Here is a 56193-nt window from a genome sequence, read left to right on the forward strand (position 1 = left end):
TTTGGTTGACCCGTTATGCCAGACGTGACTGTGTGGTGCGATGGATCTACTCGGATCAACATGTTTGCTGCCTGGCTGTGGAAGTGCCCCCGTCTGACACCCAGGTGCGCATCAGGTGCTGTCTGCAGGAGATGCACACCTGGACAGGTGCTGAGAACCTTTCAGGCAGCTCAGGTTTCTCGGTTTTGTGGAGCCGGGAATTTGACCTGCTGGGCTGAAACCTTGCAGTTTCAGGTGTGCAGTTGCAGGGGGATGGTCACATCAATGACCCCATACCAGCACCCCAGAAGCCCAGGTGAGCCCTCCACCGAATCCGGCCAGTGCGATGGTGTCCCCTTTGTGAACGAGCCCTTCACGGACGCCGTACTCCAGGGCCAGAGGAATGGTGGCACTGGAGTTGTTGGCATGCTCATGCAGGCTGATCACAAATTTGTTGATGTCCAGCCCAAGGCGATCTGCTGCAGATTCGATGATGCGTGCATTTGCCTGATGGGGCACGATTCGATCCAGGTCCTCCACGCGGAGGCCTGCTTTCTCTACAGCAACCTGGATGGCTTCTGGGATGACCCGTGTGGCAAATTTGAAAACCTCCCGGCCATTCTGGACGATGTGAACCTGCATGGGATCGCCTGATGGAAGGACCCGGGAGGTGGCTCCGGCATGCAGGTGCTTTCCACCAGACCCATCTGTGCCCCAGGCGAAGCTCTTGAAACCGTAGGGCTCCGGGACTTCTTCCAGGATGGCTGCTCCGGCTCCATCTCCAAAGAGCACTGCAGTGGTGCGGTCTTCCCAGTTGGTGATTTTAGAGAGGGTCTCTGCGCCAATCACCAGGGCTTTGCGGCTGATGCCACTCTGGATCTGACTCACCCCCACATTCAGGGCGTAGACCCACCCTGCACAGGCTGCAGAGAGGTCAAAAGCAGCGGCTTTGAGTTTGAAGTGGTCCTGAACCAGAGCGGCAACCGAGGGAAAGTAAGCATCTGGAGTTGCAGTGGCAACAATCACCAGGTCCACGTCTTTGAGGGCCTCAGGGTCCAGTTTTGCAACCGTCTGAATGGCCAGGGTGCTGGTGTACTCATGCTCGGCAGCGACAAATCGCTGTTTGATGCCTGTGCGGCTGTAAATCCATTCGTCGCTGGTGTCCATGATTTTTGAGAGGTCATCGTTGCTCAGGCGTTTCGCGGGCAGGTGGGTGGCGAGGGCAGTGATTCCAACATTCATGATTCCATCCTATAATTGACTGACCGGTCAGTCAAAGAATGATGTTACAATCCTCCATGCTGATCCTTCGTCCACCGGACCAGCAAAAGTCAGTACTCTCTGGGATGGAGCTCAGGGTGCAACACCCCATGAATGATTCTGCCCGTCATGCCCCAGATGCGGTGTCCTTTCCAGGGATAGGTGTAAATCAGGTGGGTGCGCCCTTTGAACTGGCGTTCCAGGGTTTCTGGAGGCAAGTGGAGAAGATCTGCAACAGGAACCAGCAGGATCTCTGCAACTTCTGAGGACAGTGCAAAAGGATAATTCGCTGGAAGGGTCGCAATCACCGGGGTGACATGAAAACCCAAAGGGGTGAAAGTGTCGTCCCACAGGCCATGCACCTGCACCACCTTCGGGTCCAGGCCCACCTCCTCCCAGGCTTCCCTGAGGGCGGCCTCTTTGATGGTCTCCCCTGCCTCAATCTTGCCACCCGGAAAACTGATCTGGCCCTGGTGGCTCGGAAGGTCCAGAGACCGCACGGTCAGCAGCAGGCGTGGGTTCTCTTCATCGGTGAAACCCACAAGGACAGCTGCACTGCGGTATTCAGGCAGGTGCAGGGTCACACGCTCACGGGATTTCAGGGTGTTCAGGATTTTATTCAGCAGGGTTGAGGGCATGGGCAATTCGCTGTTCGGTGCGGGCACGCAGGGCAATTTCGGGGTTCACGTCCAGGCTTCTGGCCCAGGCAATCACGGCTTCGAGGACCTGTACGACCCCCTCTTCAGATTCAGGAGCAGACTGCAGTGCTTGCTGCACACCATCCTTTGTCCCTTTGGCTTCTTGCAGGGCTTTCATGGTCTGCCTGGACCGCTCCAGTGCACCAAGACTGCTGGGAATGCGCTCCAGGGGGTGTTTCTCTTTGCCCCCGTTTTCGGCGGTTTTGATGGTCTGCCAGTTGCGGGTGACCTCTTCCGCATTCTCCACAGTGGTGTCACCAAAGACATGAGGATGGCGGCGAATGAGTTTGTCACAGATGCCCTGTTCCACTTCTGCGTAACTGAAGGTGCCTGACTCTTCTGCGATCACAGAGTGAAAAGCGATCTGCAAGAGCACGTCTCCGAGTTCACCTTTCAGTTCCTGCAGGTCCCCTTTGGAGATGGCATCCACGGCCTCTGCCGCCTCTTCGAGCATGTAGGGGCGCAGGGATTCGTGGGTCTGCTCCTGGTCCCAGGGACAACCGTCTTTCGCCCGGAGGCGGCGCATGATGTTCATCAGGTCCAGCATGACTACCTTTTGAGTCCTTTAAGGGTGTCACTGAGCACCTCTTCAAGCTGAAACTGCTTCAGGACCTTGCTGGCCTCCGGGTGGGTTTCCAGGTAAGTCAGGGCAGAGGGGTCGATCGACTGCATGGCCCGCAGGTAGGCTTTCTGCACCTCGGGCGAGAAGGACAGGAAGGCAGCCACCCGGTCCTGGTCGCTTTCAAGGGCGGGGGAAACGGTTTTCTTGGCCTTGCGTTTCATATGCCCAGCATACAGGGTTCAGACCCCGCAGATGGTGGCGATGTACCGCCCGAAGTTGAGGGTTTCCTCCTCATCGAAGCTGCCATCTGTCTTCTTGGTGGCCCGCAGGTACTGGTACAGGGTCACCATCAGTTTCATGGTGGCGTCCAGTTTGAAGTGGGGGTCGGTCTGCCCGGAGAGTTGCAGGGCGTACTTGATGGCGAGTTCCAGGGCCGCCATGTCCACGACTTCTGCCTGGCGGTATCGGAAACCTCCTCCGGTGGCCAGCCATTCCAGGGAGCAGTTGGCTTTGCTGGCGATCTGGTTGGCTCTGGAGAGGCTGGGCTCGGCCCCATTGAGGTATTTGCGAACCAGGGCCTCACCCAGACCCACTTTGCGGGCGAAGGCGGAAACGCTCTGGTCTCCAATCAGTTCTCTGAGGCGCTGTGCGAAGGTGCTGGGGATGGGTTCAGGGGCAGTGTTTTCCATACTTTAGTACGAAATTTAGAACCAGAGTATTGACATCTGGGATCGATCCCGTAAGATGATTCTACAGGACCCCACAGTCCAGGAGGAACCCATGAAACACCAGTTGAACCTGGGCGATCTTGAAGCCCAGACGGCCATCCAGGCCATTCATCAGGCATTGGTCCACAGAAACCAGTCAGCCGTCATTGCTGTCGCCGATTCACACGGCGACCTGCTGGCCCTGCGCAGAATGGACGGTGCAGGTCTCCCCTCCATTCAGGTGGCCACCAACAAGGCTTACACCGCTGCAAGGCTTGGAGAGGTCACTGGTGACACAGGAAAAGCGTCTGTCACCCAGGGCTGGAGTTTCAGTGACTACGGCGAACTGAAATACGTGGGCTGGGATGGTGGTGTGCCCGTGTGGCATCAGGGACAGGTGGTTGGTGCTGTGGCCGTCAGCGGTCTGCGTCCCGAAGAGGACCGTGATCTTGCCGAAATCGGCATCCAGAAACACCTTGAAGTGGAGGTGCTCGCATGACCCACACCGAACTGAAGCCTGGAAAGCTGAAGCTTTCAACCATTGTCGCCGGGGCATGGAGAATGGCTGACTGGAACTGGAACCCGCAAGACAGGCTGCACTGGATCGAGCAATGCATCGAGCGGGGCGTGACCAGTTTCGACCATGCCGACATTTATGGCAATTACAGTGTAGAAGGCCTGTTTGGTGAAGCCCTTGCCCTGAATCCAGAGTTGCGCAACCAGATGCAACTGGTCAGCAAATGCGGCATCAAATTGATCTCAGACCGGAGACCAGAACACCGGATCAAGTCCTACGACCACTCAAAAAAACACATCATCTGGTCGGTCGAAAATTCCCTGAGGGAACTCAGGACCGACCGCCTGGACCTGCTGCTCTTGCACCGCCCGAGTCCCCTCATGCAGGCAGATGAAGTGGCAGAAGCCTTCAGTGAACTGCAACAGCAGGGAAAAGTGCTGGCTTTCGGGGTCTCCAATTTCACCCCTCATCAGTTTGACCTGCTGAACAGTCGATTTGAACTGGTGACCAATCAGATTGAACTCTCCCCCCTGCACCTTGATCCTCTGCACGATGGCACCCTGGACCAGTTGCAAAAAGAACGGGTGGCTCCGATGGTGTGGTCCCCTCTGGCCCAGGGCCGCATTTTCACCGATTCTGGAGAACGCAGTGTCAGGGTCAGGCTGACTCTGGAACGCCTCGCCAACGAACATGGCGTATCTGTTGCAACGCTGGTTTACGCCTGGATTCTGAAACACCCCAGCCGTCCCCTCCCCATCACCGGGTCCCAGCGCATGCAGGTGATCAACGAAGCGGTTCAGGCCCTGAACGTGCAACTGTCGGAACAGGACTGGTTCGAGGTCTGGCAGGCCTCACAAGGGCATGAGGTTCCCTGAGACAGACGTCCCAGTCTGGTCCGGGTCAATCCTCACTTTGAAACCGCTGACGGGCGGGTAAAGTGAGAGGGATGCGCGATACCCTGGTCATCAACTGCGGAAGTTCTTCCATCAAATTTGCCCTGATTCATCCCCAGAGCCAGACCACAGTGGTGAGTGGCCTGGCCGAGAAGCTCAATGAAACGGGTCCTCTGCTGACCGTCAAAACAGCCAGGGGCAAGGAAACCCTGCCTCTGGCCGAGCAGGGGCACGCTGAAGCCATGCATGGAATTCTGCATGCCCTGGAGTCCCTGAACCTGTTGCAGGATGTGGCTGCCGTCGGGCACCGCATTGTGCACGGTGGTGAATACTTTCATTCGGCCACCCGGGTGAATGATGAAGTGTTAAAAGCCATTGAGGCCTGCATTCCGCTGGCTCCACTGCACAATCCGGTGAACCTGCTGGGCCTTCAGGCCGCCCTGGAAGCCTTTCCAGACCTGCCCCATGTGGTGGTCTTTGACACCGCCTTTCACCAGACCATGCCGGAACATGCCTACAGGTACGCCGTTCCGGCTGAACTGTACCGGGACCATGGGGTGCGGCGTTATGGTTTTCACGGCACCAGCCACCAGTATGTGACCATGAAGGCCGCTGAAATGCTTGGAAAGCCTCTGGAAGAGACCTGCTTTGTCAGTGCCCACCTGGGGAATGGCTGCTCCATCACTGCCGTGAAAGGGGGTCAGAGTACAGACACCAGCATGGGCCTCACCCCCCTTGAAGGCCTGGTGATGGGCACCCGTTCCGGAGATGTGGACCCGAACCTGCACCTCTTTTTGCACCAGACGCTGGGGCTCTCCATCGAACAGATCACGGACCTCCTGAACAAGAAGAGTGGTCTGCTGGGGCTTTCTGAGCTGTCCAACGATTGCCGGGAACTGGAGCAGGCCAGACTTGCCGGTCACACAGGGGCGTCTCTTGCACTGGAAGTGTTCTGTTACCGTCTGGCGAAGTACGTGGCGGCCATGGCGGTTCCGCTGGGCCGCCTGGACGCCCTGATTTTCACCGGAGGCATTGGGGAGAACAGCCGTTTTGTGCGTGAAAAAACCCTCTCTCATCTGGGCATTCTGGGCCTCAGGCTCGACCCGGAGCGCAATGCAGGTCTCGTTGGTGGGCAATCTGGCCCCATCACCCTGGAGGGGGGCACCCCTGCACTGGTGGTGGGCACCAATGAAGAGCTGATGATCGCCCTGCAAACAGAAAAGGTGCTGACATGAAAACATTCTTTATTGCTCCTGTCGGACAGCAGGTGGGACTGTCGAGCACGGCCCTTGGGCTGGTGCGGGCCCTGCAGCGTGCCTCTCTGAAAGTGGGTTTCTGCAAACCCATCGCGCAGGACCATGCCAGTCTGGACCGCAGTGTGCATTTTGCCAAGGAGAACTGCAAACTGCACGCCCCTGCTCCCATCAACCTGGACCGCGCCGAGATGTTCCTCGGGCAGCACCAGGAAGACGCCCTGATGGAGGAGGTGGTGAGTGTCTTCCAGCGGGCCGCCGAGGGGGCAGACGTGGTGGTGGTCGAGGGTCTGGCGATCACTGGAAAGAACCCTTATGCCCACCAGCTCAATGTGTCGATGGCCCGCAACCTCGGAGCAGACACCGTGCTGGTCGCCACACTTGCCGGGAACCCCACGTTTGAACTGGCAGACCAGCTGGAGATCACCGCCCATGACTTCGCCAGCAGCAGCAGGCAGGCCATTGCCGGTTATGTGCTGAATTTTGCTGATGCCGATCTGGACGTGATGAAGCTGGTCCATGACCTGCGCACCCACAGCGACCTGCTGGGCAGTTTGCCGATGCTGGGGATCATTCACCGCAACGCTGAACTGGCTGCCCCGAGAACCTGGGATGTGGCCCAGCACCTGCACGCCAGAATCCTGAACCAGGGTCACATGAAGATGCGCCGGGTGCGGGCGAACATGGTTTCTGCCCGTTCGGTGAACCGCATTGTGGACCTGTTCCGTCCCGGGACACTGGTGGTGGTCCCCGGAGACCGCGAGGATGTGATCATGGCGACCAGTCTGGCCAGCCTCAACGGCATCCCTCTGGCAGGCATGCTGATCACCTGTGGCGAAATGCCCGACGAAACCATCCTCAGGCTGTGCCGCCCGGCCCTGAATTCGGATCTGCCCGTCATGCTGGTGGATTCCAACAGCTACCACACTGCAAATCTGCTGAACCAGATGGACCCACAGGTGCCCCTTGATGACCTGGAACGCATGGAGCAGGTGCTGGACTTCGTGGCGGACCGTCTGGACACCGGGCACCTCAAGCAGAACATCCACGTGGCCCATGAGCGCAAGATGCCCCCTCCGGCTTTCCGTTATGAACTCATCCAGAAAGCACGGGTGGCCCGAAGGCGCATTGTCCTCCCTGAAGGGGATGAACCCCGCACCGTGCGTGCAGCCATCCAGTGCCACGAGAAAGGCATTGCCGAGTGCATCCTGCTTGCCAAGCCTGAGAGTGTCCAGCGGGTGGCCGAAGCACAGGGCCTGACGCTCCCGGACTCCCTGCGCATTGTGGACCCGGTGTCCGTGCGCAGCCGTTATGTGGAACCGATGGTGGAACTCCGCAAGCACAAGGGCCTCACCGCGCCCATGGCCGAACACCAGCTTGAGGACACCGTGGTGCTGGGCACCATGATGCTGGCCCTCGGTGAGGTGGACGGTCTGGTCAGTGGGGCCATCCACACCACCGCCAACACCATCCGTCCTGCCCTGCAACTCATCAAGACTGCCCCCAACACCCGCATTGTCAGCAGTGTCTTTTTCATGCTGATGCCCGAACAGGTGCTGGTCTACGGAGATTGCGCAGTGAACCCCAACCCCACTGCAGAAGAGCTGGCAGACATTGCCATTCAGTCGGCAGACTCTGCTGCAGCGTTCGGGATCACCCCGAGGGTTGCCATGATCAGTTACTCCACCGGAACCTCCGGAGCTGGGGACGATGTGGAGAAGGTCCGTCAGGCCACGGAACTGGCAAAAAGCAAGCGGCCAGACCTGATCATTGACGGTCCAATGCAGTATGACGCTGCGAGTGTGGCCAGTGTGGGCGCACAGAAGGCTCCAGGCAGTCCGGTGGCAGGCAAGGCCACGGTGTTCATCTTCCCTGATCTGAACACCGGGAACACCACCTACAAGGCCGTGCAGCGCAGTGCCAACGTGGTGAGTGTGGGTCCGATGCTGCAGGGTTTGCGCAAACCCGTCAACGACCTGTCCCGGGGTGCACTGGTGGATGACATCGTGTACACCATTGCCCTCACGGCCATCCAGTCCACGCAAACGCAGTAACGCAAAAGTTTGCTGTCCATCCCGGGTGAAAAGCCCGGGATTCTTTTTTGGGACGGCTTTGAACAGAAGATGTGATCTCAATCACAGCGTTCATGGTTTTGTAAGCGTTTTTTATTTACACTGAAGGACATAGGGCACAATTTCTGCAAGGAGAGCGACCATGAACAGCTACAAACACACCGAACGGCTGAGCACTGCCCCTGGAGACCTCTGGAAGGTCCTGACCGATGTCGCCCACTGGAGCACCTGGGACCCGGAAGTGGAGAGCGCCACCCTGGAAGGCATTTTTAGACAGGGCGCAAAAGGAACGATCAAACACAAAAACGGTGCTGTGATCAGGTTTTCTGTGCTTCTCTGTGATGTGGGCCAGAGCTACATCATCTCCACCACCCTGGCACTGGGCGTGGAAATGCTGACCAAACGCTACTGGGAACAGGACGGCAAAGACCTGCTGCTGACCCAGGAGGTCACCCTGATTGGCCCCATGGCTCCCATTTTCATGCGCATGCGCAAAGAAGGCCTTTCCAGAAATGTTCCTGCAGCACTGCTGAACATCAAAGGACTGCTGGAACCCCACTTTCAACAGGGCACAAAAGAAACCATCAACCGCAATATGAGTGGTGAAAACAAGCCTGGGTCGGCGTTCTAGCAAGCACATCCACTGGAAGCGTTTCTATTCATGGTCTACTTGCTGAAACCTGGGCTTCTGGTCCAGGTTTTTTGTGACTCTGAAGGGGTTGTGGATGGTATGAGAGGAGAAAACCGTATTGTAGATGCCTCCATGTCGTTTTCCTGAAATCCTGAGTCCATGCACTACTCTGACGCCTTTGTGCTGATGGCTGACAACTGATCCATCCAGAGCATGACCTGGCTCCCATTTCCCATGAACACTGGGATTTAAACTGGAGCCCTATGAAATATCAGAATGCACTGATCACCGGCGGTTCCAAAGGCATCGGATACAGCATTGCAAAAACCCTGCTCGAAGCAGGACTGAACGTCACCATCACCGCTCGCAAACAGGAAGAGCTTGACGCTGCAGCCCAGTCTCTGGGACAGCCCGAAAAAGTGCTGGCGGTCAAAGCAGATGCCAGAGAATACAGCCAGCTTGAAGCCGCAGTGCAGGCCCACCTTGAGAAATTCGGTGCACTGGATGTGGTGGTGGCCAACGCAGGGGTGGGTGTGTTCAAACCCGTGCAGGACCTCAGCATTGAAGACTGGCATGCGGTCATCGACACCAACCTCACCGGAGTGTTCTACACCCTCAAGGCCAGTGTGGATGCCCTCAGCAAAACCAAAGGATACCTGATCACCATTTCCAGTCTGGCAGGCAAAAACCCCTTCGCTGGAGGGGCAGCTTACAACGCCAGCAAATTTGGCCTCAATGGCTTCACCGAAGCGGCCATGCTGGACCTCCGTGCCCTGGGCATCAAAGCCACCCAGATCATGCCGGGAAGTGTCGCCACCCACTTCAACAACCACACCCCGAATGAACAGGACGCCTGGAAAATCCAGCCCGAAGACATCGCCCAGATTGTGCAGGACCTGCTGGAGATGAATGAAAGAACCCTGCCTTCCAGGGTGGAAGTGCGCCCAAGCCAGCCCAAAAAAGGCTGAATCAAGATTTTTGAGGGAGGAAGCATGGCTTCCTCCCTTTTTTATGGCTGTTTCACCTGATGGGCCAGCACACCTCAGTGCGGTACTGCTGTGCAGCCGCCACCTGAGAAGGGCCAATCAGGTACACCTCTCTGGGAGGTCCTGCTGGACCGTGGCCCAGACCCTGCATCCCTTCCAGCAGCGCCGTGTATGCCCCTGAGAGCGCATCATATGGACCGGAATGCAAGGTGTGAAGCACCAGACCGGTGGGAAACATCTGGACCTCGGGGCAGTCCTTTGATGGAGCCACAACGGGAATTCCAGCTTCCACCGTGAGGTCCTCTTCCCGGAATTCCTGATCGTGATACATCAGGAAAGGAGCACCATTCGGCCTCAGGTTCAGGTCGGCGGCCCTCCTGTAAAGGGATGCAAAGAGGGCACCCAGGTTCTGCTGGATCTGCAAAAACGTGGAGGTTTCTGTGTGGGTGATGGCGTGCCACCCTTCCTCTTCTCGCACAAAAACCTCATGCCTGGAGAGGAGCAGGTGCGGAGGCTCTTCCAGAGCAGCAATTTTCTGTTGCAACTGCACAAGCTCCTTCTCCAGTTGGTCCCGGTGCTGCTGCATGCGGCGCTGGAGTTCCAGGGGGTCTTGTATTTGTAACAGGTCCCGAATGGCCTCCAGCGAGAAATCCAGGGACCTCAACCAGCGGATTCTTTCGGCATCCTGTGCCTGAGAGAGGCTGTAGTAACGGTACCCCGATGGCTCGATGTGCGCCGGTTTCAACAGCCCGATTTCGTCGTAATGCCTGAGCAGCGAGACCGAAATGCGGGTCACCTGGGAGAAACGGCCAATGGGAACCAGGGGTCTCATCGGCTGGTCACAGGGTAACGGATCAGGGTTTTCAGTTTCTCAGGAGCAGCACGGGTGAAATCAGACAGGTAGATCTCATGGTGTTTCCCTGAGATGCTCAGGGCCTGCGCTGCAATCGAGTTGTGCAGCCGCTCAATGGTCTCCCCTTCCGCGCTGAATGGGCCCACATGCAGGACCTGGGCCACCTGCCCTTCCGTGAAGGTTTCCAGTCGCACCTCACTCAGCCTGTCCAGCCCTTTCTTGCGAATCACTTCTGAACGGATCTGCTCAAAGAGCGCTGGAGTCAGGTGGTCTGGTTGCTGGATCATCAGGGTCCAGTGCCAGTGTTCACGGCTGGCCTGCACCGCATCAAATTCAGGAGCTTGCTCGTTTCCCATCCACCAGAGGCCCTCAAGGGGTTGCACCTTGTGTTCAGTGCCCAGCTTTTTCAGGGCAAATTTGATGGCGTAAGACAGGCTGTAGAGGGCAGAAACAGCTGTTTTAAAAGCAGGGGCAGTGTTGGGGTCTCCTGTGCCATCCAGCATCAGGCACTGGACCGGAGGCAACTGTAGAAGCTCAGGATCGTGGCGTTTCGGGGCTCTGGGGGCTTTCAGCAGGGTGTTCATCGGACCTCCTGCCTTCAGTATCGGGTCTCCAACGGTTGCAGGGTCAAGGGCAGGAATCCTTCAGGATGAAGGGTCAGTCAGGTCCAGAAAGTGATCGGGGTCATCAGGCTGGAAGACCTGCCTGATCCATTCAAAAGCGCTGCGTTCACTCTCAAAATTCCCGTACTCGCTCGGGTTTCCCTCGGTGAAGTAAATGCGGATCTGCCACTGGGTGGGCAGAATCTGGTGCACCTCCACCCGGGTCACCTGATCCAGGTTGATCACGTTTCTGTGTCCATTGGGATTTTTGACAATCAAGAAGTGTGCCATGTTTCAAGCATGACCCGAGGGGCACGAAAAATCTGTAGCATCCAGGAAAGTCAAAAAGCGCCCCGGGGCAGGGCGCTCATTGCAGGTTCTGATCGCTTCAGGCCCGGCTGAATTCTTCCACACGGTCTTCATGGGCAACAATGGCCCTGGCGGCCATGCCCAGAAAGAATCCGGTGTCCACCACACCCAGGGTGCCTTTGAGGTCCCGTTCCAGTGCAGTGGGGTTGGGATGGTTGAACCAGAGGTCCGCGATGAAATTGCCGTTGTCCGTGATCAGGAGCTCACCGTTCTTCTCTCGAAGTTTAGGCTCACCGAACTTCGAGAGGCGCTGCAGGGTGCTCTGGATGCCAAACTGCACCACTTCCACAGGCACAGGGGCCTTCTGCCCGAGATGAGACACCAGTTTGGTGTGGTCGGCAATCACAATGAACTCTTTTGCCTGGATCTCCACAATTTTCTCGCGCAGCAGAGCAGCACCGAGGCCTTTGATCAGGTCCAGCGTGGGAGAGATCTCATCTGCCCCATCGATGGCAATGTCCAGAGGGGTGGGGTCCAGGTCCAGCACGGTGATGCCATTTTCACGGGCCAGACGCTCGCTGTCGATGCTGGTGGCCACAGCAACAATGTTCGTCAGTTCACCATCGCGGAGTTTGCGGGCCAGTTCCAGAATGGCATACTTTGCGGTGGAACCCGTCCCCAGACCGACCCGCATGCCACTCTGGATATAACTTACAGCCTTGATGGCCGCCTGTTCCTTCAGGGCTTCGAGGCTCATTTTGCCCTCTTTTCCATGTCAGCTTTGATGGTTTTGAGCACACTCTCGGCGTGCCCATCCACCTTGACCATGTACCAGGCTTTGACCACTTTGCCTTCTGGATCAATCACGAAGGTGGTGCGCTTGATGCCTTCGGTGATGGTGCCAAAGTTGTTCTTGGTGCCCCAGGCCCCAATTTCGTTGATGTATTCGCCACTCAGGTCGGAGAGCAGGGGGAAAGGCAGGCTGTACTTCTCGGCAAAAGCCGTGTGGCTCTCCTGATCGTCTTTGCTGAGGCCCAGCACCTGAACCCCGAGTTGCTTGAGTTCAAGGTTGTCCCGGAAATCGCAGGCCTCTTTGGTGCATCCAGGAGTGTCGTCCTTGGGGTACACATAAAGCACCACATACTTGCCCCTGTAATCGGAGAGGCTGTGCGTCTTGCCGTTCTGGTCCTGCAGCTGAAAATCAGGCATCTGTTGAAGGGGTTCGAGTTTGCTCACAGCACTAGGTATACCATGTGGGATTTCAGGTTTGTGGAGGGTGGATTGGATTTGAGCCGAAGGCCTGACTTGATGCCAAGGGCCGAGAGCCCAGGGCCGAGGACTGCTTTGGCCAGAGCGTTGTCTTAAGCATGGAAGCATTCGAGACGCGACAGCGAGAGCCCTCAAGCAGCCCAGCTTTGCTTTAGCCAATGCCATGAAGTGCCATGCCTTCGGCCCTCGGCCCTCGGCCCTCGGCTTTCCTGCTGGCATGAGGCGCAATCCCATCCTGCAGCTCTTCGGTCAGGTTAAAAGTCACCGTGCGGTAATGGGTGGGGGCAAGACCAAACCGCTCGTTGAGGGTGGCGGGCAGGTCCCGGGGATGGAATTCCAGAGAGGTCCTCAGCAGGTCAATGTCTTTCTGTTCAAGCAGCATCAGGGGATCGCTTGAGGCCAGCAGTCCTCCTGTGACTTGCACGAGTCTCAGCAGGGATTCCCGTTCCTGGTCGCTGAGCAGGCTGAGTTTCTGGCGGGCGATCATCACGTCGGGGTCGGGCATGTACCAGTGGTGCTGGTAGAAGCGGCTCAGGCAGGTTTGCAGGGTGCCTTTCAGGCTGGGGTGGCTTCCATCTTTGACCCACCTGCGTCGGGCGTAATCGTCCCAGAAGGGGGTCACGTCGGGTCCAATGCGCATGGCGTCTACCAGGCCGACACTCTGGGCCAGAGGGGCACCGCATCCCAGAAGAAAAGCGTCTCCTGCGCCTTTTTTGAAGGCTTCCATTCCTTTTCGGTAGGCTTCTGTTCTGCTGAGTCCGTTCTGGCGCACGCCGGGCAGGGCTCCTGCAAAAAGGAAATCCAGCTTGAAGTAGCTGTATCCGAAACTTCTGAACGTGCGGGCGAGGTCTTCCAGCCAGTCCAGCACCTCCTGCTGGCTGAGGTCCAGGGCGTAATAATCGTTGTCCCAGTTGTCTCCAGCAATCACCAGCTGTCCCTGGGTGTCTCTCAGGAACCACTCTGGATGGTTCTGAAAGAGTTGACTGGTGGGACTGGCAATGAATGGAGCCATCCACAGGCCTGCTTTGAACCCAAGCCTCTCCATCTGGGCAGGGATGCCTGCCACATCTCCCTGGAAGGTGGGGCGTTTTTCCAGCCAGTCGCCGAGGTCGTTCTGGTAACCGTCATCGAGCTGGAAATAATCGAAGGGGAGGTCGAGTTCACGGGCAATCCGGGCGTTCTCGATGAAGTCACGCTCGGTGATGTTGCGGTAGTAGGAGTACCAGCTGCACCACACCCGCACAGGATTCCACACTGGGGCCTGCATGTTCTGAGCGAACTGTCTGGAGAGGTCTTCAATGCGCTGTATGGGCTGATCGGTCCACTCAAAGACCACTTCTTCGGGGGTGCCATCGACCTTCAAAGTGACGGTCACGGCATTCTGTTCAATTCGGGCTTCCCAGCAGGCCACGCTGGTTTTTGCGGAGAGGGCAAACCCGATGTAAGCCCCTTTTTCGGTCACCAGGGCAATCAGGTGGTGGCTCCGCCACACGCCTGCCTGTCCGGTGGGTGGGAACTGGATGTCATAGCCCTGTTTGATCAGTGCTTCCAGAATGGGGGCGGTCTGGGTGTCGCTGAGGGGTCGGAGGTCGGCGTCACTCCAGCTCTGGTAGCCGTTGAGCAGGATGTCGTAGTGGTCCAGGGGGAGGGTCCAGGTGTGATGGGCGGTGATGATGTGTTCTTTCATGCTGATCTCCAGGCAGAAAAAGGGGGAAGCCCCAATGGGCAGGGCTTCCCTGGGAAAGAGGAGAGCGTGGATTTACTTGAAGAGGGCGTTGACTTTCTGGTTGGCTTCCTTCAGGGCTTCCGCTGCAGGGGTTTTGCCCAGGAAGACGTTTTCGAGCGCAGTGGTCATGATCGAGTTGATCTGGCTGGCGTTGTCGGTGATCGGGAACAGGAAGGTGCTGCCTTTGGCCTTGGCGGTCTTGGTGAAGGCGGAGACGTCTGCCCCATTCTTCTTGTGGGTGGCGAGGGCCAGGTTCACACCACTGTTGACGGCCGGGAACACCGCACCGTACTTGCCGACCACATTTTCACAGGCAGGAGAACCCAGGTACTTGACCCATTTCCAGGCTTCCTCTTTCTTCTTGCTGCCGACCCAGATGCTGTCCGCGAGACCGTTGAACATGCTGGTGCGTTTTCCGGTGGGACCCACGGGCAACAGGGCGAAGCCCACATCGAATTTGGCGTTGTCGATGTACCACTTGATCATCCAGCTTCCGTCCGTGGTCATGGCCCCTTTACCGGCCACGAACTGGCTGTTTGCACCGAGACCCCGGATGTCCTTGTAGGGAATCAGGAAGCCTTTCTTGAGGCTGAGGTCGGTGAGCCACTGGATGGTCTCGGCCAGTCTGGGATCGTCATAGTAGTATTTGGTGGCATAAAGTCCATCGTTGTATTTGAAGCCGTTGGACACGGCAAGCCAGCTCCAGCCCGTCTGCCCGTAGGGGTTGGGATCATAAGGGTTCAGGAGGCCGTACTGCTTGACTTTGGTTTTGTCGAAGTTCTTGGAGAGACCATTGTTGCCGTTCTGGTCGAGGGTCAACTGGGCAATCACTTTCTCGAAGGAGCCACCGTCTTTGGGGTTCCACTTCAGGGCATTCAGGGTTTTTTCGCTGATCCCGGCTTTTTTCAGCATGTCTTTGTTGTAGATGATGGCAACGGTGTCCCAGTCCTTGGGCAGGCCGTATTGTTTGCCGTCTCTGCCCCACAGGGAGTACAGGCCTTCCAGGTAGATGTTGGTTTTCACACTGTCTCGTTTGATCCAGGGGGCGAAATCCACAATCTGACCGTTTGCCGCAAACTCGGGGTACTTGGAGAGGTGGTTGGTGAAGACGTCGGGTGCCGTTCCAGCCACAAATCCGGTGGTGATCCCGGTCCAGTAGTCGTCCCAGCCTTTCTGGGTGATCTTGATGTTGATGTCAGGGTTGAGTTTGGTGAAGTCTTTTGCGCACTGCTGGTAGGCAGGAAGCTGTGCGCTGTCCCACAGCCAGTAATCCACGGTGGTGGCGGCACTGGCGGTGGAGAGGGCGGAAGTGAGGGCAAGGATGCTGCTGAGGGTCACAAACTTTTTCATAACGTTCCTCCGGTTGGGCTGGGATTTTGCTCTGAAGTGGGGCCTTTTTGCAGTGTGCTGTCTCAATTCAAGGTCTCTCTTCCTCCTTGAACGTTGAAACCTGGGTTGTGGGTGCTGCTCAGGTGCGGTTACTTGCCGCCACTGAAGGCGAGGGATTCAATCACGCGCTTGCCCATGATCAGCAGCAGGATGAAAACCGGAATGATCGACAGAAAGGCTCCGGACATCAGGCCCGTCCAGTCCGGTGATCCCTGGGGGGTCTGGGTCTGGAATTGCTGCAGGGCCACAGGGAGGGTGTAGACGCTCTCGTCTTTGCCGATCAGGTACGGCCAGAAGAATTCGTTCCACATGCCGATGGTGGTGAGGATGCCGAGCGTGGCGAGGGGTCCCTGGCTCATGGGGAGCACGACCTTCCAGAAGATCATGAAAGGACTTGCACCGTCCAGAACAGCGGCTTCTTCGGTCTCTCTGGGGATGGAGAGGAAAAACTGCCTGAGGAAGAACACCGCAAAGGGGGTCATCAGGATGTAGGGGGCGACGAGGCCCTGCATGGTGTTCAGCCACCCGAGGTTCTTGATGGTGATGAAGTTGGGGATGAAGAGCACGATCCCGGGAATCATCATGGCGGTGAGAAACAGGGTGAAAATCTGGTCCCGGAAGGGGAATTTGAGTCTGGCGAAGGCGTAGGCAGCCAGGGCAGAGAAGAAGGTCTGTCCGATCACGATGAGTCCGGTGAAAATCACGGAGTTCCAGATGGATTTCAGGAAGTTCACGCTCTGTCCGGAGCCTCCGGCCTTGAGGGCTTCTTCAGCAGTGACCATGCCGAGTACCCGCTTGAAGTTGTCCAGGGTGGGCTCACTCGGGAGAAGCTGGCCTCCACTTTCAAAGAGGGTGGTGCTGCTCGAGAGGGCGGTCTTCAAAACGATCCAGATCGGGAAGATGGAGAGCAGGATGACCAGGAGGATGCCGAACCAGGCCAGGAAGTGTTCCCAGGCCATGCTCTTGCGGTTTTTGCGGGCTTGTGTGGGTTGGGTCTGCACGGTCATGTGGGTCCTTTCCTCAGGCCAGGTCCGACTGGTCGGCGCGGAAGAATTTGAGTTGCAAGACGGTGAAAATCAGGATGATGGCAAAGAGAATCATGCTCATGGCGGTGGCGTAACCCATCTTGAAGAAGGCGAAAGCATTCTCGTAGATGTAGTACACCAGCACTTTGGTGGCATCTGCAGGTCCGCCGTTGGTTGCCACAGCAACAGTGTCAAAGATCTGGAAGGACCCGATGATGGAGGTCACCACCACAAACACCGTCACCGGGCGCAAAAGGGGCAGGGTAATGCGCCAGAACATCTGTCCTTCGCTTGCGCCGTCAATCTTGGCAGCTTCGTAGACGCTTCTGGGGATGCTCTGCAGTCCAGCATAGAAGAGCAGGGCGGTGAATCCGGCGTGTCTCCAGATGTTCACGAAGGCCACGGTGGGCAGGGCCTGATCGGTGGAGGCAAAGAAGTCCTGTTTCGGAAGGCCCAGGGCTTGCAGGCCAGCATTGACGATGCCCAGGGAGGGATCAAGGAGCCACAGGAAGACCAGGGCCACCAGCACGTTGGAGAGCAGGTAGGGCAGGATCATCAGGCCACGGATGACCGTGCTCTTGACAACGCGGTCCATGGCCACAGCAAGCAGAATCCCCAGGATGGTCTGAATCGGGATGTTGAGCAACACGTACTTGAAGGTGATCCACAGGGCGTTCCAGAATTTCTCGTCCTGAAAAACCTGCCGGTAGTTTTCGATGCCAACGAAGGTGGGTTCCCTGAGCATGTTCCAGTCGGTGAAGCTGATCCACAGTCCACGCAATGCCGGGTACATGTAGAAGAGCACGAAACCGATCAGGGCTGGCAGGATGAAGGCAAGTCCGGTGAGGGCTTCCAGCCTGGCACTTCTGTTGACCGTGCCTCTTGCCGGGGTCTCTGGGGTGGCTTCTGTGGTGTTCATGGTCTCCTCTCCTCTTCAGGTTGATCGTTCAACTTACAGATCTGAAACAGTTGATCGTTCAACCAATGGGTCTGACTGAATGGGATGGGGCAGCAGTGAAGTTCAGGAAGACGAGCGAATGCGTAAACTGACGGGCATCCACAGGTGGTCGTGAATGTCCTGGCCATCGATCATGTCGACCAGGGTCTGCACAGCGTGATTGACCATTTCGACGTAAGGAACATGCACGGTGGTCAGGGGGGGATTGGTGTAACGGGAGAATTCAATGTCGTCAAAGCCAGTGATGGACACATCTTCCGGCACCCGCACACCCATCTCGAAAGCTGCACTGAGCAGACCAATGGCCATCCGGTCGTTGGCAGAAAGGATCGCGTCAGGTCTGGGGTTCAGGTTCCAGAGGGTCTCAAAGACCTGCTTTCCCCCTTCAAAAGACCAGTCTCCGTGACAGATGTAATCGCTGGACAGGCACACCCCGAGTTCACGGGTGGCTTCAAGGAACCCAGAGAGTCGAAGTTCTCCAGACTGGGTGTAATCTTCACGCCGTCCGCCCACAAAGGCCAGACATTTGCGGCCTTTCTGGACCAGATGGTGCACCAGTTGCCGGATGCCATCTCCATACTGGGGCATCACCGAAGGCAGAGAGGAACTGGCTTCAAAACGGTCAAAAAGCACAATGGGACGGTTCCAGTGGGACAGTTCATGAATCAGGGTGTCGGGAATGCTGGGGCTGAGGAACAGCAACCCATCCAGGCGACCCTGCGACAGGTGGACCTTCAACTCTTCGAGGTCGTTGGGGTTGTCCTCAAACACATGGTAGGTGAGCAGGCTGTAGTTTGCTTCTTTCGAAGCTTTCGAAACAGCAGATTGCACCATGTTGCGGTAGGGGTCTTCCACATCGAAATCGGCCACCTCGTAGAACACACATCCCAGGGTCATGGACTTCTGCTGCCGGAGCACCTTGGCGGTGAAGTTGGGGACAAAGCCCATCTCACGGATCACCCGTTCCACCCGTTCACGGGTTTCGGGCTTCACGCTCTTGGTGTTGTTGATGATGTTGGAGACCGTCTGGTACGACACACCAGCACGCTCTGCCACATCGCGCAGCGTAATACGGGTCACGGGGACACTCCTAGGGGGTTTGGTTGAACGATCAACTGATTTATAACAGAAATCGGAGCAGGGGTCAATTGCCCCCTGAAACGTTTTGTCAAATTGAATGGGTTTCGAACAGGTTGTTCACATCAAAAGACCGGGATTTGTGCACCCGATCCAGACTTTCGAAAACTTCTTTGTTTTCAAAATTTACAAAGCTCTCCGGGCCTTCAGGCCCTCTGGACTTTCTGCTTCACTGGGCCGGTGCTTGCTGGAAGGCCTCACGACAGGATCTCAATTGCTCGCAGTCCACCAGGTCTTTTTCGCGCATGGGGATCTGGTAGAAATCAGCAATCAGGATTTTCATGGCGAGGTGCATTTCAGCCGTCAGGGTGGGAAGGGCCATCCCCTGCACCTGAACCACATGGGTTTCCAGAAAAACCTCAGGCCACTGAATGGGTGCAAGTTCTCCGAATGTGCGAGGTGGGCAGGCCCGGGAGTCTATGGGAACCACATCCACGATCAGGTGTTCTCGCCTGTAAAAAACATCTCCTTCTTCCAGAGACCCCTGAAGGTGACTGAAGCCGAGGTCTTCCAGCACCCTGAGCATGCGCGGTCCATCATGTGCGTCCACCATGAAATCCAGGTCCTCATGGGCCCGGTAGCTGTGCCCGACCACGAGCTCAATGCCATGACCACCAATCAGCCAGTGTTTGAGATTTTGCCGCTGAAACTGTTCAAGAAGTGTCCATTCTTCAGGTTGAAACATGGCCAGCACTGTATCACAGCTTCACACTCCGACAAATTCCTCAATGCGTGCACGGGCATCCGGGCTTGCCGTTCGGGTCTCCCCCACGATTTCACCATCCCGCAGGAAGATGATTTTCTCGGCGCACAGGGCTGCTGCAGGATCATGGGTGACCATCACCACCGTCCAGCCTTCTTCAGTGACCCCCTTCTGGAAGATTTCCAGCACCTCACGGCCATTTCTGCTGTCGAGGTTTCCGGTGGGTTCATCTGCAAGAATCACCGAAGGACGGTTGATCAGGGCACGGGCAATGGCCACCCTCTGGCGCTGCCCTCCTGAGAGTTCTGAAGGACGGTTCCTGAGCCGCCCGGTCAGGCCCAGCCGTTCTGCCAGTGCAGGAAGGGTGGATCTGGCCTGTTTCAGCTGTCCAGAAAGCTCCGAAGTCAGCAAAATGTTTTCTTCGGCACTCAGGGTAGGAATCAGTTCAAACGTTTGAAAGATGAATCCGATCTTTTCACGCCTGAGCAAGGTCAGGGCGTCGTCCTTCAGACCACGGGTGGGGGTTCCTGACAGCACCACATCCCCTTGATCAGGATGGTCAAGCAGGCCCAGCAGATTGAGCAGGGTGCTCTTGCCACTGCCTGAGGGTCCCATCACAGCCACGAAAGACCCTTGCGGGATGTCCAGGGTCACCTTTCTGAGGGCATGCACCTGCTCATTTCCCAGGGTGAAGGTTTTGCTGAGGTTCACGGCTTTCAGGACAACGGTCATGTGGGTTCCATCATAAGGGAATCAGGCCCAGAACAGGGTTGCCTTGCCTGATGCAAGGCAGGCAGAGCTACAATTCTCTGATGGCATGCTTCTGCAGGTACCTCCTGAGTTCATCAGGGGTCTGAAAAGTGCCCAGCAGGTGCTTTCCAAGGTACAGTTCAATGGTTTCCAGATTTGAAGGGTCCATCTCTTCAAGCTCCTGAAGTGACACCTTCATGGAACCACCGTTTCTGGGAAGGACCGTCAGAAGGTGTTTCATGGGCAAAGGCATGAAATCAATGTCCGCCCGGTCCAACTCCGAACCGAGGCCCCGGATCTGGCGGTATTCTCGGTAACGGCTCAGCACCTCCGCCTGGGCAGCTTCAAGTGAGGGGCATTCAGCGACTTTCAGATCCCTCAACCACACCTCCACGCGACCCACCAGCCCCAGTTCATGCTGCTCCAGGGTCCATCCCTCTCTGCCCTGCAGGTCATGGAAAAGGGGTGAGTCTTCTGAATGGTCCACCCGGTAGGGCCCCTCAAGGTCTGACAGGTTGCTTTCTGAGAAGGTCCAGACCCGCAGTTCAAAAGGGCTGTACTTCAGCACTTCCTGCTGAGAAGGCTGGTGCAATTCTGCCCACATGTCTGTGGTGGTCATCTTTTTTTCTTCTTTGCGGGTGAGGGTCTGTGCAGGACCCACTTCGGGCGAGATGGGAAGGAGCCAGACTCGGCGGTAGTTTCGGTAACGGGCAAGGAGCCAGTTTTCAGCGTCTTTCAGGTCGCCTGAGTACAGGGAGTCCCCCTGCCAGCGTACCTCATGGGTTGTGCTGCTCTGCTCGCGGGATTGCACCACCCCACCTTCCAGCTGTTCTTTGATTTCGGTCACCTCGAAAAGGTCCAGCACCCCGGAGTCCAGCACCTGCATTCGGCTCTGCAGGTGAGGGCACAACCAGGGTTCCAGCCGTTTGCACCGAAACACCATGTCCCAGATCCAGGCGTTCAGTGACTGAGGCATCTGCACAGCAACAATCAGAAAACCCAGACCTGCAATCAGGGAGAGCCACCACAGGCCCTTTGCCCACCAGAATTCTCCCATCCCAACAATCAGGCCAGCAACGAGTCCTGCGTACTGCCAGCCTGCCACAGCACGAATGCGTTCATATTTGCGGCGGTACAGGGGCCAGGTGAGGAGGGAAATCAAGAAGAGCTGGGCCAGCAGCAAGGGCCACACATTGTCCTGCACGATCCAGCGGCCAGAGAGCACCCCGAAGAAAAAAGCCCCTGTGGCCCACAAATTGAATAAAAAAGTGGTCAATTGTTGCATGGTTCCCCCTTATTCCGGTGTGGTTCTCCTGACCATCCCAAAATGAAACATGTACCTTGCTGTGGGCTGACCCTGGCTTTCAGCCGTGTGGTACCGGCGCATCAGGGCCAGCAATTCCTCCTGAAAAGCACTGGCCTGCCCCTCTGTCAGGTCGGCATGGAACCAGTCGTTGATGGGATATTCTTTTTCGTTCACCGGGGTGCCGTCCTGCAAAGCAGGTTCCAGACGGTGCAGCAGGTCCGTACCTGTGACCCTGAGTTGCCAGTGTGGATAGGCTCTGCGTCCCGCCCGTGCCACCTCCTCCATGAAGGTGCTCCACCACCAGGTGGCATGGGCTTTGACCAGTTCCACATCACTGAACTCAGGAAGAATTTCGATGGGAGCAATGAATTCCTCTGCCGTGGCCTGGTAGTAGCGCACCGGCTTGCCTGCCCGCCTGACTTCACGGCGGATTTCCAGCAGCCCTCGATCCAGCAGTTTGTGGGTCCAGTAGCTCATCTTGCCCACCGAGATGCCAAGTTCCTGGGCCGCCTGCTGGATGCTGCGCTCTTCTGGCACGTAGGGCCTGAGGTACTGCAGGTTGCGGCTGTCCAGCATGAAACGGGCCGCTTCTTCATCAAGCAGGTGGATGCTCACCCTTTCAGCTTAACGGTCGAAGATGAAAAGGTTACATTTCAGAAACAATTCTGAATGGCGTCTTGAATTTGAAATGGGCCGCAAGTCAGAATCAGCCCACCCAGGAGCTGCAGTTGTGCGGCTCCAAGGAGGTTTTCATGAAAAAAACCATTCTGATGGTCTTTGTCACTGCCACCATGACCGCACAGGCAGAAGATGTGTTCTCGGCCATGTTCGAGTCCACCGCCAGCAACATGCAGAACACCGCCATGACCACAGCCATTTCCGGAGCGGTGCAAACCACTGCAGACAAGGCCAAACCTGTGGCGAAAAGTGCCCTGCTGACCTTCAAACCCAATCCCAAAACCACTGCTGCCCTGCAAGACCAGATTTTCAAAGCCCTGCTGGAAAAAGCCCCTGGCAAGCACAATGAGATCAAGAACATGCTGAAGCAGGCCGACGTGGTGAACAACATGCGCAAAGCCGTGAAAGACCTGGGGTACGACCCCAATGAACTCGCGGTGAGCCTGACGTTGTGGGTCAACACCTCTTTCGGTCAACTCGAAGACCGGGACACCACCGAAGCCGAAAATGACGCCGTACTCAAACAGTTCCGCTCGGCGGTGGACAGGGCGGCTGCCCTGAAAAAACTCAGCAACGAGGACCGCCAGAAAACCTCAGAGCTGCTGATGTACATGACTTTCTTTCAGATGGTCGATCACATGGCTGCACAGCAGAACAAGACCGGATATGACATGGAAGCCGTCAAGGGGTACATTGCTGAAAACCTGAAGCGCTTTGACCTCGATCCAGAAACCTTCACCATCACAGACAGCGGAATCACCCGGAAAGATTGAAGACAACAAAAAACTGGAGGGGATGCCCCTCCAGTTTTCGTTTCTTCAGCTGGTTTTCTTTTTCTTCTTTTTGCGCTCTTCCCTTTGTTTTTTGGCAATGTCCTGTGCGGCTTCCTGCATGGCGTCGGCCATGTTGGAGTCAACAGCACGCTGCAGTTCCAGCAGGGTCTCCGCAAAGAGGTTCTGGACCAGACGCTCAATGGCGCGGCGCACAAATTTGTATCTGGGCACCACAGTGAAAGTGAAGGTGACTTCTGCACCTCCGGGCATGGGTTTGAAGGCCCACTGCTGGGTCATCTTCTCAATGAGCCCGAAAGGTTTCACGCTCTCCAGCGTGGCCCGATTGGGTCCCTGCAGGTGGGTGAATTTCGCCTGGAAGGCCATGCCTCCGTACTTCCATTGCAGCACACCTTTCACTCTGGAGCCGACCTGGAGTTTTTCCTCCCCGTCGTACCGGTACTGGCGCAGGGATTTGTCCCAGCGGATGCGTTTCTTGGGATCACCGACCAGACGGAACAGTACGTCTGGACGGGAACGAATGGGAAAGGTCTGTTTGAGTTGAATCGGGTCCTGCATTGCTCTACCAGTCTACTGGATTTTGGTCCCTCCCCGTGGGACTCCCGTCCATGTTGTGCAGCGCACGGTCCAGCAGGTCTTCTGGCACTTCGCGGACTTTTGAGAGGGACAGAAAAACCAGTCTCACCATGATGGGGGTGCATTCAGGGCGGGCAAGCCTGATGGCCTCCCGGTAAATGGCAAGCTGGGGTGCATAATGCTCAGTGGCCTGATCCAGGTCCTGCTCCTCCAGAAAATCTGTCTTGTAGTCTTCCAGCACCCAGCCTTCATGGGTTCGGTAAAGCCTGTCGATGATGCCATTCCAGGTGACGCCATTTCTCTGGAAGGCAAAAGGCAACTCGGGATGGTCCTCCAGACGCTCATGCCGATCTGGATACAACAGGTGATGGCTTTCAAGCATCCTGCGGACCTCCTGCAAGATGCTTTCTTTCTCGTCGGGGTTGTAGGGGCGCAGGATCTGCTGGGTTTTCAGGACGCCCATGCCTTTCAGGGTCAGGTCAAAAGCGATGGCGTAATGGGTCAACACCCCCACGACCTTTCCAAAACCAGGAATGTCCTGACCGGGTCCCCTTGCCAGTTGGAGTGCATCCCGATTGCGGGTGGGCGCCCGTACCACCAGAGGGGGAGGTTCGAATCGGGCGTGGGCAAATTCGGCATCCAGTTCAGGGGCAGCCTGCGTCACTTCGATTTCTGAGGCCACATTCTGTTTTTCTGTGTGGATCACCCGCACATCTGTGCGCTTCTGACCATACAGGAAATCCAGTTGCAGGAGCCATCCCTGGGCCTGCCCGCTGCCCCCAACCGATCCGGTGAGGATCAGGTACTTCTGGGCACGGGTGAGGGCCACGTACAGGAGCCTCAGGTCTTCCCCTTCCCGTCTGCGCTGCCAGTGCTGCCGGATTCGTTCAAACTCCTCGGTGTCTTTGAGGATCACCTCGCTGGATTCGGGGTCCACCAGCACCCTTCCGGTGCGGTCTCTGGGATCATCTGAGAGGTCAAAGAGCACGGTGATGGGAAACTCCAGCCCTTTCGCAGCGTGCACAGTCATGATGCGCACCGCTCCAGAACCGCTGACGGGTTCATCCGGGTCATTGCCTCCCTCGGCAGCCAGCCTCAGAAAGCGTGCAGCCTTGGCGGCATCTTCCAGGCCCCGTTCGGTCAGGTCACGAATCAGGCCTTCCAGGTTGCTTCTGGCCTCAGGAGAAGAAGCGTCGATGGGGAAAACACCCAGTGCCCAGCGCAGGAAGGCCACAGGCTGTCTGGGGGCGGCACGGATGCCTTCCAGCATCTCATTCAGGGCCGGGTGCCTTGCCAGATAGGTGTCCACGGTGTCTGCTGGAGTGGGTGCAGGCACATTCAGGGGAGGCACCTGTCCGAGTCGGGCCAGATCCAGCAAAGTCGGATGGAACTCCGCCCGAATGCGTAGAAGAAGACTGGCATCCAGAATTTCCGGTCTGGCGTAGTAGTTTCGACCCCGCCCGAGCACAAAGGGAATCCCATGAAGCTTCAGGGCAGGCTCCAGGTACCTCAGGCTGGTCCTGCGCCGGATCAGGATCACAATGTCCTCCCACCCTGTGCCTCGGGAATAAATCCGGCGCAGCCGGAGGGCAAGGTCTTCTGCTTCCTGCTTGCGGGCAGCAGCAATGGTGTCCGCCTGGGTTAACCGGACCTCAATGGGGGTCTGGAGGTCCTCGGTGTGGGCAGAGGTGACCCGCGCAGGAAGCCCGAGTTCCTCAAACTCCGGGAAGAAACGCTCGGCCACCTCGGTGAAAATGCGGGCCAGGGTCGGGGGGTGTCGGTAGGTGGTGGTCAGGGGCGAGAGTTGCTCTGCAGACTGGTAGAGTTCCAGAAAGGCGTTCACATCTGCGTTGCGGAAGGCGTAGATGCTCTGCTTGGCATCTCCCACCAGATCCACCAGAGGGATTTTCAGGGCATGCACGATGCGGGCCTGCAGGGGACTCACATCCTGGAACTCATCGATGAAGACCCGCCTGAACCGCTCGTGAATGCGGGAAAGCATGTCTGGAGACTGGGTGAGCCGGAGGGCCCACTCTTCCACATCATCGGGGTCCAGCACCCTGCCTGCCTGGCGTTCCCGGGTGCGTTTGGCCGCCTCCTGGTACAGTTCAAGCAATTCCCGTTCCAGCACCCCATAAGCCTGAAAAGGAGAGTAAGCCCGCTGCCTGCGCAGTTCCAGCAAGGCCCTCAGGGTCTCGTCGGTGCCCCACTGGGCGACCAGCGAAACCCCTGAAGACATCGGGATGGACACCGCCTCTGCAATCACCTCAAAGCAGGCCTCCTGAAAGAGAAGGTGGCTTTCCAGTTCATCCTGGGCCGCAAAATCAGGGTCAAGGCCCAGAGCAGGAGCATTCAGGCGCAACAATGTTCTGAAAAAGCCGTGCAGGGTGGTGATGGTGGCCCCCCTGATTTCCGAGAGGGCTTCCAGGTACAGTTTGCGGTCCCGGGAGATCACATCCAGATACTTCCCGCGTTCAATCATCTCACGCAGGGCCAGCTCGAGGCGCAGGCGCAAATCTGCCGCACCGGACCGGGTGAATGTGACAATGGCCGTGCGCCTGAGCGGGGTCTGGGGCAGACCGAGCAGCACCTCCCGGACCAGAGAGGTGGTCTTGCCGGTTCCTGCACTGGCAGAACGGGCCCGAATGCGCATGGTCACCTCAGGAAGTCATGGGCTGGAGCATGCACCCGGCGCACCGTGAATTTCTCTGCGTACTGCACATCCGACTCCTGGCCGTAACGGCGGAACTCAGCACCGAAAGCTTCATTGGAGTACTCCCATTTGTAGAAGTCCCTATAGAAAGAAAAGAGTTTCAGCTTGGTCTCCATCTGCTGGGTCACGTCCACATGCACCGCCGGGAAGGTCGCGTGCTGGGTGTAATACTGGTAGAACTTGATGGCTTTGCGGTGGGCCTCCAGGGTGTCTGTGAGGCCCTCATTGATGATTTTGGGAATGCGGGTCAGGGTCAGGGCATCAAAAGCGATTTTTGCGGTCTGGCGGTGGTCCGGGTGCGGACTGAAATCATCCCAGGTGATCACCGCATCAGGTCTGAATTCCGAATACAGGCGGGCCAGTTGCAATGCCTCTTCCCTGCTCCCGGTCATTCTGGAATCTCCCATGTCAAAAAAACGGTACTCACACCCGATTTCCCCGGCCACATAAGCCCCGTGCTGCTGTCGGATCTGGCGCACCTCCTCGTGGGTCTTGCCTTCATACTGGCTGGCCATTTCACCCAGGGTGGTCCAGACCAGCATCACCCGGTCTCCACGGTCCAGGTGTTTTTTGAGGGTGCCCACGCACCAGAGTTCATCGTCAGGGTGTGCAAAGACGGCAAGAAGATTCATGGGTTCATTTTATCGTGGCAGGAAGTGGGAGCACTGGGAACAGGTGCCCATTCCGGAAAGTTTCAGGCCCGCAGTTCCCCTTCGGTGATGCCAGAGCGTCGAATGACTTCCTGGGCGGCTTCCTCGGGGGTGCATTTGGTGTACTTGCTGAAACTCATGGTGAGACCGCGCATGTCCTGCTCCAGCACCTTGATGGGCTCGGGGTGCTCGCGCCACTTGATGGTCTGTGGGAAGTCGATCAGCACCAGACGGTCATTGTGCAAGAGCATGTTGTAGGCAGAATAATCTCCGTGGATGTACCCCAGTTTCAGCAGTCTGGCGTACATGTCAAGGCTCTGCTCAAAGTAACCCTCTCCTACTTTCCAGTCCAGCCTTTCATCGCTCAGTCTAGGGGCCGGAGCGTCCTCATCCCCAATGAATTCCATCAGGAGCACTTTCCCTGCAACCTCCACAGGCTCAGGAACCGGAAGACCCGCTTCAAACAGGTCCGAAAGAAATTGAAATTCACTGCTCACCCACAAGGCCTGCTCTGGAGTGATGCCAAAACGGCGGGCGGTCGCCATGGCCTTCTTCGCCTTGTTGTTGGTGATGAAACGGCCCTCCTGGTACAGCTCGTCCCGCTGGAACGACCGGATGCGGGCATCGGTGTAGAGTTTGGCTGCCAGCAGGCGCTCTTGCCCCTGCAACACGTAAATGGTGGCTTCCTTGCCACTGAAGTGTTCATAAAGCAACTCAGAGAAAAGACGCTTCTTGTGCAGGTAAGCCAGGGCAGGATCGGAAAAACCAGCATCGGTCTGCTCGGTGGCTTTGCGGTTGGTCTGCGGCTTTCGTTGTTTGCTGCGGTATTTCTCGTGGTTGGCATCAAAGGACTTTTTGGGCATTCAGGCCTCAGTGTAACAGAGGGACATGGAAGGCATCTGTGGGATGCAGGGCTGTTCAAAAGGCAGAGAACGAAAAAGCGGCCAGCCTTTTGAGACTGACCGCACTGGAAAGTTGAGGTTATTGCAGGAAGCGAATGGTGAAGGGATAGCGGTAGAAGTTGCCCTTGTTGGCTTCCATCACCCCAATGATGGTGGGGATCAGGGAAAGCACCCACAGGACTCCCATCGCGGGAATGGTGAGCAGGAAACCAAGGCCCAGGGTCACCACACCAAGAATGGTCGCCACGATGCCCGCAAGCCACAGGTAGAGGGTGACGGTGATCTGGTAGTTCAGGACCTCTTTCCCCTGGTCGTTCAGGGCAGAGGAACGGTCACGAAAGATCAACCAGGCCACCACTGCCCCGATGACGTTGCCAAAGCTTGTCGGAATCAGGAGACCCACCAGGGCGGACAGGTGTTGAATGATGGCGTAAGTCTGTTCTTCTTTGGGGAAGATGCCCTGGGGAGCATCGAGGTTGCTGGGTTTCAAAAAGTCACTCATGCCATAGGATACGGAGGATGCTTTCAAAAAGTTCCGCAAAACATCTCAATCTATAAAATTGCGTCCCAGACGCACTTCAAAAAAGTGCAATTTGCGACATAACCGGAAAAAAGCTGTTCTGAACAGGATCTTTACAGTCAAGTTTTTAGAAGGTGCTCCCCATTTTTACACGAAAACGGATTTTTGACCACCCATAGCGCAAATTCAAATTTTGTGCTATCTTTAGCCCGCAGCGTCAAACGCTGGATATTACGTCAAGGAGTACATCTCATGGCTGAAAAAATCGCCAAAACCCAACTGATCGACATCATCGCCAGCAAGACCAAGCTCAGCAAAAAAGACGCAGGCGAAGCGATTTCCGTTGCCCTGGACGCCATTGTTGAATCCCTCAAAGAAGGCAAGAGTGTCGGTCTGCCCGGCCTCGGCACCCTGAGCGTCACCAACACCAAAGAGCGCCAGGGCGTGCGTCCCGGCACCAAAGAGCGCATCACCATCCCCTCCGGGAAGAAGATCCGCTTCAAAGTCGCCACCACCCTCAAAGACGAACTCTGAAATTCAGGGTTGAAGGAGACGGGAGAGATCCCGTCTTTTTTTGGTTTATTGCTGAGAGCTGAGAGCTGAGAGCATACGGTGCCATGGCCAAAGCTGGATGTCAACCACCAGAGCGCTGTAGCAAATGCTTTTTAGACTTGCCCTCGGCCCTCGGCTCTTCTTGACCCGAAAACGTGCTTGCGGGGCGGCGTTCTTGCTCCTACTGCGCGGTCCAAAGCGGTTTGGACCGCTGGAGCGCCGCGTCGCACTGGTCGCTCGGCCTATAGTAAAATACCCGGAATGACCGCTCCTGTTCTTTCCTGCATCCGTCCTGCCAACCCTCCCACCGGAGAGCACGTGTACCTGTATTGCGATGGGGCCTGTGACACCCAGGCCGGACACGGAGGCTGGGCCTGCATCCTCAAGTATGGCAACAAGGAAATGGAGCTGAAGGGCCATTCCAGTGAGACCACCAACAATCGCATGGAATTGACTGCACTGCTTGAAGGCCTCAGGGTGCTCAAGCGCCCCTGTGTGGTGATGGTGGTGACGGACAGCCAGTATTTGCGCAATGCTTTCACCCAGAAGTGGGTCCTGAACTGGCAGAGAAACGGATGGAAAACGGCCAGCAAAGAACCCGTGAAGAACCAGGACCTCTGGGAGGAATTGATCGCCCTGGCAAAAGTCCATGATCTGAAGTTCGTCTGGGTGAAGGGTCACTCTGGACACGAGTACAACGAGCGTGTGGACAAACTGGCTGTGGAGGAGCGCCTGAAGCTCCGGGTGAAGTGAAGGTCAAATCACCTGAATTTACTGCTCGACTTTGACCCCGAGTTTGAACAGGTCGTAGTCCATCACGAAGTTGTGAACCATCAGGTCAAGCTGGTTGCGAACCACCCGGAATGCATTGAGCTGGTCTTCGATGGACGCATGCTGTTGAGGCTTTGCAACGTTCCAGTCCAGACGGGTGCTGACCCCGGGAAAGATGGGGGCATCCTCTCCCTCATCTGTGAGGGTGATCAGGTGGTTGAAGGTGATGCCCAGGTAATCCCTGAGGTATTTGGGGGTCTGTCCCTGCATTTGAACACCCAGTTCCTGCAAAACGCTGCGGGTGTGTGGGTGGATGGTTCCAGCCTCCAGACCTGCACTGAAAACCTCGAAGCGGTCTCCTGCATGGTGTTTCAGCAGGGCTTCTGCCAACTGGGTGCGGGTGGTGTTGCTGCCTGACATGAATAGAACGCTGGGTCTGAAGACTCTCACGGGTCTCTTTTACCAGCGTTTGATCATGGGTGGGTCAGGGTTGTGTCAGCTTGTGTGAAGCGTGTGAGGCGGGTTGTCAGCCCGAAACAAAAATCACCTGACCATCTGTGCTGCCCTGCAAGGTGGGTACAATGGTGCTTTCACTGATGCGGGCACAAAAACGGATGTCCTCTCCCAGGCCCTTGCTTTCCAGGCTCATGCCTCCAGAGCTGCTCGATAAGGGTTCGATGGGGTCTCCCACCTGTCTGCGCAGGGTCAGGGCAATGCGGGCACCGTCGTTGAGGGTGAATTCGCCCATGGCCAGCAGGTACTCACACAACACCCCTGCGGTGTAGGTGTCATCCAGGGAGGCGCGACCCCGTTCGCCTGAGCACACAATGGCGATTTCTTCCACAGCGAGGCTCTTGGCTTTGCGGGCGGCAGCGTGGGCATTGCGCAGGGCTCCGAGCAGCACGTGCTTGGCGCTCTCAGAGGCCACCCGGGCAGCGTAAGTGCCGTTGGTGGTGTTCATGACCACGGTTTTGCCGGCGTATGAGCCTGTTCCTGCTTCAATCGGGCTGTTTCCCAGGTCGAAGCCTGCCACGGCAAGGCCACCCCGTTCCCCTGCAACGATGGTGTTCTCGGATTTCAGGTCCAGCGATTCTTCGATGCTCCCGGAGAAAAGCAGTCGGTCTGCGTGGTGTTCCAGAAAGACGGTGGCGGTGGTGGTGGCACGCAGCACATCCACCACGATCACGGTGTCCGGGTATTCACCGTGGGGCAGCAGATCTACACGCAGGCGCATGCAGCCTCCGTGAGTGCTTTGAAGTTCCTGCCAATGCCACTGGGATTGAAGACGGCACTTCCGGCCACCAGGATGTTGGCCCCGGAGCGGACCACGCTTTCAACGGTCTGCAGGTTCACCCCTCCATCCACTTCCAGGTGGCATTCGGGGTTCACCTCATCCAGCCAGCCTCTGAGGATTCTGATGCGTTCCAGAGAGGCAGGAATGAACTTCTGACCTCCAAAACCAGGGTTGACGGTCATGATCAGGGCGAGGTCCAGATCGGGAAGCACTGGTCGGATCATTTCGAGGGAGGTGCCAGGATTGAGGGCGACACCTGCCTGAGCCCCAAGTTCCTTGATCAGGTGCACAGTGCGGTGCAAATGTACGGTGGCCTCGGCGTGCACGGTGATGTTCTGGGCTCCGGCCTGCACAAAATCCTGGATGTAACGTTCAGGGCGGTCAATCATCAGGTGCACGTCCCGGTACAGGTTGCAAGAGCGTTTCACGGCCTCGACGATGAGAGGCCCGATGGTGATGTTGGGGACGAACTGGCCATCCATCACATCGATGTGCACCCACGACGCGCCTGCCGCTTCAGCTTCCTGAAGGTCCTGGCCGAGCCGTGAGAAATCCGCAGAGAGGATGCTTGGTGCAATCTGAAGTTTGGTCACCTTCTCATTTTAAAGGTCTTTTCTGAAAAACGCACACAACTCACCTGAAACCACGCTGCTTGTGTGGGGACTTCACATGCCGTTTGCGCTGCCAGAAGCCCCAGCTGAAGTCTGGATAAAGGTGCATGAGAAATTCTGAGCAACAAAAAAGGAGGCCGAAGCCTCCCATGAACACATTCTGGGTCAGACAAGCAGACCAGAACGCTCCAGCAGGGCGTTGGGGTCGGGGTCGCGCCCCATGAAGTCCCGGAACAGCTTGGCCGGATCTTCACTGGCCCCTCTGGAAAGGATTTTGTCCAGGAAGTCCTGTCCGGTGGCACGGTTGAAAATGCCCTCGTTGCGGAAACGGCTGAAGGCGTCTGCGTCGAGCACCTCGGCCCACTTGTAGGAGTAGTAGCCAGCACCATAACCCACAGGGGAGGCGAACAGGTGGCTGAAGGAGGTGATCATCTTGAATTCCGGACCGGGCTGCACGGGCATGAACTGGCCAAGCAGGTTGCGGCTGTAGTCCAGCACGCTGCCGTCCTGATCGGGTTGATACTGCATGTGCAGCATCAGGTCGGTGGTGCCAAAGGAAAGCTGGCGCATGGCGACATTGGCAGCGCGAAAGTTGCGGGCAGCCACCATCTTTTCGAAGAGGTCTTCAGGGATGGTCTCTCCGGTCTGGTGGTGGTGGGCAAAGAGGTCCAGGGCTTCCCTTTCCCAGGCCCAGTTCTCCATGATCTGGGAGGGGAGCTCCACGAAGTCCCAGGCCACGTTGGTGCCTGCAAGGCTCTTCACTTCCACGTGACTGAGGGCGTGGTGGATCAGATGGCCCCACTCGTGGAAGATGGTTTCCACGTCGCTGTGGGTCAAGAGTGCAGGCTGATCTCCAACGGCAGGGGTCAGGTTGCCGCACATCAGGCACAGGTGGGGCTCGAATGCACCATCGCGGTCACCGGTCATGAAGCTGTTCATCCAGGCTCCGCTGCGTTTGGTTTCACGGGGGAACCAGTCGGCAAAGAAACGGGCAAGCTTCTGGCCCTCTTCGTTGAAGATTTCGTAGGTTTTCACTTCGGGGTGCCAGACCTGCACGCCCGAGACTTCCTTGATGGTCACGCCATACACACGGCGGGTGATTTCAAAGAGGCCTTCCATCACTTTGTCTACCGCGAAGTAGGGCTTGAGGGCCTCCTCGTCGAAGTCATAGTTGGCTTTGCGCAGTTTCTCAGAGTAATAGCTGACATCCCAGGGCTGAAGCTCAGGGGCAGTCTCGCCTTCGAGGGCACGGCGGTACTCCAGCAGTTCAGCGTTTTCACGCTGGAAGACAGGACGGATCTTGTCGGCCATTTCCTGCTCGAATTGCAGGGCGCGGTCCCCGTTTTTGGCCATGCGGTCCTCGAGAACCAGGTCTGCAAAGTTCTTGTAGCCCAGCAGCTGTGCTTTCTCCTTGCGGAGGGCCAGAATCTCGTTGATGAGGGGTTCATTGTTGTAAGGCTCGTTGCTGCCGCGCTGGTTGAAGGCCAGGTACATGGTCTTGCGGATCTCGGCATCGTCCAGATAGAACATCACGGGCAGGTAACTGGGTTGTGCTAGGGTGAATCGCCAGCCTTCTTTGCCTTTGGATTCAGCACTCTGTCTGGCAGCAGCACGGGCACTTTCAGGGAGACCGGCAAGTTTGCTCTCATCTTCGATGATGAGTTCAAACTCGGCGGTGGAATCCACCACGTTCTGGCTGTATTTGGTGGTGATTTCCGAGAGGCGCATGTTGATCTCTTCGAGGCGTTGTTTTTTGTCTGCAGGAAGGTCGGCGCCACTTCTGCGGAACTCATCCAGGGCAAGTTCCAGCAGGCGGCGCTTGGCTCCGGTCAGGGACTGGCCCTCTGCAGAAGCCGCGAAATCCTTGAGGCCCTGATAGAGTTCCTGGGACAGGCTGACCCGGGTGTAGAAAGCCGTGATTTTGGGCTGCACGGCTTGCAGCACTGCACGGATCTCGGGGCTGGTCACCACCGAGTTGAGGTGGGTCAAGAGGCCGTAAACCCGGTACAGCCCCTCGCCCAGACGGTCGTAGGCTTTCAGCGTGTTGTTGACGGTGCGTTCACCCTCAATGTGGATCAGGGCTTGCAGCTCCTGCTCTGCTTTTTCAAGCAGAAGGTCAACAGCGGGTTCGAAATGCTCGGGTTTGATGTCCTCAAAGGGCATGTCAAACCCGAGACTCAGCAAGGGGTTGTCGCTCATGGCGAAAGTATAACCCGTGTTCAAAAATTTTCTCTAGTGGTTTTTGCTTATTTTCTGGCGGGTTCTTTCTGATTCTGGATGGTTTTTGAAACTTTCTGTCTACTTGACGCGCACCCCAGTTTCAAAAGCTGACTTTGACCATCCCAGGGGAAGCGCAAAGTTCTGCTGTGCAATTGCAGTGGAGCAATCAGCCCTCAGCGGTCAGCCATCAGCTAAAAAGCTTTTGATGCTTTTTCAGCAGATCAATGAAAGGTCCAAGCTGTGCCAGAGGGTCAACCCTCTGTTTTGTCTGCTGAAGTCAATGCACACAGGTGTTTGGGTGCTGACCGCTGAGGGCTGACGGCTGACAGCTTTCCCAGGCTACACTGCACCTTCAGCACCTCTGTGCTGATCCTGTTGCTGTCTGTAAAGCAGCATGGCGTCTCCCAGACTGTAGAAACGGTACCGCTCCTGAATGGCCGTCTGGTAGGCATGGGCAATGGTTTCTTCCCCTGCAAAAGCACCGACCAGCAGAAGCAAAGTCGAGTGTGGCAGGTGGAAGTTGGTGATGAGCAGGTCTGGCACCTGAAAGGCATAAGGGGGGTGAATGAAGATGCGGGTCTCCCCTTCTCCAGCCTGCACCTGTCCATTCTGGGCAGCACTTTCAAGTGCCCTGACCGTGGTGGTCCCGACAGCAATCACCCTGCGACCTTCCTGTTTTGCCCTGTTGATGGCAGAAGCGGTTTCTTCGGAAATGGAAAACTGCTCTTCGTGCATCACATGCTCGGTGATGCTGCCCGAGATGGGTTTGAAGGTGCCTGCCCCGACATGCAGGGTCAGGTGATGGCGCTCCACCCCGAGTGCATCAATCTGGGCCAGCAGTTCTGGAGTGAAATGCAGTCCAGCTGTTGGAGCCGCAACACTCCCTTCTGTTTTCGCGTATACCGTCTGGTAGCGTTCGCCAATGGTGGACTTCTGGATGTAGGGAGGGAGAGGCAGGGTCCCGAGTTCGGTCAGTCTGGGTTTGATGTCCTCATTGAAGGTCAGCAGGCGGGCACCATCCTCCAGCACCCCGGTCACCTCGGCCTGGATGTCCCCAGTTCCGAAAAAGAGGGTGCCTGTGGCTTTGCGGGCAGGCTTGAGGTAGGCGCTCCACACCTTGTGTTCTCTTTCGCGCAGCAGCAGGACCTCAATGGTCCCTCCGGTGGCTTTCTTCGCAAAAAGTCGGGCAGGAATGACCCGGGATTCATTGAAGACCATCACATCCCCGGGCTTCAGGTATTCCAGCAGGTCCCGGAAGATGCGGTGCTCCAGCGTACCGTCCGGTCTGGTCACCATCAGTCTGCTGTGGTCGCGGGGTTCCACCCCGGTCTGGGCGATGAGGTCTTCTGGCAGCTCAAAATCCAGCATGTTCACTGTGTTTCTCCATGACTGTGTTTTTTCATGAATGAGCGCAGTGTTGCCCCGGCACTCTGCTTCAGGAGCAGATGGGAACACTGCGCGTGTCAGAAAAGGGGCTTAAACCTGGGTGGCAGGGCTGTTCTTGCTGCCCTTGATGGGCATCAGGCCGTGATCAATGTCCACCAGGTGGGTGAACTTGTCCACACAGTCAATCAGTTTCTGGGCGGTGGTTTCCTTGAAGGCAATCACTTCCACGCGCTTGCCACGCTCCATGAAGACCTCAAGCACATCGGCAAAATCGCCGTCTCCGCTGCCCAGCACGATCACATCCAGGCTGTCGATCAGGCGCATCATGTCCGCCACGATGCCCATGTCCCAGTTGCCTTCCCAGATGACCTTGCCCTGCTCGGTGGTGTGGTGGTACTGCAGGGTCATGCGCCGCACCTTGTAGCCCAAGGTGCTGAGCTTGTAGATGAAAGGCCATGCGCTGGTGTCCCCCTCTTTTTCCACCACGTAACTGATGGCCCGCACCAGATGGCGGCCCTGCAAAGCATACTCCAGGACCCGTTCAAAATTCACGGTCCTTTCGTAGTAGTCGCGCGCGGAGTGGTACAGGTTCTGGGTGTCGATAAAAACGCCAACTCTCGGTTTGTCGGTGATGAACATTGTGCACCTCTAAAAATCACACGGCAGATGCCGCGTATAGCATAATATACCTTTAAGGATCTTCACGTATGGACAGGTGATGAAGAAGCCCTTACGATCAGAAAACAGCCCTTAAAGACGGACCTGCGGGAGGACCATGGAGCAAAGCGTTTACACGATTCTGCTGGTGAGTCCCAAAGCACCTCCCCGGTGGTCCGCAGCAGGCGTAAACCTGATCTGGCAGACCTCACTGGATGAGGTTCCTTCTGAAAAAATCCACCTGCTGCTGCTCGATGTGGAACACTTTCCCCATCTGCTTCATCAGGCCCGTTCAGTTTTCCCGCTGTGTCCCACCATAACGCTGGGAAGCAGTCTGACACAAGCGAGTTGTTTAAGCTTGGAGCTGCCCCTGCCTGATTTTGAGGGCTTTACCCCGGCACTCTACCAGAGGCTGCTGGTCCTGTACCAGGAGCATCTGGAGCTGACCGAACGCATCAATGAGGAACTGAATGCCCTGAACTTGCAACTCCTGCAAAACGGCACCGGGGATTTTTACGTGCACCTGCTGGAAAGCGCTGTGCGCCTGGTGCCCGGAGCGCAGGCGGGGGCCCTGATTGGACTGGACCCGGATGGGCAGTACAGTTTCAAGGCCACCCTGGGGTACGACTTTGCCGGGCTTTCCCGCATCCGGTTCACCCCACAGCAGATCATCGGCACTGAAAACGAACTTCCCAGAACCAGCAACCTGCTGAAGTTCAGGGAATTCAACCGTGGAAAGCTGGACCCGGAGACCGAAAAAATCCTGCGGGAATCGGGCCGGATCGATGAAATCCAGGTCAGCCTCTCCACGCAGGTCAGGGTCAAAGACCGTCTGGCTGCAGTGCTGAACCTGGAAAACTTCGACTCTGAAGATGCCTTTACCCCGGATGCCATCCGCATTGCAGAGTCCTTTGCCGACCGTGCAGCCCTGCTGGTGCAGCGTTACATGCTGGAATGGCAGGTTCAGGAACGGGCCCACCGATACAAGCTGCTCAGCGAGCTCTCTGCCCACATCGAAACCATGAACACCCCCCATGAGGTGGCAGAAACCGCGCTTGGGACGCTGATGCAGCTCTCGCAGTATGAACTTTTTGTTTATTACGAACGACTGGCCCACGGCTGGCAGTTGCAGGCATTTCGGCACTCGGTGCCTCTCCCTTTTGATCCTTCCCTTTTGATGAACCTCAACCTGCATGATTTTGACCGCCTTCCCCGTTCGGTGACCTCCAGGGAGGTGCTGGACATTCCTGATTTTCAGAATGTGATCGATCCCAGTCCAGATCTGCTGCAGTTGGGCCTGAAAAGCACACTGCTTGCTCCTGTTCAGGTGCAGGGTCGGGTGATGGGTGTGATGGTGCTGTGCACATTTTCAGGGCATCGGGAAGCCAAATCCAGCGAGATTCAGGTGGTGAAGTTCATTCTGGGCCGGTTGCAGAATGCTTTTGAACGCCGCACCTATCTGGAACAGGTGGAGTCCACCCGCGAAGCCACCCTGCGTACGCTGGGTCTGGCTCTGGAGTACCGGGACTTTGAAACCAGAGGCCACACCGACCGGGTGGTGGACCTGTGCGAGCGTTTTGCCCTGCGCCTTGGTCTGCCCGAAGAGGAACGCACCGAGTTGCGCTGGGGAGCCTACTTGCACGATGTCGGTAAAATTGGCATTCCCGACGCCATTCTGCTGAAACCTGGAAAACTCACCCCTGAAGAGCGCCTCAAAATCCAGGAGCACACCCTGATTGGAGCTGAAATCTGCATGCAGATGCCTCTGCTGCCAGACCTGACCCGTGCCGTGGTGCGCAGCCACCATGAATGGTGGGATGGCTCTGGCTACCCCGACAATCTGCTGGCAGAGCAGACCTCACTGCTGGCTCGCATCTTCACCATTGTGGATGTGTTTGATGCCCTGACCACCGAGAGGCCCTACAAAAACGCCTGGCCCATTCCGAACACCCTGGTCCACATGGAAAAGCTCTCGGGCAAGCAATTTGATCCTGCCCTCCTTCCAGTGTTCATCGACCTGATCTGTGACCTGTATGGAGTGAGCCGGGTGCCCTGAACATCCACAAAATGTTGAGTGAGACCCTGAAAAAGGCGCATTTTCTCATGAAAGGGTGTCTGTTTTTAAACTTCTCAATTTCCTTTCACCTGCTTTTTGACGCGGTCTGGCATATCAGAAATTGGAGGTGAAACATGAATCGTTCATTGCTGATGCTCAGTCTCTGTATGATCTGTGCAGCCCAGGCTGCACCCAGGGTTTCCGCTCCAGTCACTGCCCAGAAGCCCAGCACCCAGTGTGCCACCCAGGTGTCTCAGAAAACGGTGGGGCTCTCAAACATCCCGTTCAGCGGACTCAAACGTTTGAGCACCTTGCAAGGCCCTCAGGTTGTGCCAGCCTCAGCTTTGTGCAATGCCAACACAAAACGTCAGGCTGTGGTGTTTCACAGGTTCCTTCCTCTGGATGATGTCCTGAAGGCCCTGAAGCCAGGAGTGAATCCTCTGCTGGCAGTTCCAAAAAACCATCAGAAAAACGATTGAGGGTCTGCCCTTTTGTGCTCCAGTCTCAGGACTGGGGTTTTGTTGTGTGGAGATGGCAAAAGTCACTCGAATTGGTGTTGATTTTGTTCGTGAAATTTTTATTTTTTAAACATCCTGTGCAGAAAAACGGGGCATGTTGCCCCGTTCAATGGATTCTGGATCTGGTCTACGATCAACCTGTATTGCGCACACCTGCAGCAATGCCCTGAATGGACAGCAGCAAAGAGCGTTCCAGTGGGCTTCCTTCCATGCTTTCGGGTGGCAGGGTGCGGAACCGTTTCAGCAGCTCAACCTGCAGGCGGTGGATGGGTTCAATGTAGGGGTTGCGCAACTGGATGGATTTTCTGAGGTTGGGTTCATTGTCCAGCACCTCTCCCTGCACCACCTGTTTGACCAGATCCACGGCTTCCTGATAGGCCTGCTGGATTTTCTGTCCAAGTTCAGGAAGATGGGGCGCCAGGGACAGGTAGGCGCGAAACACCTGCATGTCGGACTTGGCAAGGCTCATCTGGGCGTTGTCCAGCACGCTGCGGAAGAAGGGCCAGTTTTTGTACATGTCGCGGGCCACATCCAGGTCCATGGCTTTCAGGCCTTCCAGCAGGCCATACCATCCGGGAACGTTGGCGCGGTTCTGGGTCCAGGCCATCACCCAGGGAATGGCACGCAGGTTGTGCAGGGTGGCCGGACCGGGACGGCGCACCGGTCGGGACGCGATGTTCAGACGGGCAATTTCACGGATGGGCGTGACCAGTTCGAAAAACTCAAGGAAGTCAGGGTGTTCGACCAGTTCACGGTAGGTTTTCTGGCTGACTTTGGAGGCCGCACGCATGGCCTCCACCCAGCTTTCAGGCAGGTCGGTGACGGGTTTGGCCGCAGACAGCAACAGTCCGTACATCCCCTGTTCCAGATTGCGGAAGGCAATCTTGGGGTGGGAGTACTTGTCTGCGAGGGCTTCTCCCTGTTCGGTGATGCGCAGCCCGGTTCCAATGGTTCCAGCAGGTTGCCCCAGAATCGCACGGGCCATTGGGCCTCCTCCGCGTCCGATGGAGGTTCCACGACCATGGAAGAAACGCCAGGGCACGCCAGCTTCACGGCACACATCACTGATCTGGCGCTGGGCTTCGTGGAGGGCCCAGTTGGCGGCCAGGAATCCGGCATCCTTGTTGGAGTCGGAGTAGCCCAGCATGATTTCCTGCACGTCTTCCCCCAGAATTCTGCGGTACTCAGGATTGCTGAGCACTTCTGCCATGATGCCAGGGGCATTGGTGAGGTCTTCCAGGGTCTCGAAAAGGGGCACTGGCAGCACACGCACACCAATTTCCCGGGCAAGGATCAGCACTTCCAGGAAGTCCGAAACGCTCTCGCTCATGGAAACGATGTAGCGGCCAAAGGACTCTTTGCCGTACTTGCCGAGGGCTTCACGAATGGCGCGGAGTGGACCGAGCACACTTTCCAGATCTTCACTGGGATTGGCCTCTGCAGGCAACAGGGGACGGCGGGTCTGCAGCTCCCTGCGCAGCACGTTCACTTTGGCCTCTTCAGGCAGGTCCAGGTAATTCGGAACGCCGCCATAGGTCAAGAGTTCGGCCACGGCAACCCCAGTTTTCCCGGAGTGCTCCCGGATGTCCAGGCTGACCAGGTGGGTGCCGAAAGTGCGGGCACGGGTGATCACGGGCTGCAGGAAGACCCGTGCAGATCGCTTCTGGAAAGCCTGCTCCAGCCCTTTCTCCAGGTGGCGGATGTGCTCCAGCACCTCATCTCCACGCATGGATTCATCGTTGTGGATGGCCTGCAGCACTTCACGCCAGGGTTCCTCGGCATTGTAGTCTCTGGGGGCTTCCACACGGGTCTGGTGGTGACTGAGGGCGGAGAACGCCTCACGGATTTCTGCACGCAGCATCTCACGGGCTCTGGCCGCATGCAGGGCCAGGGTTTCACGGGTGACTTCGGGGGTCACGAAGGGGTTGCCGTCGCGGTCTCCGCCCATCCAGGAATAGAAGTGGTAAGGCAGGCGCAGTTTCACCTGTTTGCCGTACACACGCTCGAAGGCAGAGCGGAATTCTTCTTCCAGGGCGGGAAGCACCGCTGCAATCACCTCGATGTAGTTCAGGCCGCCTTTGACCTCATCCCGAACAGTGGGCCGCACGTGACGGAGTTCCAGGGTCCCCCACAGGGCCTCCACATGGGCGGTCACACGCTCCTGGGCCTGCACATCGTCCAGCCTGGGAATGTCGCGGGCGATCTTGTCGAGGTGGAAGCGCATGGTGCGGCGGCGCATCTCGGTGGGGTGCGCTGTGAAGGTGAGACCCAGGTGCAAACCCTCCACCAGGGCGATCACATCTTCGGCCTTCATGCCCTGCTCTTTGAGGGCCACAAAAGCCTTCTCCAGGCTCTGCTTGTGGGGACCTTCGGAGTTTTCAATCTTGCGCACCCGCTCATATTCCTCTGCGAGGTTGATGAGCTGGAAGTACATGGAGAAAGCACGCACCAGGGACTCGGCGTCCAGCAGGTTCAGGTCCTTGAAGAAGCCCTGCAGTTCGCTGGTGTCCTCTCCCCTTTCACGCAGTTCGATGCTGCGGGTTCTGACTTTCTCGACCAGTTCGAAAAAGCGCTCGCCCTGCTGCTCTTTTAAGACGGTGCCCAGGGCGTGGCCCAGGGTGTTGACATCCTGATTGATGGTGCGCATTTACTGTTCCTCCGTGTACTGATAGCGCTCAATGTGGTGGCACTGGTTGTTCTCGACATGCAGGACCACACCATTCAGCTGTGCGATGCCCTCTGCGGTGCTCCAGCGCACCGGAATTTTCTCCACAAATTTGGCAATCGGTCCGTCCGGGGCTGCTCCAATCACACTGTTGAGCACGCCCGTCATGCCTGCATCTGTCTGGTAGCCTGTGCCTTTCGGCAGAATCCGGGTGTCTGCAGTGGGAATGTGGGTGTGGGTGCCAACCACGCCTGCAACCCGTCCGTCCAGGAAAAAACCGAAAGCGGTTTTCTCACTGGTGGCCTCTGCATGAAAATCCACGAAGACACTGCCCAGACCTTCACGTGCCAGAAGCTGGTTGATGCCTGTGAAAGGATCATCAAGGGGATCAAGCCAGACCCGTCCCATGGCGTTGATCACGGTGATGCGCTCTCCCTTGACATCAAAGGTGTGCATGCCATGCCCCGGGGTTCCCAGAGGATAATTAAAGGGCCTGAGGATGTGGTTTTCCTGTAGCAGGTCGTACACTTCACGGTTGTCCCAGGTGTGGTTCCCCAGGGTGATGCAGTCCGCTCCGGCATCCAGCAGGGTGCGGGCACTTTCCTTGTTCAGTCCGAAGCCGCCTGCTGCATTCTCACCGTTGACAATCACAAAATCAAATTGATCACGGAGGGTAGGCAGGTGGTTTTTGAAGACCCTCCTGCCCGGTTTGCCGTAAACGTCTCCCACGAAGAGCACTCGTAGCATGAGTCAAACTATAGCGTAACTCTCACACGAATTGAAAATTTGTTTAACAGGCACGGTATACTGACCCGAACCCAATTTCCCCCTTTCCCAGACAACAAAAACCCCTGTTGCCCCTGAAGTGGTGTACATGCTGTTGATATTTAACCTCCAGAAAAAATACAGGGAAAGTGGCCCTGGATGCATAAAAAAACCCGGGGCAAACCCCGGGGAAAGGAGAAGGAGTGGAATTTCAGTAGGAGAAACCGAGGGGATTGCTGATGTTCACGGCCCAGCTGTCGGCGGGGTTGGCTGTGTTGCCGGACCCTGGCAGGATGGACCCACCGCCATAGTTGTCTCCCCCGACGATCACGGCTGCCAGCCTGATTTTGTTGGCATTTCCCAGGGTTGCACGGGACAGTTTGGCTTTCAGGGTCAGGGTGCCATTGGTGTTGAACACTTTCAGGGTTTCGGTACCAATCAGCTCCGTTTTGCCATCTGCCAGTACTTTGCGCAACTCAGGGGTGAGATTCGTTCCATAATTGGCAATGAAGAAATTGGGAGCCACACTTGAAAACTTGACTTTTCTGGGCCAGGCATCCAGGGTGTTCATGTCACTGACAGGGCCACCCTCACCCAGTGAGAGGTATTGAACCATGGAATTGTCTGCGGTCTTGTAGGTGATTGCAGTGTAGATGTGATTGGCATCCTGGGCAACACACATCTTTTGAAGGGCATTGCCCTCTCCCCATCCTGCATAAGCGTCGTTGGAGCAGCTTTCAGCGCTGAACTCATCCAGGGTGGCAGCCTCCAGGTTCAGAGCGCTTTTGAGGGCAGGAAGAGCAGGCATCTGAAAGGTCACCATGTCTGCAGATGCAACCAGGGTGGAGAGCGCAGGAACCGTGACTTTTCCAGCAGCAGTTGCAAGGGTGTCGTTGCTGAACTGGTCTCCCCTGACGTGAATGCGGAAGGTGCCTTCGGGCAGATCCACCGTCTGTTCGGTTTCACTGGCATTGAAGATCACCAGGGTGTGTTTCCAGCTTTCTCCAGCCAGTCCAGAGCCGTCAAGCACAAACCCCACCAGACCTTTGCTTCCGTCCAGGTTCAGGGCATGGAATCGTCCTTCGACTTCTGCACGGGTGCTGAGGCGGAAAACAGGGTGGTCTGCACGCAGTTTGATGATGTTGCTGTAGTAGGCGTTGACATCTGCAAACTGTTCCAGACGGGTCCAGTCAAAGGCGTTGATGTCATCTCCAGCGTTGTAGGAGTTGCCGTTGCCTTTCTTGGTGCGGGCAAACTCTTCCCCACCGGACATGAAAGGCAGGCCCTGTGCGGTGAAAACCAGTGCTGCCGCCATCTTCTGCATCTGTTTGAGGGAAGCCATGGGTCTGTCTTTGGTGATGCCCATGGACAGGTGGTCCCACAGCACGTAGTTGTCATGACTGGTGGCGTAGTTGGTGCTTTCACCGGGCTCCTGCGTGAAATCATCAATGCTGCCTTTGAGGCCGGTCATGATGGCTGCTGCACGACCAAAATCACCCTGAATGAAACCACGGTCATCAATGTTGAAAACCCCTCCAATGATGCCGTTGCGGAAGTTGTCGTTGAAGACCCCCATCTTCATGCCCTTCTGGTCGCCCTTGCCAAAATAGGTGGGGCCACCTCCAGTCCAGGGCTCACCGTACAGCACGATGTCCGGTTTGAACGCAGTGAGTTCATTGGTGATGGTCTGCACCACATCCTTCTTGAAGGTGCCCAGCAGATCAAAGCGGAAGCCCTGGATGTGGTACTCACTGACCCAGTACTTGAGGGAATCAAGGATGAAGTTTTTCACCATCGGGCGCTCGACGGCCATGACGTTGCCCACCCCGGTGTCGTTCAGGTACGTTCCAGCATCACTGGTGCGGTAGTAATAGTAGGGCACCAACTGGTCAAAAGGAGACTTTTCACCCGTGTGTTTGGTGTGGTTGTACACCACATCCATGATCACGTTGATGCCAGAGTCCTGCAGGCCCTTGACCATGGTTTTGAATTCACGGATGGTGGCAGCGGGGTCACCCGGCTGGGTGGAGTACTGGGCTTCCGGCACGTTGTACAGGTAAGGATCATAGCCCCAGTTGTAAGCCCCCTCCTGCTCATTGCCGAAGTCATATACAGGGAGAAGTTGAACGGTGTTGACCCCGAGTTTTTTGAGGTGGTCCAGACCGGTGCTGTAACTGGTCCCGGGAACCTTGGTTCCACTTTCAACCACCCCAAGGTACTTGCCTCTTTTTGCTGCAGGGACTCCAGAGCTTTCAGACACTGTGAAGTCCCGCACGTGCACCTCGTACACTGAGACATCGGTGCGCTTGCCCACCGTGGGGATCTTGTAGGTCGTCCAGGCTTCAGGGTTGGTGTTGCTCATGTTGACGATGGCAGACTTGCTGTTGTCCATCGGCAGGTTCTCAAAGTAATTGCTCGCAGCTTTGGAGTAGGGGTCCACTGTGGTCTTGGTGACCCCATAGCGGGTGGCCCTCAGTTGATAGTATTTTCCGGCCAGGTCTCCGGCTTCACTGCCACTCCATACCCCTTTGTCCCCTCTGGCGAGTTCCAGAATCTTGTAGGGGGTGGTGTCTGCTGCAGTGTTGAACAGGAGCACCTGCACCCTGGTGGACACCGGTGTCCACACCTTGAAGGTGGTTTGTGCCGGGGTGTACATTGCTCCCAGGTCTCCCCCACTGTAGGTGAAGGCAGGATCACTGAGCACATCTCTGGCATACACAGGCATTGCGCCCTGAATGCCAGGACCACTGATGGTCACGTCTTTGCCGATGTCTGTGGCCTTGAGGGCAGCACTCAGTTTGATCACTGCAGTTTTGCCGTTCAGGGTCAGGCTCTCAATGTTTTGCTTGACCCCGGCCACCATCACTGAGATCTTGTCCCTGGTCAGGTCCTGGGGAGGGTTGCTGTACGCCAGCTTGATCTCATTGAAGCTGTCCAGAAAGGAGAACTGGGCCTTGGCTGACAGGTCGATCTTGGCTGGATCGGTGTAGAAGTCTTTCTGGCCACTGACCACCCAGATTTCACCCAGACCGCTGGCTGGAATGTCGGCATAACGGTCGTCTGAAACGTCCTTTTCAGACCAGTCGTCTTTGCGGACAATGAAACCCCGCTTGCCTGGTTCTTCGCGGGAACCGATGATGGCAATTTTGCCGTACTTGTCGTCTTCAGTGAACAGAACGGCCTGTCCATCTTTGCCTTCGGGCCAGGTCCAGACGTCCCACTTTGTGTAGTCGTTGTCAAAACGGTGGTAGTGCAAAACCAGCACACTCTTGATCTGGGGATCACCGAGTTTGGTCCGGAAGAAGTTCAGGTCTTTGCCTGCCAGATAGGAACTGTAATCCGGAGTGGGCTTGGGGGGCGCGGTGTTGAAATTGCACGCCACAAGACCAAGCATCGCCGTGCCGAGCAGCAGAGGACGTTTCAGAAACATGCGTTTCTCCTTTCAATGGACACACATGGGACGCACCTGGGTCAACAACCCAGATGGAACCGCTACCAATATGTGATCTTTTTCAATCTACTTGGTTGGCGATCAAAAAGCAATAGATTTCTGGAAGCGGTTCCTCATACACCAACACATCGGGACACAGAACACAAATCCATAGGAAGTTCGCACAAATTGTACGTCTGTCACAGGGCTGAATCAGCAGATGCTTCTGTTTTCCCCAGCACCCTGGGCACAAATTTCAGGGCATCTGCCGCCACAAAATGCAAAGGAATACCGCACCAGTGCCGGATCAATTTGTCCTGATTCACCCCATGGAGGTGTCCATAGACCACACCTGCAGGACGGTACTCCTCGATCAGGCGGGTGAATCCATTGGGTTCAAAAGCCGCATTGGTGAGGGGGTAGTGCAGCATCACCAGCACCTGTTTGCCCTCAAGCTTGCGGGCAGCTTCCAGGGTCAGCCTCAGACGCTCCACTTCACGCAGGTAGATTTTTTCATCTTCGGGCTTGAAGCCCTCTGTTCCAGGGGTGACCCAGCCCCGGGTGCCACAGATCACCGTGTCATCAAAACGGATCGCATCGTTTTGCAGGGCATAAATCCCCGCAGGCAATTCTGCCCTCAAGCGGGTGATGGCAGGCCACCAGTAATCGTGATTGCCTCTGGAAATCACCTTGATTCCAGGGAGGTCAGCAATGTCCTGCAGGTCCAGCAAGGCATCCCGAAAATGCATGGCCCAGGAGATGTCTCCGGGGATCAGAACAAGATCATCTGGCTGCACCGTCTCACACCAGCGCTGAAAAAACACATCTGGATGGCCCGCCCACCCCGGACCGAAAATCGTCATCGGCTTGGGGGTCTTGCGGGAGAGGTGCGGGTCAGCGATGGCCAGAATGCGCATGGAATACGTCCTATTCAGCTCGGTCAGAACATCGGAATCACACGGGTGGTGTTCTGACTTTTCAATGTGGTCGGGTCGAAACGACAGCCTTGCCTGTCGGGTCACTGCAAAAGACCCTGGTGGGTGATCAAAAAACCCCCCGGAATTGGGGGGTCTGGTGGTCGGGGCGGCGAGATTCGAACTCACGACCCCTTCGTCCCGAACGAAGTGCGCTACCAGGCTGCGCTACGCCCCGTGACCACGGCAAGGGGTAGTTTACCCGTCCAGATCGGACATGTCAAGCTGAAAAGAGGCTTTCAGCAGCGTAAGCACTTTACCGTACTCGAATCCCCGGCGCACCAGAAAACCCACCGCACGCCGGAAGCCCTTTTCGCCATCCCGCTGCCATTTCTCAAGGTTGCGGTCGATCAGGGCCTGCAGTTCTTCTTCCTCGGTTTCATCGTCCCTGAGGGTTTTTGCACTGGCCTTGACCCCTTTTTCATACAGCTTCTGCTGGATGTACCCTCTGCCCACCCCACGCTTGCGGGCCAGGGTGCGGGCCACCTCCTGATCGTTGAGGTACCCATATCCTTTGAGGAGTTCAATCAACTGGTCTGACTGCTCAGGAGTCGCGCCCCTGCGCTTCAGACGTGTGCGAAGTTCATGCTCGCTGAGTTGCTTCTGGGCCAGCGCACGAAAAGCGTAGGCTTTGAGCTCTTCCAGGGTGATGGATTTTGCTGGGGTTGCATTCACAGGGTTTTTGTCTTCCACCGTCCGCTCCAGAAACGCCACAGATAAATCAGGGCAATGGATGTGATGTAGATCAGCGCTCCGGTCCAGGCCCCCTGCACCCCATACCCATTCTCGGTGAGGAGGTAAGCAGGCAGCACCAGCAGGCTCCATGAACCGAGCACCGTCACCAGCATTCTAAACCGGGTGTCCCCTGCACCGGAGAGGGCTCCTCCCAGGATGATGGCGATGCCATCCACCACCTGATAGAGGGCCATCACCCGCATGATCTTCACACAGAGGTCAATCAGGGCAGGATCACTGGTGAAGAGTTTGACCAGTGGAACAGGAACAGTGATGAAGGCAATGGCCACCAGGGTCATGAAACTCCCCCCGATGATGGTCCCTCGCCATCCCACACGCTGGGCTGTGGTGATGCTGCTCTCCCCAATGAAACGGGACACCAGGCTTCCGGTTGCTGCCGAGAGGGCAAAGGCAGGCATGAAACCGAAACTGGCCATCTGGTTGGCAATCTGGGAGGCCGCAAGCTCCAGCGTTCCCAGCCTGGAAATGATGGTCATGAACACCGAAAATCCTGCCACTTCAGAAAGGTCGGCAAGACCCATTGGGAGGCCAAGCCTGAAGGTGCGAGAGGCGTCCTTCCAATGGGGCCAGAGGGGCCTCATCACCCCGTGCTGTCTGAAGAGCACCACAAAACTGACCACACATTGCACCATCACCGCAATGAAGGCACCCCATGCCGCTCCAGCCACTCCCCAGCCAAACTGGAAGATGAAAACCCAGGCCAGAATGGCGTTCAGGATCACCGTCATCCAGCTGAGGATCAGGGGAATCCGGCTGTTTCCCACCCCCAGAAAATAACCCACGTTCAGGATCACCAGCAGGGCAAAAGGAGTTTCCCACAGTCGGATGCGTGCATAGGTGAGGAGTTCTTTTGCCAGGGCAGGTTCGGGATTGGAGAGGTTGACAATGGCCTGAATCAGGGGCTGACCCAGCAGCATCACCAGCAGGGCCAGAAACAACGAGAGGGTGAAGTAGACCCCATACCACTTGCGCATCTCCTGCGGTTCACCTGCTCCAAAGGCACGGGCCACAAAGGTGGTCACAGAGTTGGTGTAACTGCGAAAAAGCAGGGTGATGGTAAAGGCGTACATCCAGCCAAGTCCCACTGCCCCCACCTCCACCTGTCCCAGCCTTCCCATGAACAGGGTGTCGGTCACGCCGATCATGGAGTAGGCAAGGTTGGAGAGCATGAGCGGCCAGGCCAGCTGGGTGAGTTGAGAGGTGAGTCCAGAGGAGCGGCGGGCAGTGGTCATCGGATCAGCCTACCATTCTGTATACAATCCTGACAGCGCTTTCATGCCTATTGTCTTTAAAACAAAAGGCTCCCCTCCGCACAGAGAGGAGCCTCTTTTGCAGGGCTCAGTGGCCAGGAAGAACCCTGGGCTGGAGCAGAATTTCATTCAGTTCTCTGCCTGTGACAGGCAGCCCTTGCTTCACAATCGAAGGCATCTGGAACGTGTCTGCGGCACTGTGATTGACCACATAGCCCAGGTCCTGCAAAGCCCCGGTGGTCAATGCGCTCAGGGGCATGGGACCACTTTCCACAAAGCCGGTCATGAGTTCATGGTCAAAGACGGATTCCTTCCAGTGTCCACATTTGGTGCCAGCACCAAACTGGTCTTCCACAGGCACCTGACCACTTCCGCCCAGGGTCAGGTATTTTTGCATGGCATTTGCACCATTGAATTTGACACTGGTGGCCACCTGACAGTTGCTCCCTCCGTTGTGCACCAGCAGGTTGTCCCAGCGTTCCAGGGTACCGATCCCCAGCACATGGCCCATCTCATGCAGGATCACGTTCTGGAGGCTTCCCTCTGATTCCATCTGGGCCAGGTCTGCAGCATCGAACTGCATGATTCCAGTGATTGGAATTTCAGAGAATGGGCGGACAAATTCCGGTCCTGCACGGCCCAGCACCCCTCCAACTCCATCAATGTTGACTGCATCTGCGGTGATCTCAAGATCGTCCACATTCAGCACCCGACCATCTCCCAGGTCAAAGTCATAAAAGTCATTCGATCCTTCCAGAATGACCTTTTCCCACCTGCGGGCTGCAGTTTCAAACACCTGTTTCTGGCTGGGGGTCAGCAGGGTGCTCTGGGGAAAAGTCAGCTGGATGTTGAAAGGTTCGGGAAGCCCCAGATCTTCTGCATAAGCCACCATCACCGAAAACCCAAAGGGGTCCTGAGCCGCAGTGGAGGCCATCGGATAACTGACACTGAAGGTCAGGGTTCGGCTTGCCCCATCTGGCAAATCTCCATCGAGCACCCATGCTCTTGAAGTGACTTCACTGGTCAGGCCAGCAGGAGGGGCCACCTCAAAGCCAGTGACATCAAGTGTGCTGGTGAAACGGGTTCCCTCTGCAGCCATCTTTGCAGCATCGTTCTGGAAATCATAGGTGTACAGAGGTCCAGCCACCAGTGAAGCTGCACGGGCACTGGCGTCACTGCCATCAAAGAAGCGCACACTGCGGAAGATGGTGCTCCCAGGGGTGGGTGCTGTGCTGTTGTTGGTGGCGTTGCCATCGGCATCATCGAGGTTCACCCCTATGAAAGACAGGTTGTGGAGGGTGCGACCTGTGTTGTTGGTGACTTTGTAGACCGCAGTCAGGTACCGGGTTCCGGTGCGCCTCACAGTGAAAGAGTTGCTGGACAGACTCTGGAAGGTGATGCCCGAACTGAGTGTGGAGAGCCATTGTTTATCAATTCCTCCACCCACTTTTACAGCAGAAGTGGTGGGGTGGTCAGAATTGGTGTCCTGAAAGTGAATTTCCAGAAGGTGTGAGGGCAATCTGGGGGTCTCTTTGGGGGATGCAGAAGGCACCACAGGGGTAGAGTTGCAGGCCACAACCATCAGGGCCACCAGAGCAAGCAGGTGTTTTTTCACAGATTCTCCACTGCGCATGATCCTGGCCCTTGAAATCATCACAGGCAGGTCCATCATGCAAGTTGTAGGTTTGGGTTTTAAAGCCTGCCGGGCTCAGCAATACGAAAGAAAAGGATTCAGAGCCTGGAGATCTTTTTGATCGACAAGACTTACAATGAACATGATATGCTTTCTGCTCTAACAGATTTCATACACTTCATGACCCATGATCCTCATATTCTTGTTCAGAGATAAGGTTACAGATGAGGACAATTAGAATTAAGCATGGTGTCTTGTAAATCAGCTTCTTTACAGAAAATTCCTCTGATTTTCCATCCTTCTTCGCGAAAAACCTGATATGAAACCCACCATAACCGGTGACCAGAGGGCATGGTTTTCCATCCTTTTTCGTGGGAAACCCTCAGTTGACCTGCCCCTTCAAGTTCATGCGATAAAATCAGCCCATGGAAATTCATGGACGCGTTGGTGGAACCAGCATGGGATACGACATTCAGGCCACATTCTCAAACCCCGAGGTGCGAGGACGGATTGGAGGCAGAAAGCTGGGCTATGACATCCGGCTTGATGCCTTCGACTTTGCCACAGAAGGACGCATTGGAGGCACCCTTGATGGATTCGATGTCCTGATCAAAGCTGGAGAAATTCACCAGGGACGCTTTGGAGGTGATTTTGCTGGAATGGACCTCAAATTCAAAGAAGATGGCCAGAACATCACTGGCCGTCTCGGTGGACCTGTCATTGGTTATGACCTGAACCTCACCTGCCAGGCGGGCCAACTCACAGGCCGCATTGGAGGAAAACACGATGGTAAGGACGTTGCCCTGGAAGGCAATGCTCCAGTGGCTCTGCTGGTGGTCCTGGCCAGTGCTGCCTTTTACCTCCTGCATCAGGCAGAGGCGGGCAGTGCAAGTGCAGCAGGAGCAGGCTGAGCTTGCAAAATTCAGGGTTGTGCGCTACCATTTAAAGGCTTGTGTATTTTTGCAGTGCACAGGTGCACCTGAACAGGTGCGCGTCTGAAAGAAAAACTTCCAGACGCTTCGGTTCCCCGGCAAGCAGAAGTACGGGAACCGCCCTGAGAGCCCTCAGGAGAAAGAGAGACACCCATGCCTTTACGTCACCCCTCCGCTCAGAAGCGTCACCGCCAGAGCCTCAAGCGTCGCCAGAACAACCGCTCCAAAAAGAGTGCCATCAAGACCTTCAGCAAGAAGGCCGTTGAAGCTGCCAACACTGGCGCTGAAAACGCTGCTGAACTGCACCGTTTCGCCGAGAGCCTGATCGACAAGGCCGCCAAAGGCAGCACCCTGCACAAGAAAGCCGCTGCCCGCAAGAAGAGCCGTCTGGCCAAGCGCCTCAACAAAGTCGCTGCTCAGGCTGCCCAGTAAAGTTCTAAAGTTTGAGAAGAGGAGGCCTTGCCTCCTCTTCTTTTTTGATCACTTGAGCAGGTTCTCTTTGAGGGCATCAAGCAATTCCCGGGTCTGCCAGTAAATTCCGTGGGTGTAATGGTATCCTTGCAGCAGTTCAGTCATGCCTCCCTCAGGATGCACCTGAATGTCTGTCACAGGTTTTCCACTGCTGAGCTGGAACATTTTTGAAGCAACAAAGGACAGAGGATCAAGCGGTTCCCAGAGGTTGATCCAGCGTTTGAGTTGCGGTGGCATCACGATGGGTTCACCTGTATAGGCTGGAACCGTGGGCCTCGGGTCCACCAGATGAAAGTAAGGAAACTGGCTTCCAAAAGTGGTCAGGGATTTTGCATGGAGGGGCAGTTTTCCTCTGATGATGGTGTCCACTGCAATGACTCCTCCCAGGGAATGGGCCACCACATGCACCGATTTGCGGGATGTGCCATACCCCATTTTCCTGACATCAAAGGCCTTGAGCACCTCCCAGACCCGCCCCTGAATGGCTGCCTGGTTTCTCTGGTACACCATGATGTCTCCAAGTGAGGTGGTGATCATGTGGCGGTTGGAGACCCTGGCCGTCTGGTACTGCTGGGCCAGATAACTTCTTACTGCATCTCCAGCAACCTGATTGAGGGCGGCTTCCAGTTGTGCCTTGATGGGCGCAGCCACAATTGCAGGGAGCCTGTTGATCAGGTTCAGCAGGTCGGTAACCTTTGCATTTTGCGGGTTGACCCTGGGCACAGAAAAGGAGGGAGCAGGTTCCAGATCCGGCATGCAGGCATCAAGGTTCTCGGTGTGGGCAGCAAGGTCGCCCCAGTACACCGGGATAAACTGGAAAGTTGAGTTTCCTGTGACCGTTTCAAAACGCTCTTCAAGTTCCTGCACTTCCTGGCTCCAGGCATGCTGGTCCCGGTTGCCAATTCCATGAATCACCAAAACGGGTTCCATGTTTTCCTTTCAAAAAAACCTGCCTCGGGTGGGCAGGTGATGTGGGTTGTGTCTTTACTGTGCAGCTTCAGTGAGGTGCTCGGCCTCGGAACGGTCTTCCCATCCGCCCATGATGTGGATGTGTGTGTGGAAAACCACCTGTCCCCCTCCAGCCCCGACGTTGACCACCAGACGGTAGTCGGTCAGGTGCTCTTTTGCCACCCTGTTGGCGGTCATGAACAGTTCTCCCATGTGCTGGGCATCAGCGATTTCATCCAGGCGGCTGGAGAACTGCTTGGGGATCAGCAGCAGGTGAACGGGGGCCTTGGGGGCAATGTCCCGGATGGCAATGAATTTGTCGTCTTCATAGACGATCTGGGAGGGAATTTCTCGGTCAATGATTCTCTGGAAGATGCTTTTCTCCATGGGTGTCCTCCAACAAAAGGTGGGCTGCGCTTACCGGGTCCATTTTGCCCGTTCTGGTCTGTTCCCGCAAGGAGGCCCAGCGCTCTGGGTTCACCTGTTCCAGAAACTGCTGCCAGACCAGGGCTTTCAGGTGGTCCTCGAACCAGGCTTCCTGCTGGACCTGTCTTCTGTGCAGGATCTGGGCCTGATGCTGGGCCTGCCAGGATTTCAGGTGGCTCCACACCTTTTCCATGTGGGTGCCCTGCAGAGCACTGATCTGCAAGACCTTTGCCAGAGATTGCTGAAGCCTGAGGGCACTTTCAAGCTGCACCTGGGTGAGGTTGGCCTCTTCAGGCAGCAGGTCCGCTTTGTTGATGAGGATGAGGTCCACCACTTCCATGATGCCGCGCTTGACCGCCTGAAGGTCGTCTCCAGCGTTAGGGAGGGTCAGCAGCACAAAAACATCGGTGAGTCTGGAAACCACGGTTTCAGACTGGCCCACCCCAACAGTCTCAATCAGGATCACGTCGAAGCCTGCAGCCTCACAGGCCAGCATCACTTCGCGGGTGTGCAGGGCCACTCCACCCAGCACTCCAGCACTTGGGCTGGGGCGGATGAAAGCTTCTGGCCTGCTGGAAAGGCGTTCCATGCGGGTCTTGTCTGCCAGAATGGACCCACCAGAAACCGCCGAACTGGGGTCCACGGCCAGCACAGCCACTTTGAGACCCTGCCCAATCAGGTGCAAGCCAAAAGTTTCAATGAAGGTGCTCTTCCCCACTCCGGGTGTTCCACTGATCCCAATGCGGAAAGCATTCCCGGTGTGAGGAAGGATGTGTTCCAGGAGCACACGGGCCTCTTGCTGGTGAGTTTTCTTCTGGCTTTCCAGCAGGGTGATGGTGCGGGCCAGTGCCCTGCGGTTTCCCTGCAGGAGACCAGAGAGCAGGTCAGGACTGGACATCTGAGAGCAGGTTCAGCAGGTCCTGTGCGGCGTCCATCACCACAGTTCCTGGCGTGAAGATGGCCGCCACTCCAGCCTCGTACAGGAAGTGATGGTCCTGAGGAGGAATCACCCCGCCTGCCACCACCTGAATGTCCGGGGCACCCTGCTTGCGGAGTTCTTCGATCAGGGCAGGAACCAGGGTCCGGTGGCCTGCAGCCTGGGTGGACACCCCGACCACATGCACGTCGTTCTCGATGGCCTGACGTGCAGCCTCTTCAGGGGTCTGGAACAGGGAACCAAGGTCCACATCGAAGCCCACATCGGCCAGTCCGGTGGCGATCACCTTGGCTCCACGGTCATGTCCGTCCTGCCCGAGTTTGACCACCAGAATGCGGGGGCGGCGTCCGGTTCTTTCCTTGAAGGCCTCTGTCTGTTTTCTCAGGTCTGCAATGCGGCTCTGGTCGCCAAAATGGCTGGCGTACACTCCGGTCATGCCTTTCACCTCTGCGCGGTAGCGGCCAAAAGCGTGTTCCAATGCCGTGCTCACCTCACCAACGGTGGCCCTCACTCGCATGGCTTCCACAGCGAGAGCAAGCAGATTGCCTTCTCCTGAAAGGCCTGCCTGCTCCAGGGCTTTCAGGGCTGCATCGACCTTCTCATTATCGCGGGTGGCACGGATCTGTTTCAGGCGGGCAATCTGCTGTTCACGCACCTTCACGTTGTCGATCTGCAACACATCCACAGGGGTTTCACTGTCCAGGCGGTATTTGTTGACACCCACAATCACGTCCTGCCCACTGTCGATGCGGGCCTGTTTGCGAGCTGCACTTTCCTCGATGCGCAGTTTGGGGATGCCTTTTTCCAGGGCGCGGGTCATGCCCCCAAGAGACTCCACCTCCGCAATGATCCTGCGGGCTTCCTCTGCCAGATCATGGGTGAGCTTCTCCATGAAGTAACTGCCCCCGAACGGGTCCACCGTGTGGGTGATGTCGGTTTCCTCCTGGATGATGAGCTGGGTGTTGCGGGCAATGCGGGCACTGAACTCGGTGGGAAGGCCCAGGGCCTCATCAAAGGCATTGGTGTGCAGGGACTGGGTGCCTCCCATCACGGCGGCCATCGCCTCGATGGTGGTGCGGATGACGTTGTTGTAGGGGTCCAGCGCAGTGAGGCTCCAGCCAGAAGTCTGGCAGTGGGTCCTGAGGGCCATGCTCTGGGGGTTTTTTGGCTGGAAAGGCTCAATGAGCTCCGACCACAAGAGCCTTGCTGCACGGAGTTTGGCCACCTCCATGAAAAAGTTCATGCCGATCCCGAAAAAGAAACTCAGGCGTGGAGCGAAAGCGTCGATGTCCAGACCCTTCTGGAGGGCTGCTCGCACATATTCCAGACCGTCTGCCAGGGTGTAGGCCAGCTCCAGAGCAGCATTGGCTCCAGCTTCCTGCATGTGGTAACCAGAAATGGAGATGCTGTTGAATTTCGGCATGTGGTTTGCCGTGTATTCAATGATGTCAGAAACAATGCGCATGCTGAATTCTGGAGGGTAGATGTAGGTGTTTCGCACCATGAACTCTTTGAGGATGTCGTTCTGGATGGTCCCGGAGAGTTTGTCCTGTGAGACCCCCTGCTCCTCCCCTGCCACAATAAATGCAGCCAGCACGGGCAGCACGGCCCCATTCATGGTCATGGACACGCTCATCTGGTCGAGGGGAATCCCGTCAAAAAGGATCTTCATGTCCTCAACAGAGTCGATGGCCACTCCTGCTTTCCCCACATCCCCTGTGACCCTGGGGTGGTCCGAGTCGTAGCCGCGGTGGGTGGCAAGATCGAAAGCCACAGAGAGGCCCTTCTGGCCCATGCGAAGGTTCTCACGGTAGAAGCGGTTGGAATCCTCGGCGGTGGAGAAACCTGCATACTGTCGGATGGTCCAGGGCCTGTGGGTGTACATGGTGGCCCGCACACCTCTGGTGAAAGGGGGAAGCCCTGGAAGGGTCCCCAGATGTCGGGTTTCTTCCAGATCGTTTTCGGTGTACAGCGGTTTGAACTTCACACCCTCTGGAGTGTCCCGATGGAGGGTTTCAGGGTCGTTGCCACGCAGTTCCTTGCGGGCCAGGTCCTGCCACTGCTGCATCTTCAATTTGTCCATACGTCTAGACAGACTATAACCCATTTCCGGGCCCTTGCCGAGGAAAAACATCCCCGAAGGCGTCACTTTCAGACAGACACCTCGTATTGAACGCGGGTGATCCACTCATCTGCATTGGAGGTGTCCTGTGGCCCTTTCAGGTACACTTCGCGGATGCCACCCATGAAGGTCATGTCGTTTTTCTGCACGTACTCCAGCATCGCCTGATGCACCAGATGCAAGGGCTCATAAGGTCCGAGGTGGGTCAGTGTCAGGTAGGTCCCTGCAGGAAGCTCCCGGAGCAGAAAAGGGCTCTTCACCTCTGCATTGCCTTCCACAGCGTAAGCCAGTTCGATTTCAAACGGATCATCTTTGGGGCACACTGCAGCCACCATCTCTGGTTTGAACAGGTCCTTCTGGTCGTTGATGAACACACTGCGGAGCTCCATGTAAGGCGACACAGG

At 56.6% G+C, this 56193-nt stretch carries 55 protein-coding genes and 1 tRNA gene (2 of these 56 only partly in view); 13 read left to right on the forward strand and 43 right to left on the reverse strand.

Annotation, left to right across the window (positions count from 1 at the left end; genetic code table 11):
* Positions 1-218 carry the end of a 4'-phosphopantetheinyl transferase family protein gene (locus DC3_RS08725; protein ID WP_146883965.1) on the forward strand. 487 nt of this gene lie to the left of the window's left edge, so the window shows 218 of its 705 coding nt (coding positions 488-705); its start codon lies off the left edge, out of view; the stop codon is at positions 216-218.
* Between the two features lie 43 nt (positions 219-261).
* On the opposite strand, the gene DC3_RS08730 is transcribed toward DC3_RS08725, so the two are convergent.
* The 5 genes from DC3_RS08730 to DC3_RS08750 all read right to left on the reverse strand — a co-directional run bounded on the left by DC3_RS08730 (position 262) and on the right by DC3_RS08750 (position 3188).
* The gene (locus tag DC3_RS08730; protein WP_146883966.1) at positions 262-1221 is read right to left on the reverse strand and encodes a beta-ketoacyl-ACP synthase III; all 960 of its coding nucleotides are present in this window, start codon (positions 1219-1221) and stop codon (positions 262-264) included.
* Between the two features lie 89 nt (positions 1222-1310).
* Complete coding sequence (locus DC3_RS08735) at positions 1311-1877, reverse strand: NUDIX hydrolase (protein ID WP_146884030.1); 567 nt, start codon at positions 1875-1877, stop codon at positions 1311-1313.
* Positions 1855-2484 (reverse strand): MazG family protein, encoded by a 630-nt coding sequence (locus DC3_RS08740; RefSeq protein WP_146883967.1) that lies wholly within the window; start codon positions 2482-2484, stop codon positions 1855-1857. Before DC3_RS08740 ends, DC3_RS08735 begins: the two co-directional genes overlap by 23 nt.
* Positions 2485-2486: 2 nt before the next feature.
* Positions 2487-2720, reverse strand: coding sequence for a hypothetical protein (locus DC3_RS08745; protein ID WP_146883968.1), 234 nt, complete (start codon positions 2718-2720; stop codon positions 2487-2489).
* 18 nt (positions 2721-2738) lie between these two features.
* Entirely contained in the window at positions 2739-3188 is a 450-nt protein-coding gene (locus tag DC3_RS08750; protein WP_146883969.1) for a helix-turn-helix domain-containing protein, read from the reverse strand.
* Positions 3189-3279: 91 nt separating this feature from the next.
* Here DC3_RS08750 and DC3_RS08755 point away from each other — a divergent pair, with 91 nt between their 5' ends.
* The 6 genes from DC3_RS08755 (at position 3280) to DC3_RS08780 (ending at position 9540) form a co-directional block, all read left to right on the forward strand.
* Positions 3280-3705 carry a GlcG/HbpS family heme-binding protein gene (locus DC3_RS08755; protein ID WP_146883970.1) on the forward strand — a complete coding sequence of 142 codons (426 nt, stop codon included), beginning with the start codon at positions 3280-3282 and terminating at the stop codon, positions 3703-3705.
* Positions 3702-4598: an aldo/keto reductase gene (locus DC3_RS08760; protein WP_146883971.1), complete on the forward strand. Its 897-nt coding sequence runs from the start codon at positions 3702-3704 to the stop codon at positions 4596-4598. The genes DC3_RS08755 and DC3_RS08760 overlap by 4 nt, the downstream gene beginning before the upstream one ends.
* A gap of 71 nt (positions 4599-4669) precedes the next feature.
* Complete coding sequence (locus tag DC3_RS08765; protein WP_146883972.1) at positions 4670-5851, forward strand: acetate kinase; 1182 nt, start codon at positions 4670-4672, stop codon at positions 5849-5851.
* A complete protein-coding gene (pta, locus tag DC3_RS08770; RefSeq protein WP_146883973.1) occupies positions 5848-7923 on the forward strand; it encodes a phosphate acetyltransferase in 2076 nt (691 codons plus the stop codon). The genes DC3_RS08765 and pta overlap by 4 nt, the downstream gene beginning before the upstream one ends.
* Before the next feature lie 160 nt (positions 7924-8083).
* Positions 8084-8572, forward strand: a complete 489-nt coding sequence (locus DC3_RS08775; protein WP_146883974.1) for an SRPBCC family protein — start codon at positions 8084-8086, stop codon at positions 8570-8572.
* Positions 8573-8835: 263 nt separating this feature from the next.
* The gene (locus tag DC3_RS08780; RefSeq protein ID WP_146883975.1) at positions 8836-9540 is read left to right on the forward strand and encodes an SDR family oxidoreductase; all 705 of its coding nucleotides are present in this window, start codon (positions 8836-8838) and stop codon (positions 9538-9540) included.
* Between the two features lie 52 nt (positions 9541-9592).
* Here the strand turns inward: DC3_RS08780 and DC3_RS08785 are convergent, their stop codons facing one another.
* The 14 genes from DC3_RS08785 to DC3_RS08850 form a co-directional block, all read right to left on the reverse strand.
* Positions 9593-10390: a MerR family transcriptional regulator gene (locus tag DC3_RS08785; protein WP_146883976.1), complete on the reverse strand. Its 798-nt coding sequence runs from the start codon at positions 10388-10390 to the stop codon at positions 9593-9595.
* Positions 10387-10995: a GyrI-like domain-containing protein gene (locus tag DC3_RS08790; RefSeq protein ID WP_146883977.1), complete on the reverse strand. Its 609-nt coding sequence runs from the start codon at positions 10993-10995 to the stop codon at positions 10387-10389. The genes DC3_RS08785 and DC3_RS08790 overlap by 4 nt, the downstream gene beginning before the upstream one ends.
* A gap of 60 nt (positions 10996-11055) precedes the next feature.
* Entirely contained in the window at positions 11056-11304 is a 249-nt protein-coding gene (locus DC3_RS08795) for a hypothetical protein (RefSeq protein ID WP_146883978.1), read from the reverse strand.
* 97 nt (positions 11305-11401) lie between these two features.
* Complete coding sequence (gene rpiA / locus DC3_RS08800) at positions 11402-12079, reverse strand: ribose 5-phosphate isomerase A (protein WP_146883979.1); 678 nt, start codon at positions 12077-12079, stop codon at positions 11402-11404.
* Complete coding sequence (gene prxQ, locus DC3_RS08805; protein WP_307724735.1) at positions 12076-12558, reverse strand: thioredoxin-dependent peroxiredoxin PrxQ; 483 nt, start codon at positions 12556-12558, stop codon at positions 12076-12078. The genes rpiA and prxQ overlap by 4 nt, the downstream gene beginning before the upstream one ends.
* 184 nt (positions 12559-12742) lie before the next feature.
* On the reverse strand, positions 12743-14278 hold the full coding sequence (locus DC3_RS08810; protein ID WP_246130610.1) for a glycoside hydrolase family 36 protein: 1536 nt from the start codon (positions 14276-14278) through the stop codon (positions 12743-12745).
* A 72-nt stretch (positions 14279-14350) separates the two neighbouring features.
* Entirely contained in the window at positions 14351-15667 is a 1317-nt protein-coding gene (locus DC3_RS08815; RefSeq protein WP_146883980.1) for an ABC transporter substrate-binding protein, read from the reverse strand.
* A 128-nt stretch (positions 15668-15795) separates the two neighbouring features.
* Positions 15796-16713: a carbohydrate ABC transporter permease gene (locus DC3_RS08820; protein WP_146883981.1), complete on the reverse strand. Its 918-nt coding sequence runs from the start codon at positions 16711-16713 to the stop codon at positions 15796-15798.
* 13 nt (positions 16714-16726) lie between these two features.
* Positions 16727-17650 (reverse strand): carbohydrate ABC transporter permease, encoded by a 924-nt coding sequence (locus tag DC3_RS08825; protein ID WP_146883982.1) that lies wholly within the window; start codon positions 17648-17650, stop codon positions 16727-16729.
* A gap of 102 nt (positions 17651-17752) precedes the next feature.
* On the reverse strand, positions 17753-18769 hold the full coding sequence (locus DC3_RS08830) for a LacI family DNA-binding transcriptional regulator (RefSeq protein WP_146883983.1): 1017 nt from the start codon (positions 18767-18769) through the stop codon (positions 17753-17755).
* A gap of 226 nt (positions 18770-18995) precedes the next feature.
* Positions 18996-19511, reverse strand: coding sequence for a nucleotidyltransferase domain-containing protein (locus DC3_RS08835; RefSeq protein WP_146883984.1), 516 nt, complete (start codon positions 19509-19511; stop codon positions 18996-18998).
* 21 nt (positions 19512-19532) lie between these two features.
* Entirely contained in the window at positions 19533-20261 is a 729-nt protein-coding gene (locus DC3_RS08840; RefSeq protein ID WP_146883985.1) for an ABC transporter ATP-binding protein, read from the reverse strand.
* Between the two features lie 67 nt (positions 20262-20328).
* Positions 20329-21564 (reverse strand): hypothetical protein, encoded by a 1236-nt coding sequence (locus DC3_RS08845; protein WP_146883986.1) that lies wholly within the window; start codon positions 21562-21564, stop codon positions 20329-20331.
* Between the two features lie 9 nt (positions 21565-21573).
* Entirely contained in the window at positions 21574-22200 is a 627-nt protein-coding gene (locus DC3_RS08850; protein ID WP_146883987.1) for a helix-turn-helix domain-containing protein, read from the reverse strand.
* A gap of 137 nt (positions 22201-22337) precedes the next feature.
* Here DC3_RS08850 and DC3_RS08855 point away from each other — a divergent pair, with 137 nt between their 5' ends.
* Entirely contained in the window at positions 22338-23036 is a 699-nt protein-coding gene (locus DC3_RS08855; RefSeq protein ID WP_146883988.1) for a DUF6683 family protein, read from the forward strand.
* Positions 23037-23081: 45 nt separating this feature from the next.
* Here the strand turns inward: DC3_RS08855 and DC3_RS08860 are convergent, their stop codons facing one another.
* The 5 genes from DC3_RS08860 to DC3_RS08880 form a co-directional block, all read right to left on the reverse strand.
* A complete protein-coding gene (locus DC3_RS08860; protein WP_146883989.1) occupies positions 23082-23612 on the reverse strand; it encodes an SRPBCC family protein in 531 nt (176 codons plus the stop codon).
* A 4-nt stretch (positions 23613-23616) separates the two neighbouring features.
* Positions 23617-26283, reverse strand: coding sequence for a UvrD-helicase domain-containing protein (locus DC3_RS08865; RefSeq protein ID WP_146883990.1), 2667 nt, complete (start codon positions 26281-26283; stop codon positions 23617-23619).
* Between the two features lie 2 nt (positions 26284-26285).
* Positions 26286-26975 carry a PIG-L deacetylase family protein gene (locus tag DC3_RS08870; protein WP_146883991.1) on the reverse strand — a complete coding sequence of 230 codons (690 nt, stop codon included), beginning with the start codon at positions 26973-26975 and terminating at the stop codon, positions 26286-26288.
* Positions 26976-27037: 62 nt separating this feature from the next.
* Positions 27038-27856, reverse strand: coding sequence for an RIO1 family regulatory kinase/ATPase domain-containing protein (locus DC3_RS08875; RefSeq protein ID WP_146883992.1), 819 nt, complete (start codon positions 27854-27856; stop codon positions 27038-27040).
* A gap of 118 nt (positions 27857-27974) precedes the next feature.
* Positions 27975-28397: a DUF4870 domain-containing protein gene (locus DC3_RS08880; RefSeq protein WP_146883993.1), complete on the reverse strand. Its 423-nt coding sequence runs from the start codon at positions 28395-28397 to the stop codon at positions 27975-27977.
* A 270-nt stretch (positions 28398-28667) separates the two neighbouring features.
* On the opposite strand from DC3_RS08880, the gene DC3_RS08885 reads away from it, so the two are divergent.
* Positions 28668-28949, forward strand: a complete 282-nt coding sequence (locus DC3_RS08885; RefSeq protein ID WP_146883994.1) for an HU family DNA-binding protein — start codon at positions 28668-28670, stop codon at positions 28947-28949.
* A gap of 279 nt (positions 28950-29228) precedes the next feature.
* On the forward strand, positions 29229-29720 hold the full coding sequence (rnhA, locus tag DC3_RS08890; protein WP_146883995.1) for a ribonuclease HI: 492 nt from the start codon (positions 29229-29231) through the stop codon (positions 29718-29720).
* A gap of 18 nt (positions 29721-29738) precedes the next feature.
* Here rnhA and DC3_RS08895 read toward each other — a convergent pair whose 3' ends face one another.
* The 6 genes from DC3_RS08895 to DC3_RS08920 form a co-directional block, all read right to left on the reverse strand.
* Positions 29739-30158 (reverse strand): arsenate reductase ArsC, encoded by a 420-nt coding sequence (locus DC3_RS08895; protein WP_146883996.1) that lies wholly within the window; start codon positions 30156-30158, stop codon positions 29739-29741.
* 106 nt (positions 30159-30264) lie between these two features.
* The gene (locus DC3_RS08900) at positions 30265-30972 is read right to left on the reverse strand and encodes a 2-phosphosulfolactate phosphatase (RefSeq protein ID WP_146883997.1); all 708 of its coding nucleotides are present in this window, start codon (positions 30970-30972) and stop codon (positions 30265-30267) included.
* On the reverse strand, positions 30957-31625 hold the full coding sequence (gene rpe, locus DC3_RS08905) for a ribulose-phosphate 3-epimerase (protein WP_146883998.1): 669 nt from the start codon (positions 31623-31625) through the stop codon (positions 30957-30959). Before rpe ends, DC3_RS08900 begins: the two co-directional genes overlap by 16 nt.
* Before the next feature lie 183 nt (positions 31626-31808).
* On the reverse strand, positions 31809-33842 hold the full coding sequence (locus tag DC3_RS08910) for a M3 family metallopeptidase (protein WP_146883999.1): 2034 nt from the start codon (positions 33840-33842) through the stop codon (positions 31809-31811).
* 360 nt (positions 33843-34202) lie between these two features.
* Entirely contained in the window at positions 34203-35231 is a 1029-nt protein-coding gene (queA, locus tag DC3_RS08915) for a tRNA preQ1(34) S-adenosylmethionine ribosyltransferase-isomerase QueA (RefSeq protein ID WP_146884000.1), read from the reverse strand.
* 108 nt (positions 35232-35339) lie between these two features.
* A complete protein-coding gene (locus DC3_RS08920; RefSeq protein WP_146884001.1) occupies positions 35340-35888 on the reverse strand; it encodes a LabA-like NYN domain-containing protein in 549 nt (182 codons plus the stop codon).
* 136 nt (positions 35889-36024) lie between these two features.
* Here DC3_RS08920 and DC3_RS08925 point away from each other — a divergent pair, with 136 nt between their 5' ends.
* Positions 36025-37962 (forward strand): HD domain-containing phosphohydrolase, encoded by a 1938-nt coding sequence (locus DC3_RS08925; RefSeq protein WP_146884002.1) that lies wholly within the window; start codon positions 36025-36027, stop codon positions 37960-37962.
* Positions 37963-38613: 651 nt separating this feature from the next.
* Here the strand turns inward: DC3_RS08925 and DC3_RS08930 are convergent.
* From DC3_RS08930 to DC3_RS08965, 8 genes are all read right to left on the reverse strand, one after another.
* Entirely contained in the window at positions 38614-41127 is a 2514-nt protein-coding gene (locus DC3_RS08930; protein ID WP_146884003.1) for a phosphoenolpyruvate carboxylase, read from the reverse strand.
* Positions 41128-41892 (reverse strand): TIGR00282 family metallophosphoesterase, encoded by a 765-nt coding sequence (locus DC3_RS08935; protein WP_146884004.1) that lies wholly within the window; start codon positions 41890-41892, stop codon positions 41128-41130.
* 229 nt (positions 41893-42121) lie between these two features.
* Complete coding sequence (gene pulA, locus DC3_RS08940; RefSeq protein ID WP_146884005.1) at positions 42122-45340, reverse strand: type I pullulanase; 3219 nt, start codon at positions 45338-45340, stop codon at positions 42122-42124.
* A gap of 200 nt (positions 45341-45540) precedes the next feature.
* Positions 45541-46257, reverse strand: a complete 717-nt coding sequence (locus tag DC3_RS08945; RefSeq protein ID WP_146884006.1) for a metallophosphoesterase — start codon at positions 46255-46257, stop codon at positions 45541-45543.
* Between the two features lie 158 nt (positions 46258-46415).
* Positions 46416-46492, reverse strand: a tRNA-Pro gene (locus DC3_RS08950).
* 20 nt (positions 46493-46512) lie between these two features.
* A complete protein-coding gene (locus DC3_RS08955; RefSeq protein ID WP_186815925.1) occupies positions 46513-47007 on the reverse strand; it encodes a regulatory protein RecX in 495 nt (164 codons plus the stop codon).
* Positions 46986-48302, reverse strand: a complete 1317-nt coding sequence (locus tag DC3_RS08960) for an MATE family efflux transporter (protein WP_146884008.1) — start codon at positions 48300-48302, stop codon at positions 46986-46988. The genes DC3_RS08955 and DC3_RS08960 overlap by 22 nt, the downstream gene beginning before the upstream one ends.
* Positions 48303-48408: 106 nt before the next feature.
* A complete protein-coding gene (locus DC3_RS08965; protein ID WP_186815926.1) occupies positions 48409-49935 on the reverse strand; it encodes a leishmanolysin-related zinc metalloendopeptidase in 1527 nt (508 codons plus the stop codon).
* A 443-nt stretch (positions 49936-50378) separates the two neighbouring features.
* Here DC3_RS08965 and DC3_RS08970 point away from each other — a divergent pair, with 443 nt between their 5' ends.
* Together DC3_RS08970 and rpsT are read left to right on the forward strand one after the other, a co-directional pair.
* Positions 50379-50864, forward strand: coding sequence for a hypothetical protein (locus DC3_RS08970; protein ID WP_146884010.1), 486 nt, complete (start codon positions 50379-50381; stop codon positions 50862-50864).
* Positions 50865-51038: 174 nt separating this feature from the next.
* Entirely contained in the window at positions 51039-51317 is a 279-nt protein-coding gene (gene rpsT, locus DC3_RS08975; protein ID WP_146884011.1) for a 30S ribosomal protein S20, read from the forward strand.
* A gap of 48 nt (positions 51318-51365) precedes the next feature.
* Here rpsT and DC3_RS08980 read toward each other — a convergent pair whose 3' ends face one another.
* The 5 genes from DC3_RS08980 to DC3_RS09000 form a co-directional block, all read right to left on the reverse strand.
* On the reverse strand, positions 51366-52286 hold the full coding sequence (locus DC3_RS08980; protein ID WP_146884012.1) for a hypothetical protein: 921 nt from the start codon (positions 52284-52286) through the stop codon (positions 51366-51368).
* Positions 52287-52340: 54 nt separating this feature from the next.
* Entirely contained in the window at positions 52341-52691 is a 351-nt protein-coding gene (locus tag DC3_RS08985) for a histidine triad nucleotide-binding protein (RefSeq protein WP_146884013.1), read from the reverse strand.
* The gene (gene meaB / locus DC3_RS08990) at positions 52660-53628 is read right to left on the reverse strand and encodes a methylmalonyl Co-A mutase-associated GTPase MeaB (RefSeq protein ID WP_146884014.1); all 969 of its coding nucleotides are present in this window, start codon (positions 53626-53628) and stop codon (positions 52660-52662) included. Before meaB ends, DC3_RS08985 begins: the two co-directional genes overlap by 32 nt.
* A complete protein-coding gene (scpA, locus tag DC3_RS08995; RefSeq protein WP_146884015.1) occupies positions 53615-55750 on the reverse strand; it encodes a methylmalonyl-CoA mutase in 2136 nt (711 codons plus the stop codon). The genes meaB and scpA overlap by 14 nt, the downstream gene beginning before the upstream one ends.
* A 68-nt stretch (positions 55751-55818) precedes the next feature.
* On the reverse strand, positions 55819-56193 hold the 3' portion of the coding sequence (locus DC3_RS09000) for a MerR family transcriptional regulator (RefSeq protein WP_186815927.1). It continues 483 nt past the right edge of the window; 375 of the gene's 858 nt are visible here — the last part of the coding sequence; its start codon lies off the right edge, out of view — the gene reads right to left on this strand; its stop codon occupies positions 55819-55821.

Source organism: Deinococcus cellulosilyticus NBRC 106333 = KACC 11606, from assembly GCF_007990775.1.
GTDB classification, from domain to species: Bacteria; Deinococcota; Deinococci; order Deinococcales; family Deinococcaceae; genus Deinococcus_C; species Deinococcus_C cellulosilyticus.

What these genes read in the sequence shown, in the direction of transcription:
- DC3_RS08855 (WP_146883988.1), top strand. Translation starts at nt 22,338, where the DNA reads ATGAAAAAAACCATTCTGATGGTCTTTGTCACTGCCACCATGACCGCA.
- DC3_RS08775 (WP_146883974.1), top strand. Translation starts at nt 8,084, where the DNA reads ATGAACAGCTACAAACACACCGAACGGCTGAGCACTGCCCCTGGAGAC.
- DC3_RS08870 (WP_146883991.1), bottom strand. Translation starts at nt 26,975, where the DNA reads ATGAATCTTCTTGCCGTCTTTGCACACCCTGACGATGAACTCTGGTGC.
- DC3_RS08930 (WP_146884003.1), bottom strand. Translation starts at nt 41,127, where the DNA reads ATGCGCACCATCAATCAGGATGTCAACACCCTGGGCCACGCCCTGGGC.
- DC3_RS08935 (WP_146884004.1), bottom strand. Translation starts at nt 41,892, where the DNA reads ATGCTACGAGTGCTCTTCGTGGGAGACGTTTACGGCAAACCGGGCAGG.
- DC3_RS08845 (WP_146883986.1), bottom strand. Translation starts at nt 21,564, where the DNA reads ATGCAACAATTGACCACTTTTTTATTCAATTTGTGGGCCACAGGGGCT.
- DC3_RS08750 (WP_146883969.1), bottom strand. Translation starts at nt 3,188, where the DNA reads ATGGAAAACACTGCCCCTGAACCCATCCCCAGCACCTTCGCACAGCGC.
- DC3_RS08765 (WP_146883972.1), top strand. Translation starts at nt 4,670, where the DNA reads ATGCGCGATACCCTGGTCATCAACTGCGGAAGTTCTTCCATCAAATTT.
- scpA (WP_146884015.1), bottom strand. Translation starts at nt 55,750, where the DNA reads ATGGACAAATTGAAGATGCAGCAGTGGCAGGACCTGGCCCGCAAGGAA.
- DC3_RS08895 (WP_146883996.1), bottom strand. Translation starts at nt 30,158, where the DNA reads ATGTCAGGCAGCAACACCACCCGCACCCAGTTGGCAGAAGCCCTGCTG.
- pta (WP_146883973.1), top strand. Translation starts at nt 5,848, where the DNA reads ATGAAAACATTCTTTATTGCTCCTGTCGGACAGCAGGTGGGACTGTCG.
- DC3_RS08740 (WP_146883967.1), bottom strand. Translation starts at nt 2,484, where the DNA reads ATGCTGGACCTGATGAACATCATGCGCCGCCTCCGGGCGAAAGACGGT.
- DC3_RS08735 (WP_146884030.1), bottom strand. Translation starts at nt 1,877, where the DNA reads ATGCCCTCAACCCTGCTGAATAAAATCCTGAACACCCTGAAATCCCGT.
- DC3_RS08920 (WP_146884001.1), bottom strand. Translation starts at nt 35,888, where the DNA reads ATGTTCATCACCGACAAACCGAGAGTTGGCGTTTTTATCGACACCCAG.
- rpsT (WP_146884011.1), top strand. Translation starts at nt 51,039, where the DNA reads ATGCCTTTACGTCACCCCTCCGCTCAGAAGCGTCACCGCCAGAGCCTC.
- DC3_RS08745 (WP_146883968.1), bottom strand. Translation starts at nt 2,720, where the DNA reads ATGAAACGCAAGGCCAAGAAAACCGTTTCCCCCGCCCTTGAAAGCGAC.
- DC3_RS08925 (WP_146884002.1), top strand. Translation starts at nt 36,025, where the DNA reads ATGGAGCAAAGCGTTTACACGATTCTGCTGGTGAGTCCCAAAGCACCT.
- DC3_RS08910 (WP_146883999.1), bottom strand. Translation starts at nt 33,842, where the DNA reads ATGAGCGACAACCCCTTGCTGAGTCTCGGGTTTGACATGCCCTTTGAG.
- DC3_RS08865 (WP_146883990.1), bottom strand. Translation starts at nt 26,283, where the DNA reads ATGCGCATTCGGGCCCGTTCTGCCAGTGCAGGAACCGGCAAGACCACC.
- rpiA (WP_146883979.1), bottom strand. Translation starts at nt 12,079, where the DNA reads ATGAGCCTCGAAGCCCTGAAGGAACAGGCGGCCATCAAGGCTGTAAGT.
- DC3_RS08815 (WP_146883980.1), bottom strand. Translation starts at nt 15,667, where the DNA reads ATGAAAAAGTTTGTGACCCTCAGCAGCATCCTTGCCCTCACTTCCGCC.
- DC3_RS08755 (WP_146883970.1), top strand. Translation starts at nt 3,280, where the DNA reads ATGAAACACCAGTTGAACCTGGGCGATCTTGAAGCCCAGACGGCCATC.
- DC3_RS08840 (WP_146883985.1), bottom strand. Translation starts at nt 20,261, where the DNA reads ATGACCGTTGTCCTGAAAGCCGTGAACCTCAGCAAAACCTTCACCCTG.
- queA (WP_146884000.1), bottom strand. Translation starts at nt 35,231, where the DNA reads ATGCTGGATTTTGAGCTGCCAGAAGACCTCATCGCCCAGACCGGGGTG.
- DC3_RS08790 (WP_146883977.1), bottom strand. Translation starts at nt 10,995, where the DNA reads ATGAACACCCTGCTGAAAGCCCCCAGAGCCCCGAAACGCCACGATCCT.
- DC3_RS08880 (WP_146883993.1), bottom strand. Translation starts at nt 28,397, where the DNA reads ATGAGTGACTTTTTGAAACCCAGCAACCTCGATGCTCCCCAGGGCATC.
- DC3_RS08810 (WP_246130610.1), bottom strand. Translation starts at nt 14,278, where the DNA reads ATGAAAGAACACATCATCACCGCCCATCACACCTGGACCCTCCCCCTG.
- DC3_RS08820 (WP_146883981.1), bottom strand. Translation starts at nt 16,713, where the DNA reads ATGACCGTGCAGACCCAACCCACACAAGCCCGCAAAAACCGCAAGAGC.
- DC3_RS08785 (WP_146883976.1), bottom strand. Translation starts at nt 10,390, where the DNA reads ATGAGACCCCTGGTTCCCATTGGCCGTTTCTCCCAGGTGACCCGCATT.
- DC3_RS08835 (WP_146883984.1), bottom strand. Translation starts at nt 19,511, where the DNA reads ATGTTTCAACCTGAAGAATGGACACTTCTTGAACAGTTTCAGCGGCAA.
- DC3_RS08885 (WP_146883994.1), top strand. Translation starts at nt 28,668, where the DNA reads ATGGCTGAAAAAATCGCCAAAACCCAACTGATCGACATCATCGCCAGC.
- DC3_RS08780 (WP_146883975.1), top strand. Translation starts at nt 8,836, where the DNA reads ATGAAATATCAGAATGCACTGATCACCGGCGGTTCCAAAGGCATCGGA.
- DC3_RS08875 (WP_146883992.1), bottom strand. Translation starts at nt 27,856, where the DNA reads ATGCCCAAAAAGTCCTTTGATGCCAACCACGAGAAATACCGCAGCAAA.
- pulA (WP_146884005.1), bottom strand. Translation starts at nt 45,340, where the DNA reads ATGTTTCTGAAACGTCCTCTGCTGCTCGGCACGGCGATGCTTGGTCTT.
- DC3_RS08825 (WP_146883982.1), bottom strand. Translation starts at nt 17,650, where the DNA reads ATGAACACCACAGAAGCCACCCCAGAGACCCCGGCAAGAGGCACGGTC.
- DC3_RS08985 (WP_146884013.1), bottom strand. Translation starts at nt 52,691, where the DNA reads ATGGAGAAAAGCATCTTCCAGAGAATCATTGACCGAGAAATTCCCTCC.
- DC3_RS08900 (WP_146883997.1), bottom strand. Translation starts at nt 30,972, where the DNA reads ATGCGCCTGCGTGTAGATCTGCTGCCCCACGGTGAATACCCGGACACC.
- DC3_RS08980 (WP_146884012.1), bottom strand. Translation starts at nt 52,286, where the DNA reads ATGGAACCCGTTTTGGTGATTCATGGAATTGGCAACCGGGACCAGCAT.
- rnhA (WP_146883995.1), top strand. Translation starts at nt 29,229, where the DNA reads ATGACCGCTCCTGTTCTTTCCTGCATCCGTCCTGCCAACCCTCCCACC.
- DC3_RS08970 (WP_146884010.1), top strand. Translation starts at nt 50,379, where the DNA reads ATGGAAATTCATGGACGCGTTGGTGGAACCAGCATGGGATACGACATT.
- DC3_RS08945 (WP_146884006.1), bottom strand. Translation starts at nt 46,257, where the DNA reads ATGCGCATTCTGGCCATCGCTGACCCGCACCTCTCCCGCAAGACCCCC.
- DC3_RS08730 (WP_146883966.1), bottom strand. Translation starts at nt 1,221, where the DNA reads ATGAATGTTGGAATCACTGCCCTCGCCACCCACCTGCCCGCGAAACGC.
- DC3_RS08860 (WP_146883989.1), bottom strand. Translation starts at nt 23,612, where the DNA reads ATGCAGGACCCGATTCAACTCAAACAGACCTTTCCCATTCGTTCCCGT.
- DC3_RS08795 (WP_146883978.1), bottom strand. Translation starts at nt 11,304, where the DNA reads ATGGCACACTTCTTGATTGTCAAAAATCCCAATGGACACAGAAACGTG.
- DC3_RS08960 (WP_146884008.1), bottom strand. Translation starts at nt 48,302, where the DNA reads ATGACCACTGCCCGCCGCTCCTCTGGACTCACCTCTCAACTCACCCAG.
- DC3_RS08760 (WP_146883971.1), top strand. Translation starts at nt 3,702, where the DNA reads ATGACCCACACCGAACTGAAGCCTGGAAAGCTGAAGCTTTCAACCATT.
- meaB (WP_146884014.1), bottom strand. Translation starts at nt 53,628, where the DNA reads ATGTCCAGTCCTGACCTGCTCTCTGGTCTCCTGCAGGGAAACCGCAGG.